Origin of the sequence: Trueperella sp. (assembly GCF_043424875.1) — a bacterium.
Classification (GTDB): domain Bacteria; phylum Actinomycetota; class Actinomycetes; order Actinomycetales; family Actinomycetaceae; genus Trueperella.
This window is the reverse complement of record NZ_JBHWPL010000085.1, coordinates 1-44,042: the sequence shown is the minus strand read 5'-3', so window position 1 is coordinate 44,042 and position 44,042 is coordinate 1. Positions and strand designations below refer to the sequence as shown.

At 63.7% G+C, this 44,042-nt stretch carries 38 protein-coding genes; 29 read left to right on the top strand and 9 right to left on the bottom strand.

Annotated features, from left to right (window positions below):
* Nucleotides 1-782: 782 nt before the first annotated feature.
* Nucleotides 783-1,685, bottom strand: coding sequence for a 2-hydroxyacid dehydrogenase (locus ACHFFR_RS07665; RefSeq protein ID WP_394263678.1), 903 nt, complete (start codon nucleotides 1,683-1,685; stop codon nucleotides 783-785).
* A gap of 127 nt (nucleotides 1,686-1,812) precedes the next feature.
* Here ACHFFR_RS07665 and ACHFFR_RS07660 point away from each other — a divergent pair, with 127 nt between their 5' ends.
* Complete coding sequence (locus ACHFFR_RS07660; RefSeq protein WP_394263677.1) at nucleotides 1,813-4,389, top strand: DNA translocase FtsK 4TM domain-containing protein; 2,577 nt, start codon at nucleotides 1,813-1,815, stop codon at nucleotides 4,387-4,389.
* 2 nt (nucleotides 4,390-4,391) lie between these two features.
* Here the strand turns inward: ACHFFR_RS07660 and ACHFFR_RS07655 are convergent, their stop codons facing one another.
* Nucleotides 4,392-5,678 (bottom strand): CapA family protein, encoded by a 1,287-nt coding sequence (locus tag ACHFFR_RS07655; RefSeq protein ID WP_394263676.1) that lies wholly within the window; start codon nucleotides 5,676-5,678, stop codon nucleotides 4,392-4,394.
* A gap of 51 nt (nucleotides 5,679-5,729) precedes the next feature.
* Between ACHFFR_RS07655 and pgsA the strand changes: the two genes are divergently transcribed.
* The 8 genes from pgsA (at nucleotide 5,730) to miaA (ending at nucleotide 12,075) form a co-directional block, all read left to right on the top strand.
* Nucleotides 5,730-6,347 (top strand): CDP-diacylglycerol--glycerol-3-phosphate 3-phosphatidyltransferase, encoded by a 618-nt coding sequence (gene pgsA, locus ACHFFR_RS07650; protein ID WP_394263675.1) that lies wholly within the window; start codon nucleotides 5,730-5,732, stop codon nucleotides 6,345-6,347.
* Nucleotides 6,340-6,831, top strand: coding sequence for a CinA family protein (locus ACHFFR_RS07645; protein ID WP_394263674.1), 492 nt, complete (start codon nucleotides 6,340-6,342; stop codon nucleotides 6,829-6,831). Before pgsA ends, ACHFFR_RS07645 begins: the two co-directional genes overlap by 8 nt.
* Nucleotides 6,832-6,936: 105 nt before the next feature.
* On the top strand, nucleotides 6,937-7,320 hold the full coding sequence (locus ACHFFR_RS07640; protein ID WP_394263673.1) for a helix-turn-helix domain-containing protein: 384 nt from the start codon (nucleotides 6,937-6,939) through the stop codon (nucleotides 7,318-7,320).
* A complete protein-coding gene (locus tag ACHFFR_RS07635; RefSeq protein ID WP_394263672.1) occupies nucleotides 7,317-7,550 on the top strand; it encodes a DUF3046 domain-containing protein in 234 nt (77 codons plus the stop codon). Before ACHFFR_RS07640 ends, ACHFFR_RS07635 begins: the two co-directional genes overlap by 4 nt.
* A gap of 322 nt (nucleotides 7,551-7,872) precedes the next feature.
* Nucleotides 7,873-8,925 carry a recombinase RecA gene (gene recA / locus ACHFFR_RS07630; RefSeq protein ID WP_394263671.1) on the top strand — a complete coding sequence of 351 codons (1,053 nt, stop codon included), beginning with the start codon at nucleotides 7,873-7,875 and terminating at the stop codon, nucleotides 8,923-8,925.
* Nucleotides 8,925-9,509, top strand: coding sequence for a regulatory protein RecX (locus ACHFFR_RS07625; RefSeq protein ID WP_394263670.1), 585 nt, complete (start codon nucleotides 8,925-8,927; stop codon nucleotides 9,507-9,509). The genes recA and ACHFFR_RS07625 overlap by 1 nt, the downstream gene beginning before the upstream one ends.
* Nucleotides 9,510-9,610: 101 nt before the next feature.
* Nucleotides 9,611-11,146: a tRNA (N6-isopentenyl adenosine(37)-C2)-methylthiotransferase MiaB gene (gene miaB / locus ACHFFR_RS07620; protein WP_394263669.1), complete on the top strand. Its 1,536-nt coding sequence runs from the start codon at nucleotides 9,611-9,613 to the stop codon at nucleotides 11,144-11,146.
* Complete coding sequence (miaA, locus tag ACHFFR_RS07615) at nucleotides 11,143-12,075, top strand: tRNA (adenosine(37)-N6)-dimethylallyltransferase MiaA (protein ID WP_394263668.1); 933 nt, start codon at nucleotides 11,143-11,145, stop codon at nucleotides 12,073-12,075. Before miaB ends, miaA begins: the two co-directional genes overlap by 4 nt.
* A gap of 24 nt (nucleotides 12,076-12,099) precedes the next feature.
* On the opposite strand, the gene ACHFFR_RS07610 is transcribed toward miaA, so the two are convergent.
* Complete coding sequence (locus ACHFFR_RS07610; protein WP_394263667.1) at nucleotides 12,100-12,711, bottom strand: class I SAM-dependent methyltransferase; 612 nt, start codon at nucleotides 12,709-12,711, stop codon at nucleotides 12,100-12,102.
* A 70-nt stretch (nucleotides 12,712-12,781) separates the two neighbouring features.
* Between ACHFFR_RS07610 and hflX the strand changes: the two genes are divergently transcribed.
* Both hflX and ACHFFR_RS07600 read left to right on the top strand, forming a co-directional pair.
* On the top strand, nucleotides 12,782-14,263 hold the full coding sequence (gene hflX, locus ACHFFR_RS07605; RefSeq protein WP_394263666.1) for a GTPase HflX: 1,482 nt from the start codon (nucleotides 12,782-12,784) through the stop codon (nucleotides 14,261-14,263).
* Nucleotides 14,256-16,202, top strand: a complete 1,947-nt coding sequence (locus tag ACHFFR_RS07600; RefSeq protein WP_394263665.1) for an ATP-dependent DNA helicase — start codon at nucleotides 14,256-14,258, stop codon at nucleotides 16,200-16,202. Before hflX ends, ACHFFR_RS07600 begins: the two co-directional genes overlap by 8 nt.
* A 24-nt stretch (nucleotides 16,203-16,226) precedes the next feature.
* Here ACHFFR_RS07600 and lexA read toward each other — a convergent pair whose 3' ends face one another.
* Nucleotides 16,227-16,949, bottom strand: a complete 723-nt coding sequence (gene lexA / locus ACHFFR_RS07595) for a transcriptional repressor LexA (protein ID WP_394263664.1) — start codon at nucleotides 16,947-16,949, stop codon at nucleotides 16,227-16,229.
* Between the two features lie 186 nt (nucleotides 16,950-17,135).
* On the opposite strand from lexA, the gene ACHFFR_RS07590 reads away from it, so the two are divergent.
* Complete coding sequence (locus ACHFFR_RS07590; protein WP_394263663.1) at nucleotides 17,136-17,702, top strand: LysM peptidoglycan-binding domain-containing protein; 567 nt, start codon at nucleotides 17,136-17,138, stop codon at nucleotides 17,700-17,702.
* Nucleotides 17,703-17,768: 66 nt separating this feature from the next.
* Nucleotides 17,769-18,239: a transcriptional regulator NrdR gene (gene nrdR / locus ACHFFR_RS07585; protein ID WP_394263662.1), complete on the top strand. Its 471-nt coding sequence runs from the start codon at nucleotides 17,769-17,771 to the stop codon at nucleotides 18,237-18,239.
* A gap of 125 nt (nucleotides 18,240-18,364) precedes the next feature.
* Here the strand turns inward: nrdR and ACHFFR_RS07580 are convergent, their stop codons facing one another.
* The 3 genes from ACHFFR_RS07580 to ACHFFR_RS07570 all read right to left on the bottom strand — a co-directional run bounded on the left by ACHFFR_RS07580 (nucleotide 18,365) and on the right by ACHFFR_RS07570 (nucleotide 23,794).
* Nucleotides 18,365-20,260 carry an AMP-binding protein gene (locus ACHFFR_RS07580; protein WP_394263661.1) on the bottom strand — a complete coding sequence of 632 codons (1,896 nt, stop codon included), beginning with the start codon at nucleotides 20,258-20,260 and terminating at the stop codon, nucleotides 18,365-18,367.
* A gap of 83 nt (nucleotides 20,261-20,343) precedes the next feature.
* Nucleotides 20,344-21,549 carry a phosphoglycerate dehydrogenase gene (serA, locus tag ACHFFR_RS07575; RefSeq protein ID WP_394263660.1) on the bottom strand — a complete coding sequence of 402 codons (1,206 nt, stop codon included), beginning with the start codon at nucleotides 21,547-21,549 and terminating at the stop codon, nucleotides 20,344-20,346.
* Between the two features lie 13 nt (nucleotides 21,550-21,562).
* Nucleotides 21,563-23,794: a HelD family protein gene (locus tag ACHFFR_RS07570; RefSeq protein ID WP_394263659.1), complete on the bottom strand. Its 2,232-nt coding sequence runs from the start codon at nucleotides 23,792-23,794 to the stop codon at nucleotides 21,563-21,565.
* A gap of 163 nt (nucleotides 23,795-23,957) precedes the next feature.
* On the opposite strand from ACHFFR_RS07570, the gene ACHFFR_RS07565 reads away from it, so the two are divergent.
* Entirely contained in the window at nucleotides 23,958-25,025 is a 1,068-nt protein-coding gene (locus ACHFFR_RS07565) for a PAC2 family protein (protein ID WP_394263658.1), read from the top strand.
* 14 nt (nucleotides 25,026-25,039) lie between these two features.
* The gene (locus tag ACHFFR_RS07560) at nucleotides 25,040-26,530 is read left to right on the top strand and encodes an MFS transporter (RefSeq protein ID WP_394263657.1); all 1,491 of its coding nucleotides are present in this window, start codon (nucleotides 25,040-25,042) and stop codon (nucleotides 26,528-26,530) included.
* Here the strand turns inward: ACHFFR_RS07560 and ACHFFR_RS07555 are convergent, their stop codons facing one another.
* Nucleotides 26,531-27,370: a spermidine synthase gene (locus ACHFFR_RS07555; RefSeq protein ID WP_394263656.1), complete on the bottom strand. Its 840-nt coding sequence runs from the start codon at nucleotides 27,368-27,370 to the stop codon at nucleotides 26,531-26,533.
* A gap of 180 nt (nucleotides 27,371-27,550) precedes the next feature.
* On the opposite strand from ACHFFR_RS07555, the gene dinB reads away from it, so the two are divergent.
* On the top strand, nucleotides 27,551-28,786 hold the full coding sequence (gene dinB, locus ACHFFR_RS07550; RefSeq protein WP_394263655.1) for a DNA polymerase IV: 1,236 nt from the start codon (nucleotides 27,551-27,553) through the stop codon (nucleotides 28,784-28,786).
* Nucleotides 28,787-28,873: 87 nt separating this feature from the next.
* Entirely contained in the window at nucleotides 28,874-29,248 is a 375-nt protein-coding gene (locus tag ACHFFR_RS07545) for a DUF3040 domain-containing protein (RefSeq protein WP_394263654.1), read from the top strand.
* Here ACHFFR_RS07545 and ACHFFR_RS07540 read toward each other — a convergent pair.
* The gene (locus ACHFFR_RS07540) at nucleotides 29,245-30,099 is read right to left on the bottom strand and encodes a hypothetical protein (RefSeq protein WP_394263653.1); all 855 of its coding nucleotides are present in this window, start codon (nucleotides 30,097-30,099) and stop codon (nucleotides 29,245-29,247) included. The genes ACHFFR_RS07545 and ACHFFR_RS07540 overlap by 4 nt on opposite strands.
* A gap of 406 nt (nucleotides 30,100-30,505) precedes the next feature.
* Here ACHFFR_RS07540 and mraZ point away from each other — a divergent pair, with 406 nt between their 5' ends.
* From mraZ to ACHFFR_RS07480, 12 genes are all read left to right on the top strand, one after another.
* Nucleotides 30,506-30,937 carry a division/cell wall cluster transcriptional repressor MraZ gene (mraZ, locus tag ACHFFR_RS07535; protein WP_394263652.1) on the top strand — a complete coding sequence of 144 codons (432 nt, stop codon included), beginning with the start codon at nucleotides 30,506-30,508 and terminating at the stop codon, nucleotides 30,935-30,937.
* Nucleotides 30,938-31,038: 101 nt separating this feature from the next.
* Nucleotides 31,039-32,043 (top strand): 16S rRNA (cytosine(1402)-N(4))-methyltransferase RsmH, encoded by a 1,005-nt coding sequence (rsmH, locus tag ACHFFR_RS07530; protein ID WP_394263651.1) that lies wholly within the window; start codon nucleotides 31,039-31,041, stop codon nucleotides 32,041-32,043.
* Entirely contained in the window at nucleotides 32,040-32,432 is a 393-nt protein-coding gene (locus ACHFFR_RS07525; protein WP_394263650.1) for a hypothetical protein, read from the top strand. The genes rsmH and ACHFFR_RS07525 overlap by 4 nt, the downstream gene beginning before the upstream one ends.
* Before the next feature lie 11 nt (nucleotides 32,433-32,443).
* Entirely contained in the window at nucleotides 32,444-34,342 is a 1,899-nt protein-coding gene (locus ACHFFR_RS07520) for a peptidoglycan D,D-transpeptidase FtsI family protein (protein ID WP_394263649.1), read from the top strand.
* A complete protein-coding gene (locus tag ACHFFR_RS07515; protein WP_394263648.1) occupies nucleotides 34,332-35,822 on the top strand; it encodes a UDP-N-acetylmuramoyl-L-alanyl-D-glutamate--2,6-diaminopimelate ligase in 1,491 nt (496 codons plus the stop codon). Before ACHFFR_RS07520 ends, ACHFFR_RS07515 begins: the two co-directional genes overlap by 11 nt.
* Complete coding sequence (gene murF / locus ACHFFR_RS07510) at nucleotides 35,819-37,210, top strand: UDP-N-acetylmuramoyl-tripeptide--D-alanyl-D-alanine ligase (protein WP_394263647.1); 1,392 nt, start codon at nucleotides 35,819-35,821, stop codon at nucleotides 37,208-37,210. Before ACHFFR_RS07515 ends, murF begins: the two co-directional genes overlap by 4 nt.
* Nucleotides 37,211-38,296, top strand: a complete 1,086-nt coding sequence (gene mraY / locus ACHFFR_RS07505) for a phospho-N-acetylmuramoyl-pentapeptide-transferase (protein WP_394263646.1) — start codon at nucleotides 37,211-37,213, stop codon at nucleotides 38,294-38,296.
* Nucleotides 38,278-39,762, top strand: a complete 1,485-nt coding sequence (gene murD, locus ACHFFR_RS07500) for a UDP-N-acetylmuramoyl-L-alanine--D-glutamate ligase (RefSeq protein WP_394263645.1) — start codon at nucleotides 38,278-38,280, stop codon at nucleotides 39,760-39,762. Before mraY ends, murD begins: the two co-directional genes overlap by 19 nt.
* Entirely contained in the window at nucleotides 39,749-40,984 is a 1,236-nt protein-coding gene (locus ACHFFR_RS07495) for an FtsW/RodA/SpoVE family cell cycle protein (RefSeq protein ID WP_394263644.1), read from the top strand. Before murD ends, ACHFFR_RS07495 begins: the two co-directional genes overlap by 14 nt.
* Nucleotides 40,984-42,096: an undecaprenyldiphospho-muramoylpentapeptide beta-N-acetylglucosaminyltransferase gene (gene murG / locus ACHFFR_RS07490; protein WP_394263643.1), complete on the top strand. Its 1,113-nt coding sequence runs from the start codon at nucleotides 40,984-40,986 to the stop codon at nucleotides 42,094-42,096. The genes ACHFFR_RS07495 and murG overlap by 1 nt, the downstream gene beginning before the upstream one ends.
* Complete coding sequence (gene murC, locus ACHFFR_RS07485) at nucleotides 42,093-43,424, top strand: UDP-N-acetylmuramate--L-alanine ligase (RefSeq protein WP_394263642.1); 1,332 nt, start codon at nucleotides 42,093-42,095, stop codon at nucleotides 43,422-43,424. The genes murG and murC overlap by 4 nt, the downstream gene beginning before the upstream one ends.
* A gap of 98 nt (nucleotides 43,425-43,522) precedes the next feature.
* The coding region (locus ACHFFR_RS07480) for a hypothetical protein (RefSeq protein ID WP_394263641.1) at nucleotides 43,523-44,042 on the top strand (520 nt) is incomplete at its 3' end.

The window sequence follows — 44,042 nt, the reverse complement described above, 5'->3', positions numbered from 1 at the left end:
TGCTAGCGGGCGTTAGGGATTGGTCCGTGGTTGCCAGGCGGCGTACTGTTCGGGTTGATTTCCGCCAGACGAGGTACGACGCCGGGCCCTCGGGTTTCCTAGGCGACGGACGGCGTACTGTTCGGGTTGCTTTTCGCTAGGCGGAGCACCAATCGGAGGAGGGCGTACCTTTCGAGGGGGCTGCGAACCCGTTTGGTGCGCCGCGTAGCTCGCGCTGACCCGTTTGGTACGCCGCCTAGCTCGCGCTGACCCGTTTGGTACGCCGCGTAGCTTGCGCTGACCCGTTTGGTGCGCCGCCTAGTGCGTGGCTCCTGTGTTGCGGGCTTTGGCGGGGTCGATCGTCGTCGTTATTTGCTGGGCGGCGTACCTTTCGGGTTGCCTAGCTGCTAGCGGGCGTTAGGGATTGGTCCGTGGTTGCCAGGCGGCGTACTGTTCGGGTTGATTTCCGCCAGACGAGGTACGACGCCGGGCCCTCGGGTTTCCTAGGCGACGGACGGCGTACTATTCGGGTTGCTTTTCGCTAGGCGGAGCACCAATCGGAGGAGGGCGTACCTTTCGAGGTGGCTGCGAACCCGTTTGGTACGCCGCATAGCTCGCGCTGACCCGTTTGGTGCGCCGCGTAGCTTGCGCTGACCCGTTTGGTACGCCGCCTAGGCATCGGAGGCCTAGGTGCGGCCGGCTTCAGGTAGCCAACGAGGCCAGGATGCCGGATGCAGACGAGGCCGAGCCACCGCGAGCTCGCGCCGGGCCGGCGGGTGCGAGCGGGGGCGGCGGTTCGCCGGCTAGTTGACGATGTTCTCCGGATCGCGCTCTTCTGACAGCGCGTCGATCTGGCGGTGGATGAGCGCGCGCAGGCGCGGCCACAGCGCGTCCGAGTAGCCGCCCATGTGGGCGCTGAACAGGACGTTTGGATGCGAGTACAGCGGGTGGCCCTCGGGTAGCGGTTCAGGGTCGACGACGTCGAGCGCCACTTTCAGCCGGTCCGCATGCTTGACGAGCGCGTCGGTATCCGCCACGGTACCGCGGGCCATGTTGACGATGAGCGAGCCGTCCTTCATGAGGGAGAGGAACTCGTCGTCGACCATGCCATTCGTCGTCTCGTTGCCGGGAATAATCAGAATAACGACGTCCATCTCGGGCAGCAGGCCCTTGACTTCGTCCGTGCCATAGATGGTGCCCTGCTCGTCCTCGCGGTGCGTGGAGGCGACGCGGTACAGCTCAACCTCGAAGGGGAGCAGGCGCTGCGCAATCGCCTTTCCGATGCCGCCGTATCCGATGAGGAGGACCTTCTTGTCCGCGAGGCCGGGCGCGGTGAACGTGTCCCACACGCCCTCATCCTGCGAGCGGACGATCCGCTGCATGCCACGCAACTGCGCAAGAATGAGTGCGAGGGTCAGCTCGGAGGTCGACGTCTCGTGCACGGTCGCCGCGTTGGCAAGCGCCTTGTCGCCGATGTGCGGCATGACGTGCTCGTAGCCAATCGACGATGCCTGAACGAGGCGGGTCTCCACCGAGTTGAGATTGGACAGGTCCGGCTTGTCACTAATCAGTGGCAGGAGGACGAGGTCGATGGATTCCTGCGGAGCGGGGGAGTTGAGATCCCATTCGACGACGGCGACATCGCCGTCATACGCTTCAACCGCGGCTTTGAACAGGTCATTTGGAACACTTACGGAAATTGTCATGCACTCAGTCTAGTGGATTATCTCCCATGTTGACAGGTCACAATTTTCCCAGCCCGGCGCGTTGGTTCGCACCCGTTTGCGTGCGGGCACTAGGCTGAAATTGGATTTTGCCCACGGAAGAGGAGACATGGCTCGTAGCAAGAAAGCAACGAAACCACAGACCCCGCGCCAAGAATCGAAGCGTGGCCAGAGCGAGGCACCCCGATCACACGAGGGCCTCGCGTTCATCATGGTTGCGCTCGCGATCGTCGTCGCACTGCGCGAGTGGTTCGGGCTCTCTGGTCTCCTGGGCGATGCCATCCACCACGCCACCGCCGGCCCCGTCGGCGCGCTGTCAGTCTTCGTGCCACTCATGTTCGTGGGCGTGGCAATCAAACTGTTCCGCCAGTCCATTGGCTCGACCAATCAGCGCTTCGTCATCGGGCTCGCCCTCCTGACTGTCGCCATCACGGGCATCCTCCACATTGCACTGGGGCAACCGAGCCCCACCACGTCCTTTGCGGCGGTTGAAGACGCGGGCGGTATTCTCGGATGGCTCTCCGGCGGCGGGCTGACCGCGCTCGTGTCCGAGTGGGGAGCCGTTCCGCTCCTGATTCTGCTCGGCATCTATGCCATGCTCTTCTCCACCGATACGTCGGTGCGCGACATCATCGACTGGTTCAAGAAACGCCGCGAGCTCCGCGCCGAGCGCCTCGAAGCTGAGCGGGCCGAGATCGCGGCCACCGAGGTGATGGACGAACCCGCGAAGCCCGCCCGTCAATCGCGCGTGCGCCGAGGAAAGCCCGACGACGCGACCCAGGCCCTGCCCGCCGCAGACAACACCGCAGGAAATCCGGACGCCCAAGCCACAGACGCCCAGAGTCCAGCCGCAGCCAAGGCCGCCAAGGCCGCGAAGGCCAAGGCGGAGTCCGAGGCGAGGAAGACTCCCAAGCCCGAACCGCTCCCGCCGCGCGTGGAACAGCTCGAGCTGTCGTCAAACATCACCTACACGCTCCCGCCGAGTGACCTCCTCGAGGAGGGCACGCCGGCCGTCGAGCACTCGGAGGCGAACGAACACGTCGTCGACGTCCTGAACAAGGTCTTCCGGGACTTCGGCGTTGAGGCCGAGGTCGTGGGCTTTACCCGCGGCCCCACGGTCACCCAGTACGAGGTTGAGCTCGGCCAGGGCGTCAAGGTCGATCGCGTTAGCTCGCTTGAAAAGAACATCGCCTATGCCGTGGCGACGGCGGACGTGCGCATCCTTTCGCCCATCCCTGGCAAGTCCGCGATCGGCATCGAGATCCCGAATACGGATCGCGAAACGGTCATGGTGGGCGACGTTTTGCGCTCGCCCGTGGCCCGCAAGCAGACGCACCCGCTCGTCGTCGCCGTTGGAAAATCGGTGGCTGGAAAGCACGTCGTGGCGAACCTTGCGAAGATGCCGCACATGCTCGTCGCGGGTGCCACCGGCTCCGGTAAGTCTTCGTTTATCAACTCGATGCTGACGTCGATTCTCATGCGCGCCACACCCGAAGAGGTGCGGATGGTTCTTGTGGACCCCAAGCGCGTGGAGCTCACGATCTACGCGGGCATCCCGCACCTAGTCACGCCGATTATCACCGATCCGCGCAAGGCCGCCGAGGCGCTGGACTGGGTGGTGCGCGAGATGGACCAGCGCTACGCGGACTTCGCGAACTACGGATACAAACAGATCGACGATTTCAACGACGCGATCCGCTCCGGCAAGCTCACCACCCCGGCCGGCTCCGAACGCACGCTGCAGCCCTACCCGTACCTGCTCGTTGTCGTCGACGAGTTGGCGGACCTCATGATGGTCGCGCCGAAGGACGTCGAAGCGTCGATTCAGCGCATCACCCAACTTGCGCGCGCGGCTGGCATCCACCTTGTGCTTGCCACGCAGCGCCCGTCCGTGGACGTGGTGACCGGCCTGATCAAGTCGAACATTCCCTCGCGCCTAGCATTCATGACCTCGTCAAACCAGGATTCGCGAGTCATCCTCGATAACGTCGGCGCGGAGAAGCTCATCGGCATGGGCGACGCGCTGTTCCACCCAATGGGGGCGGCCAATCCGGTCCGCGTGCAGGGCGCGTGGGTGACCGAGCACGAGATCGCGCAGATCGTCGCGCACGTCAAAGAACAGATGCAGCCCGTCTACCGCGACGACGTCATCCCGAAGGCCGAGAAGAAGGTTATCGACGACGACATCGGCGACGATCTCGAAACCCTCCTGCAGGCCGCCGAGCTCGTTGTCACAACCCAGTTCGGCTCCACATCGATGCTCCAGCGCAAGCTACGCATCGGCTTCGCCAAGGCCGGCCGAATGATGGATCTGCTCGAATCCCGCGAAATCGTTGGCCCGTCCGAGGGGTCGAAGGCGCGCGACGTGCTCGTCACGCCCGAACAGCTCGACGACGTCGTGGCATACATCAAGGGCGAGACCGATACGCTGCATGCCAGTTCCGACGACGATCCCTACGACGCCGACTTCGGCGACGTCGATATAGCGCGCGCCCCCGACGGCGAGTCGCGGCCCTATGCCCACTCCGAGGCGGGCGCGGGGGTGGACGTCGACGAGGATGACCTCGACGAGCGCACGGCGGTGCTGTCCACGGATCGCTACGCCGAGGATCCGCTCGATTACGACGAGGGCGACTACGAATCCGACGACGACGAGGACGCCTGGCAGCTCACCGGCCGCGACTAGCGCTACTCGCGGGTGATCGTGAGTGTTGCCCCCGTGTCCTCGGGCGCCTCGGTGCGTTCCTCACCGGAGCCCGACATGACGGGATACGTCGCATCGGCGCGGGAGTTGATGTCGTACTGACTGAGCGCCAGGCCCTCCGGATAGTCGCCGTTCATGAGCGGGGTTAGGAGGCGCAGGCGCTCGCCCGCGGCGCGATCTTGGGTGACGACGGTGAAGTCAAAGTCGGTGATAGACGCGTCGTTTTCGCCGCGAACCTCGATCGTGGCGGTGGTGATCAGGCCCGTCGTCACGCGCGGGCCGTGATTTTGAACGGTCTGGCCAGAAATCTGGTTGCCCATCGAGTAGACCACCCACATCCCCTCGCCGTTCGGACCACCCGGAATGAGGTCGAGCGGCTGGGGGACGTGCGAATGATTGCCGAACACGAGGTCCACCTCGCCAGACTCCGCGAGCTGTTGAGCGATGTCGATCTGCTCGGGGATCGGGTCGTTGACGTATTCGGTTCCCCAGTGCATAGAGACGACGACGATATCGGCGCCGCGCTTGCGAGCCTTCTTCGCGTCGTCGATGATGGTGTCGACCGGTTGGCCGAGGTCTCCCACGACGTTCCACGAATAGGGGTGGTCGGCGGGGATGGGGATGCCGTTTGTGAGGGTCGTGGCGGAAATGTGCGCGATCGAGACGCTCTGTTCCTCGCCCTCAATGTTGTAGAACTGGATCTCGTCGGCTTCGCCCTCGGTGCGGGCCGAGCCGGCCCAGCCCAGCCCCGCATCAGTGAGTGCCTGGATGGTCGTGTCCACGCCACCGAATCCGCGATCCATCGTGTGGTTGGTTGCCACCGCGCAGCCGTCGTAGCCGATGTCAGCCAGCGATTGCGCCAGATCCCACGGCGCGCCGAAGTTCGGGTAGTTCGAGGGCATCTGATCGTGACCAACGATCGGGACCTCGAGTGCGCAAATCGCCACGTCGGCGTCGTCGATAAATGGCTGGATGCCCTCGTAAAGCGGCAGGTAGTCGTACGTCTCGCCCTGGATGCGGGCCGATTCGTTGACCGACAGGTGGAGCAGGATATCGCCGCCGGACATCACGGTGAAGTACTCGGGATCCGCGGGTTCAGGCGTTGGCTCTTCGGTTGGTTCGGCGCTCGCGCTGGCGGACTCGGACGGGTCTGCGGACTCGGTGGTCGCCTGGTCGGGTGTCGGGGACGTGTCGCCGGCGCCCGTTGAGTCGGAGCAGCCGGCCAGAACGAGGAGCGCTGCCGCTGCGGTGGTGAGTACCCGAATCTTCATTGGTGCCTCCAGCGTGGATCGGATTTTCGCATCTTCAACTAGAGTAGAACAGTGGAAGAAAAATCTCAGGTACCTGTTGTCAATATCGCCAATGCGCTAACGGTGTTGCGACTCCTGCTCGTTCCGGTCTTCATCTGGCTGTTGCTGGATCCGACGGTGGAGCGGCGCTGGCTGGCGGGGATCGTGTTCGCCATTGCGGCGATGACCGATCAGCTCGATGGCCATCTCGCACGTAGCCGCGGGCTCATCACCGACTTTGGCAAGCTTGCAGATTCGATTGCCGACAAGGCCCTTATTCTGTCCGCGATGATCATGGCCTCGATCAACGGCTGGCTGTGGTGGTGGGTCACGATTATCTTCATCGTCCGCGAGCTCGGTATCACGATCATGCGCATGGTCGTGGTGAAGAAGAAGGTCATGGCCGCCGGGCGTGGTGGCAAGATCAAGATGACCGCGCAAGTCTTCGGCGTTGGCGGCCTGGTTATTCCGTGGCACGCATTCCTCCCGGACGCCCTAGCCACCGGCATCGTGTGGTTCTTCTACGCACTCATCGCCATTGCGCTGTTCTTCGCGCTGACCTCCGCGTGGGAGTACATCCGCGAGGCGCGATCCCTTGACGACGAGCCATCCGCTGAAGACGGGCCGTCTGTGGGAGACGACCGTGCCTGACGACGTCGCATACGCCCGCAAACTTGTTGATGATTTCACCCGGGACGGCCGCACCATTGCCGTCGCCGAATCGCTGACCGGCGGCCTGCTCGCGTCGACGATCGTGTCTGCGCCGGGCGCGTCGGCGTGTTTGCGCGGGGCAGTGGTTGCCTACGCGACGGACACGAAGGCCTCGATCCTTGGCGTTTCCCAGGGCCAGCTGGACGCGACGGGACCCGTGGACGTGGAGGTCGCGAAGCAGATGGCGAGTGGCGTCGCGGAGCTTTTTAATGCAGATATTGGAATATCGACGACGGGCGTGGCGGGTCCCGAACCCGTGGACGGACACGAGGCCGGCACGGTTTTCATGGGGATGCACGTTTTAGGCACGACGACGGGCGCCCTGTTCCACTTTGATGGGGACCGTGAGACGGTGCGGCAGAAGGCCGTTCTCGAAGCATTACGCTGGGTAAGTGAAAGTTTGACGAATCACGGACAACTCTGAGAGCTCTTACAGGAAACGTTCAGATTCGTGTGGGAATATTTAGCTTAAAGCAGGAGTTAGCACTAATAGCGAATTCCGCTACGAATGAAGAAGAGAGATTAAAGCATGACAATGATGAATGAATCCCATGTTCGCACCGAGCCGGTACTTTTCCGACGCGAACTTGGTGATGTCCTGCGTGACTACCGTCAGCGTCAGGGTCGCACCCTGCGTGAGGTCTCTTCAGACGCCCGCGTCTCCCTTGGTTACCTGTCCGAGGTCGAGCGCGGTCAGAAAGAAGCTTCCTCCGAGCTGCTTCACTCCATCTGCCAAGCACTGAACGTGCCGATGAGCCACGTCCTTCGCGTCGTCGCTGATCGCATTGATCTGGCAGAGGGTCGTACGCCCCCGATGATCCGCAAGGCACAGGCTGCACGCGCTGCGGGCATACGTATCCCGGACACCGCTGAGGCACTGCTGAACGGTGAGCTGTCCTCGACTGGAGTATGAGGCACACGGAATTCTGGGACGTCGTTGATCGAGCATTCCCCGGAGGTCACGGGCGCGCACTCGCGCACGATCTCGTGATTCCCGAGCTCGGATCGCGAACCGCCGAAGAAGCACTTGAGGCTCACGTTGAACCGCAGAAGGTGTGGCACGCATTGCGACTAGCAATGGATCTGCCAGAGTCATACGAGTTCCTTCACCGGAAGAACCCGAAACGTAACTCGAACAATTAAAACTGAGCACTGGGGGCGAACCTGATGGTTCGCCCCCAGTGCTATGCGCTCCAGGTCTATGTGCCCAGTGTTATGTGTCCAGTGCTATGCGTCCCGTGCTATGTGATGAGGGACACGCGCGCGTGTACCCGATGTTCGAACGTCTGTTCGGCTAAGGTTGTCCACAGCAACAGTTTTCGCGAAGGCTCTCCACACTTGGAGGGTGCGGAAATTTATATGTCGGAGGTCGGGCATATTGTTGTTCGTGAGCCGTTCGGAGAGGACGGTCTCCGTGAAAAGGACCTGTTCTATCCGCCGGCAAGACAGCCACGAAAGGAAACATATGTCGAAGAAGCAGACAGCCGAGCGCGAAAAGGCGCTCGAGACAGCACTGAGCCAGATCGACCGCCAGTTCGGCAAGGGATCGGCTATGCGCCTGGGTGACGCCCCAGAACAGCGCGTTCAGGTTATTCCAACCGGATCCCTCGCACTTGATATTGCGCTCGGCATCGGTGGCCTTCCTCGTGGCCGAGTGGTCGAGGTCTACGGCCCGGAATCGTCGGGTAAGACCACCGTGGCACTCCACGCTGTTGCTAGCGCTCAGGCTCAGGGCGGCATCGCCGCCTTCGTTGACGCCGAGCATGCGCTCGATCCCGAATACGCGCGAAATCTGGGTGTCGACACGGATGCGCTCATCGTGTCCCAGCCAGATACGGGTGAGCAGGCCCTCGAGATTGCGGACATGCTGATCCGCTCGGGCGCACTCGACATCATCGTCATCGATTCGGTGGCCGCGCTCGTGCCGAAGGCGGAAATTGAAGGCGAGATGGGCGATTCGCACGTCGGCCTTCAGGCGCGCCTCATGTCGCAGGCCCTGCGAAAGCTCACCGGCGCACTCTCAGCCTCTGGCACCACCGCGATTTTCATTAACCAGCTGCGCGAGAAGATCGGCGTGTTCTACGGAAACCCCGAGACCACCACGGGTGGCCGCGCGCTCAAGTTCTACTCCTCGGTGCGCTTGGACGTGCGCCGTATTGAGACCTTGAAGGAAGGCGCCGTGCCGGTGGGTAACCGTACGCGCGTCAAGGTCGTCAAGAACAAGATGGCTCCGCCGTTCAAGCAGGCTGAGTTCGACATCCTCTATGGCCAGGGCATTTCGCGCGAGGGTGGCATTCTCGATATGGCCGTGGACGCGGGCGTGGTCCGCAAGTCCGGCTCCTGGTACACCTACGAGGGCGATCAGCTCGGCCAGGGCAAGGAGAAATCGCGCCAGTTCCTCAAGGACAACCCCGAGGTCACTGACGAGATCCAAACCAAGGTCATGAAGGCGCTCGGCATCGGCGAATTCGCTCATGCGGAGGAGGACGTTGAGGTCGAGGAGCCAGTCGAAGTTTAATGGTCGACTACGCCGAAGAGGCGGACTTCAGCAAGCGGCGTCGCAAGCGGCGATCTCCGGCGGAGATCGCCGCGCGCAAGAAGGAGCGTGCCGCAGCCAGGTCTGAGGATGAGTGGCGGGTATACGCCAAGGACCTGTGTTATCGCCAGTTAGGCATGATGGAGCGATCCACAGCTCAACTGCGCGAGGCGATGGAACGCAATCTCGTCCCGCCCGAGATTGCCGAGAATGTGCTCCAGGCGTTTATCGATGCAGATCTCGTCAACGACGCGCGCTTTGCCGCGATGTTTGTGCGCACGAGATTCACGGGTAAGACCACCTCGCGCCGAGCGCTGCGGATGGATCTGCAGCGCAAAGGCGTGAGCGGCCCGGAGGCGGACGAGGCGCTCGATCAGATCACGAGCGACGACGAGCTCGAGGCCGCCACCGACTTCGCGGTTCGCAAGGTGCGCTCGATGCGCGACGTCGAACCCGAGGTGAAGCGGCGCCGGCTCTACGGAGCGCTCGGTCGCCGCGGTTTTTCGCCCGGTCAGATCCGGCAAGCCATGGACACCGCGCTCAACGAGGCCGACCCCGACTACTAGGCCGTCATCGTCGTCGTGGAATCGCCCGTCGTTGTGGAATGCGGTCGATATCGCACGCGTGACGCGAGCCTTGCACGTGCGTACCTACTAGACTGTCCGAGATGACTGAGCCACAGACTTATGCAGTGCGCACCCTCGGGTGCCAGATGAATGTGCACGATTCCGAGCGCCTCGCTGGCCTGCTTGAAGCCGCCGGTTACGTTCACGTGTCCGAGGTTCCCGCAAAGGCTGCGCGGGCAACCGATGCGGGGGATGAGGGCGCGGACGTGATCGTCATTAACACCTGCTCGGTGCGCGAAAACGCCTCCAACAAGCTGTTCGGCAACCTCGGCCAGCTAGCGGCAGTTAAGCGCGAACGTCCGAACATGCAGATCGCCGTCGGTGGTTGCCTGGCTCAGCAACTGCGCGGTGGCATCGTCGAGAAGGCGCCGTGGGTCGACGTCGTTCTTGGCACGCATAACCTCGACGTCCTGCCCGTTCTCCTCGAGCGCGCTCGGCACAATAACGAAGCCGCCGTCGAGATCGAGGAATCGCTCAAAGTCTTTCCTTCCACGTTGCCAACGCGCCGCGAGTCGGCGTTCGCCGCGTGGGTCTCGATCTCAGTCGGCTGCAACAACACGTGCACGTTCTGCATCGTTCCGCACCTTCGTGGCAAGGAACGCGACCGGCGCCCCGGTGAGATCCTCGCGGAGATCGAAGCCGTCGTCGCCGAGGGAGCCATCGAGATCACGCTGCTTGGCCAGAACGTGAATTCCTACGGGGTGAGCTTCGTGGACCGCGGCGCGTTCGCCAAGCTTTTGCGCGCCGCCGGCCAGATCGACGGCCTCGAACGCATTCGGTTCACCTCGCCGCACCCGGCCTCCTTCACCGACGACGTCATCGACGCCATGGCCGAGACGCCCACCGTCATGCCATCGCTGCACATGCCCCTCCAGTCGGGATCCGATCGCATTCTTCGCGCCATGCGTCGCTCGTACCGCTCGGAGAAGTTCCTCGGGATCCTTGATCGCGTCCGCGCGCGGATTCCCAACGCGGCGATCACCACCGACATCATCGTGGGCTTCCCCGGGGAAACCGAGGAGGACTTCCAGCAGACGCTCGACGTCGTGGAAAAGTCACGCTTTACCTCCGCCTTTACGTTCATCTACTCGCCGCGGCCCGGTACGCCGGCGGCCGATATGGACGATCAGGTTCCTGGAGAGGTCGCCAAGGAGCGCCTCAACCGCCTCGTGGAACTCCAAAACCGCATCGGGCTCGAAGAGTCACAAAGACTTGAGGGCGAGCTCGTGGAAGTCCTCGTCTCGGACGGCGAGGGCCGCAAAGACGACGCCACGCACCGTATCACGGGGCGCGCTCAGGACAATCGCCTCGTCCACGTCGCGTTACCGGCAGACCTGCCCGAAGCCGACCATCCGCGGCCCGGCGACTGCGTGATCGCACGCGTCACCCATGCCGCGCCATTCCACCTACTGGCCGATTCTGCGCTGACCGGTGGCGAATTCTCCGTGCGCCGGACGCGCGCCGGAGACGCGTGGGAACGCGGCGAGCTTCGCAAGCAGGAACTCATCGATGAGGCGAATGACCAGGCGCCAGTGGCTCTGGGCGTGCCGACGATCCGGGTCGGCCGGCCACAGTGACCCCCATCGTCGCGATCGTTGGCCCGACGGCGTCGGGTAAGACCGCGCTGTCACTCGACGTCGCGCAACGGCTCGGGGGAGCCGAGCGGGTCGAAATCGTTTCCGCTGACGCCATGCAGCTCTACCGCGGGATGGATATCGGGACTGCGAAGCTCTCGCCCGACGAGCGCTTGGGAATCGTCCACCACCAAATCGACGTCCTTGACGTGACCGAACGCGCGTCGGTGGCCGCCTACCAGCGCGAGGCACGCGCCGACCTCGAGGGCGTCCGACGTCGTGCGAAGATTCCGATGGTCGTGGGCGGCTCCGGCCTCTACGTGTCCGGCCTCCTCGACGAATTGAATTTCCCCGGCACTGACCCCGAGATCCGAGCCGAGCTCGACACGATCTACACCGATTACGGGCTCGCCCCGCTCATCATCGAGCTCCGAGAGAAGGATCCCGTCTCGGCGCAGACTATCAACCTTGCCAACCCGCGCCGAGTAATCCGCGCGCTCGAAGTGGTTCGCCTGACCGGCGAGTCATACACCCCCGTCTTTCCGCGGCACACGAGCCATTACGATGGCATCCACATGTTTGCGCTCCGGCGGGACAAGGAGCTGCTCGACCAGGCGATTCTCGAGAGGGCTCGCGCCATGTTCGCAGACGGCCTCGTCGAGGAGACCCGGGCTCTCATCGACGTCGGGCTTCGCCACGGGGAAACCGCCCGCAAGGCAACCGGCTACGCCGAGGCGATCGCCGTCATCGATGGCCAGATGGACGTCGATAGCGCAATCGAATCGGTTGCTTTCGCAACGCGCCGCCTCGCGAAGAAACAGCGCACGTGGTTCCGCCGCGATCCGCGAATCCACTGGCTAGACGTCAGCGACGGCGATGAGATTCCGCAGCTCGCGGACCGCATCGCCGACATCGTCGCGGGCGCCAAATAGGCGCGGTGCACGCTGCGCGCCCGGTTAGTGCGCGCGCCGGACTTCGAGAACGCGGAATCCCTTTTGCGAGCCGAGTTTCGACGTCGGGAAGCCATGATCGGTCAGCCACCCGGCAAGGGAATCTGAGCCAAGATTGCGCTGGACCACGAGATAGGCGACGCCGGTCGGTGCCAGCCGTCCGAGCCACGTCGTCAACAGCTCATGCAAAGCCTGCTTGCCGATGCGGATCGGGGGATTGGACCACAGCAGATCGATGTCGGTGATAGCGGCGGCAGATTCCTCGGTGGCGTCGACGACGGTGACGTTCGCCAGCCCGGCAGTCGCGGCGTTCTCGGTGGTGAGAGCCAGTGTGCGCTCGTTGACATCCACGCCGGTCACGTGCGAATCGGGGTACTGGGATGCAAGCGCGAGCGTGAGAGGCCCCCAGCCACAGCCCAGATCCACGATCGTGGACCCGGGATCAAGCTCGGGAAGCGGCGCCTTGTGAAGGAGAACCGCCGTGCCCTTGTCGATGCCATGGGGAGAAAAAATACCGGAGGTGGTCTTCACGCGGTAGTCTTCCCCAAGGATGCTGACGTGAATCTCCCGGGGAGACTCCTTGGAGGCTGGCTGGCTAGAAAAGTAGTGGTCGCTCACGCCATTAGCGTACCGCGCAGTGGGGCGCGTTACCGATTTTTAGCGGCCACTCTGGGACAATAGAAGAAACATGAGGAGACAACCTATTAACGAGCCACAAGAATTCGAAGTTCACTCCCGCAAGGCAACGGCGCTGCAGGCAGATCCGGCGTACGACGGCCACTGGGCGGGAGATTCCCTCGAGCGCGAGGAGCGGTCATCGCTGCGGCGAGTTGCCGGGCTGTCGACCGAACGCTCTGACATCACCGAGGTTGAGTACCGCCAGCTGCGACTTGAGCGAGTCGTTCTTGCAGGTCTCGTGACCGACGGCGACATGCGCGCTGGCGAGGAATCGTTGCGTGAGCTTGCTGCGCTTGCCGAGACGGCGGGCTCGCAGGTGCTCGATGGAGTGCTCCAGCGCCGCCAAATCCCGGACCCGGCCACGTACCTTGGCTCGGGTAAGGCCTCCGAGCTCGCAGAGATCGTCGCCTCGACCGGCGCGGATACCGTGATCGTCGATTCCGAGCTCGCGCCCTCGCAGCGCCGCGCACTCGAGGACATCGTGGACGCAAAGGTCATTGACCGCACGGCGCTCATCTTGGACATCTTCGCCCAGCACGCGAAGTCCAAAGAGGGTAAGGCTCAGGTCGAACTCGCTCAGCTTGAATACCTCCTGCCGCGTCTGCGTGGCTGGGGTGAGTCGATGTCTCGTCAGGCCGGTGGCCGAGTGGCCGGCGGTGCGGGTATTGGTTCGCGTGGCCCTGGTGAAGCGAAGATCGAACTCGACCGCCGCCGCATTCGCCAGCGCATGTCGAGGCTGCGCCGGGACATCAAGGGCATGGAGAGCTCGCGTGACACGCGCCGGCACAACCGGCAGCGCCGGCAGGTGCCGAGCGTCGTCGTCGTCGGATATACGAACGCGGGAAAGTCATCGCTGATGAACGTGCTGACGGACGCCGGCGTGCTTGTGGAAAACGCGCTGTTTGCGACGCTTGACCCCACGGTTCGCCGCGCCGAGACCGACGACGGCCGCGAGTACACGCTCACCGACACGGTCGGATTCGTGCGCAATTTGCCCACGCAGCTCGTGGAAGCCTTCCGGTCCACGCTCGAGGAGGCTGGCGACGCCGACGTTCTGCTTCACGTCGTCGATGCTGCTCACGACGATCCGGTCGGCCAGATCAACGCTGTTCATGACGTGCTCGCCGGTGTCGAGGGCACGGAGAGTATTCCCGAGCTCATCGTCCTGTCGAAGGCCGACATTGCCGATCCCGTCACGGTGGCGACGCTGCGCAGCCAGTACCCGAACTCTGTGCTCGTCAGTGCCGTCTCGGGGGAGGGGATCGCCGAGCTGATGGAGCGCATCGAAGATCTTCTGCCTCGGCCCGCCGTCGAAATCGACCTCGTCATTCCCTACGAACGCGGCGACATCGTCAACCGCATCCACAACGAAGGCGAGATCCTCTCGCAGGACCACGAGGCCGAGGGCACGCGCCTGCATGCGCGGGTGACTCCGGAGATCGAGGGCGTTCTCGTGGAAGCTGGCATTTTGGAGGACACCCGCGGTGAGTGATCAGGAGCTCGACGCGCGCGAGGTCCTGACCAAGGTCGTCGACACCATCGGAGGAGCGCGCCGCGAGGGGCAAGAGCACATGGTCGACGCCGTCTACGAGGCGCTGACCGACGAGGGTCACCTCATGGTCGAGGCCGGGACGGGCACCGGAAAGTCATTCGGCTACCTCGTGCCGGTGATGGTGTGGGCGGCGCAATCCGATCAGCGGGCAACCATCTCCACCGCGACCTTGGCCCTGCAACGCCAGATCATGCAGCAGGACGCGCCCGCCGTGGCGCAGGCGATCAAGGACGTCTATGACGTGCACGTCGACGTCGCGCTCCTCAAAGGCTGGAGCAATTACGCGTGCCTGCGCAAGGTGGACGGCGGATACCCGGAAGAGGACGCGCTGCTCTCGCGGGCTGAAGGCGAAATGGGCGCCACGGCAACGGGTGAGGACGTCGTCCGCGCTCGCGAATGGGCCTTGAACTCCGACACCGGAGACCGCGACGATTTGGTTCCCGGCGTGTCAGACCGGGCGTGGCAACAGATTTCGATCCAAAAGCGCGAGTGCATCGGCGAATCGTGCCCGCTTCGCCACGAGTGCTTCCCCCTTCGGGCGCGGGCGAAGGCCGACGACGCCGATATCGTGGTCACGAACCACGCGCTGCTTGGCATTCAGGCGGCTGGCACGCCCGTGCTACCCGAGTCCCACGCCTACGTTGTCGACGAGGCGCACGATCTCGTGGACCGGGTGACGTCCCAGCTCACCCGCTCGATTGCGGGCTACGACTTACGCTCGCTGGCGCGGATGCTTCGCCAAGCCGGCCTCGACGACGAGGGGCTGCCCGATCTATCCGAGGACCTGTCCGACGCGCTGGGGGAGACCGGCGAGGGGCGCATCTTGGCGCTCAGCGATGGCCTCAACGACGTCGTCGCGCGTATCCTCGGCAAGATTCAAGCGGCGGGCGAGGCCGTTTCTTCCTTGTCTGGTGGCAACGAGGAACAGAACGCAACAAAGCAGGTGCTGCGGGTGCGGCTCATGGAGGTCGCGGCCCTGTGCACCGATCTCCTTGGCGACTCAATCCAGACCGGCACCCGCGTGGCCTGGACGAGCGAGTTCAATGATCACTTCACGCTGTATTTGGCGCCGCTCGACGTCTCCGCATCAATTGCCGACAATCTGTTTGAAAACACGCCAGTCGTGCTGACGTCGGCAACCCTCCAGGTGGGCGGAAGTTTCGATGCGGTGGCCAACCGCGTGGGTTTCACATATCCGAGTCAAGGGGAGTGGACGGGACTCGATGTGGGAACTCCGTTCGAGCCCGACAAGCAGGGAATCTTGTACGTTGCCCAGCATCTGAATCCGCCCGGGCGCGAGGGTTACGGGCAGGAGCACCTTTCCGAGATCGTCGATCTTATCCGTGCAAGCCACGGCGGCGCGCTGTGCTTGTTCACCTCGCGTCTTGGCGCCGAACGAGCTGCCGAGTACGTCCGCGACCAGCTCGATCTGGCGGTGTTCGTGCAAGGCGAGGATCAGATCCCGACCCTGCTCGAGAAGTTCGCGGAGGATCCCGCCGCGTCGCTGTTTGGAACGATCTCGCTCTGGCAGGGCGTGGACGTGCCGGGCGAGACGTGCCGGCTCGTCATCATCGACCGCATCCCCTTCCCGCGCCCGGATGACCCGCTGATCCAGGCTCGAAACGAGGCCGCCACGCGGGCCGGGAGGAATCCCTTCATGTCGGTCTCTGCCACGCAGGCAGCCCTGCTGCTCGCGCAGGGAGCGGGCAGGCTACTTCGCCGCACAACCGACCGCGGCGTGGTGGCCATCTTGGATTCGCGCCTTCAAACGAGGCGCTATGGCGGGTTCCTCATGGCATCGCTGCCGAAAATGTGGCCGACGACGGATCGCGATATCGTCCTGGGCGCGCTCGCGCGCCTGGCGCCAAAAAGCGAGTGAGCGTGCCGGCCGTTCCGGAGCGCGCTAGAGCGCTCGGAGGACGGTGACGACCTTGCCGAGAATCTCGGCCTCGTTGCCCGGAATCGGCGCGTAATTCGAGTTTCGGGGAAGGAGCCAGATGTGGCCGTCCTTCTTCTGGAAGGTCTTGACCGTGGCCTCCCCGTCAATCATCGCCGCAACAATCTCGCCATTTTCGGCAACCGGCTGGCGACGCACAACGACCCAATCGCCGTCGCAAATCGCGGCATCAATCATCGAATCGCCCGATACTTCGAGCATGAAGAGATCGCCCGTGCCGGTGAGCTGGCGGGGGAGCGGGAAGACGTCGTCAATAACCTGCTCGGCAAGAATCGGACCACCGGCGGCGATCCGGCCGACGGCGGGCACGTTGACGGGCGCGGTGACCTGAACCTCGATGTCCTGCGCGCGATAGGTTTCAGGCGCGGCGTTGCCCAGCGCTCGGATTGTCGACGACGACGGTATCTCACGCTGCGTTGGTTCGGCAGACACGCCGGCAATCTCGCGCCCGAGGTCGGTGACCTCGAGGGTGCGGGGGCGGCGCGGATCGCGCACGATGCACTCGGCAGCTTCAAGGAGATCGAGCTGGTACTTCACCGAGGAGGAGGACTTGAGCCCAACCTTCTCGCCAATCTCGCGGACTGTGGGCGGGTATCCGTTTGCGGAAATCTCAGAGCAAATGGCGCGCAGGATAGAGCGCTGGCGATCGGAAACGTTCACGTTGGCCATGGGTCCTCCTGACCGGCAAAGAAATTTGTCGGAGCCTCGCGTTTTACTTAGTGCAAGCCTATCGGGCATACCGCAGTTGTTCAAACATGTGTTCTAAAGCGTGTCGAACAAAGGTTCTGGACTTCGCGGATGTGTTCGGATAGTATTCAAACAGATGTTCGACGAACAATTGTTCGAGGAGGAATCATGACCGCACTTCGTATTGACGAACGCGACTCACGGGCCGTTGCCCGCCTACGCGCGGTGCCAAGCTCTGCCCCGCGACCCATGGGCCCGGCAGTGCGCCCTGATCGTCCTAGCTCTCGCAAGGCGGGGCTCTACGCTGTCCTGCCTCAGCCGTCTGTGGACGGCACGGCACTCGCCGTTCGCTGGTCGACCGCGCCGGTCGCACCTGCGCTGCGCAGCGAGCGAAAGCGCACGGTCGACACCCCGGCGCGTCGCGCGCACGAGCGTCAGGCACAGCGCCAGCTACAGCGCGGGTTCAGCCTCAATAACGCAGCGATGGTCATGTTGACGATCGCGGGTATGGTCATGGCTTTTGCCCTTGGTGTTCTCGTGTTCACCGCAATGGGCCTTGGCCTGCAGGCGGGGGATGCGATCACGGTCGTATCTGGCGACACACTGTGGTCGATCGCCGCGGCGATGGGAGTCGATGTTCCTACGGCCCAGGTGGTCCAGGATATTGCGGAGCTCAACGGGCTCTCGGGTTACTCAATCGTCGCAGGCACCGAACTGATCCTGCCCGCCTACTAAAGCCCGCGCCTCCCGCGCGGAGGTGGCGTTTGAATTATGACTATTCGGGGCTGTAGCTTAATGAACATGTTCTGCCCCTTTTGCCACCACGAGGATTCCCGAGTCGTCGACACCCGGACCAGCGACGACGGTCAGGTGATCCGCCGTCGCCGTGAATGTCCTTCCTGTGAGCGCCGATTTTCCACCCAAGAAACGGCCACGCTCATGGTGGTCAAACGATCGGGCACCACGGAACCCTTTTCGCGAGAAAAGATCATCTCCGGCGTTGGCCGCGCATGCCAGGGGCGCCCGGTCACTCACGACCAGCTCGCCGTGCTCGCCCAGAAGGTGGAAGAAACAATCCGCGCCTCGGGCACCGCGCAGATCGACTCCCAAGACGTCGGTTTGGCCATCCTCGATCCACTTCGCGAACTCGACACCGTCGCGTACCTACGATTCGCATCCGTGTACTCGAACTTCGAGACCCTCGATGACTTCGATCAGGCCATTGATGAGCTGAGATCCTCCCGCGCACAAGCCGCGGGTGAGGACGACTAACCATCCGCCATGACGGCGAAAGGCATGCTATAGAAAAGGAGCTCCGATTCCGGAGCTCCTTTTCTATAACCGCTTCTAGGGGTTCTTACCCGCTTCTCGCGCCGTTACCACGCGGAGCCGGGTGCTCATGCCTTGCCCCCGTCGGTCTGGGTGGTATCGGGATCCTCGGGACCGGCGGGAACATCCTCGTCGGCGATCGGAGCGGACTGTGCGCTCAGGCCGGACAGGCTCGACTTGGCGGTCGCAGCCCGTTCCTTCATGGCGTTGACGTAGCCGTCAAGGCGATCGGCCGTGCGATGCGAGGCGGCGCTTGCGCGCTCACGCCACTGGCCAGAGACGAGCTCGAAGTTCTCCAGGCGCTCCTTGACGTTGCGGCGCATGACCTTACCCAGCTGCGAGCGGGGAAGATCATCGAAAATGGCGATCGACTTCGGCATCGCGTAGTGCGAGAGCTTGTCTTCCGTCCACTTGCGCACGGCGTCGAGGTCCACGCTCGCACCCGGTTCGAGAACGAGGGCAGCCACCACGGCTTCGGAGAAGGAATCGGTGGGCATACCGACAACCGCGACGTCCACGACGCCCGGCATGTCACGCACGGCCGATTCCACCTCGGAGGGGTAGACGTTAAATCCGGAGTTGATGATCATTTCCTTGCGGCGGTCGGCCATGACGAGGAAGCCGTCATCCCACCGAGCAAGATCGCCCGTGTGGAGCCAGCCATCGCGCAGCGCGATCGCGGTTTCCTCCGGGTTCTTGTAGTAGCCGGAGAAGACCTGCGGGCCTCGAGCACACAGCTCGCCAACTTCGCCCTCGCCAAGCTCCTTCGTCGGATCGTCCTGATCCACAATCTTGACCTCGGTGGAGGGGAAGGGCACTCCCAAAGTGGACGGACGGCGTCGTTCGCTCGCGGGCGATCCGCCAATCACAGGCGAGGCCTCGGTCATGCCGTAGCCCTCGATGATCAGACCTGACTTTTCTTCCCAGCGGGCTGCGAGCGCGCTATCAAGAGGCATCGCGCCACACACCGAGTAGCGAATCGTCGACAGGTCGGCGCTCTTGCCCTCGTCCACGGCGTCGAGGATCTTCTTGAACATCGGAGGCACGCCACCGAAGAAGGTAATCGGGTGGCGATTGTGGCCAGCGAACAGGATGTCCACGTCGAACGTCGGGGTCATCACCTGCGTGGCCGCCATGTTGACGCTCACGAGCAGCGAGAGCTGCAGGCCGAAGGCGTGGAAGAACGGCAGCACGCCACCGACTGTCTCCTTGCCGCGCTCGTATCCATCGAGCCAGAGCTCGGTCTGCTTCGTGTTGGACAGCAGGTTGCGATGCGTCAGCTGGACGGCCTTCGGTGTGCCGGTGGTGCCACCCGTCATGAGGAGAACGGCCGGGCCGTCAGTCTCGGGGCTCTGCTCACGATCGAGGTCGAGCGGCGCGTTGTGCTTAACCTGGTTATCCCACGAGTGCACGCCGGCCGGGACCTTGCCGCGCAGCTTGTCGCGCTGCTGACGCGCGGCCTTCACCGGCAACTTCAACAGCAGCTGGGACTTGGTTGGAAGCGCCTTCGTCAGGTTGACGGCGAGGTAGGTACGGCCCTTGAAATCGCCGTCCACGATGAGCTTCTCGAGTGTCTGTTCCCAGCCGATGACGACCTTGGACTCGACGAGCTTGATCTGGTCGTCAATCTGCGACGGCGGGGCGAGCGGGTTGTGCTCAGCCACGGTGACGCCAAGCGACATGGCGGCGTAGAACGCCACGTAGTGCTGGGGACAGTTGGGCATGATCAGCGAAATAACATCGCCGCGGCGAACGCCGACCATCTTCAGGACCTGCGCAGCCCGGCGAACCTCGTCAAGAATTTCGGCGTAGCTGTATTCGCGCCCGAGAAAATCGACGGCGATCCTCTCCGGATGATCCTGTGCTGCCGAAAAGAGAAGGTGATCGATCGTCGTCGTGACTGGATCAATCTCCGTCGGAACTCCCTCGGAGTAGTGGGCGCGAGCTTGGTCCATATGGTTCATCAATGTCCCTTTCAACGATGTTTTTCTAATGTTACGTTACCGTAACTGATGCCGCTGGTGAAATGGAAAATTCGCTTTATCCGTTACTCGCGCGTGAGCAACCTCAGGCGGATGTGCGCCTCGGCATGTTCGAGCTGATCGAGAATCTCCTCGGGGATGCCGGTTGCGGTGTCCGTGACCATGTAGCCGTACTCGCCGCGGGTGGCGAGCGACTGGAACGTGACGTTGACGTGGCGTTCCGCGAACAGGTTGTTGACGTCGGCAAGAGCGCCCGGGGTATTCCAGTGGAACCACACGACGCGGTGGAGGGACTCGGCTGTCGGGGAGGTGGCGATGTTGGGGATGTTGACGGACATGTCCGTGGAGCCCTTGCGCCAGTAGTTCATCATCTTCATCGCAACAAACTGGCCGATCGATTCCTGCGCCTCGAGCGTGGAGCCGCCGATGTGGGGCGTGAGGATGACGTTGTCGAGGCCGATGAGCGTGGACGCGAACGGATCGCCGTTTGCCAGCGGCTCGGTGGGGAAGACGTCGACAGCCGCGCCGGCAACCTTGCCGGACGTGACCGCCTCGCGCAGCGCGTCGAGATCCATGACGTGCCCGCGCGCGAGATTGAGCACGATCACGCCGTCCTTGAGCTTGGCGAACTTCTCCGTGTCGAAGTACCCCGTGTTCTCGCCGCGCCCGTCAATGTGGAGGCTGACCACGTCGGCGGTGGTCAGGAGCTCGTCGAGGGTGACGGGCGTGGCGTTGCCGAGCGCGAGTCGCTCTGCGATGTCGTGGAAGATGACCTTCATACCGAGGGCTTCAGCGACGACGGACAGCTGGGATCCGATCGAGCCGTAGCCGATGATTCCGAGCGTCTTGCCGCGCACCTCGTGCGAGCCTGCGGAGGTCTTTTCCCAGATGCCCTTGTGAAGGGCCACGTTCTTGGCCGGGATCTGACGAACGAGCGAAATCAGCTCGCCGATCGCAAGCTCGACCACTGAGCGGGTGTTGGAATAGGGCGCGTTGAAAACGGCGATGCCGTGATCGGAGGCGGCCTCGAGATCGATCTGGTTGGTGCCGATGCAGTAGGCGCCGATGGCGGCCAGCTGCGGGCAGGCCTCGATGACCTCGCGGGTCACGTTGGTCTTCGACCTGATGCCCAGCATGTCGAATCCTTGGAGAGCCTCGATCAGCTCCTGCGTCCCGAGAGAGCCCGGAATGCGAACGACCTCAACGCCGTATCGCGCGAAAATCTCGTCTGCAACCTCGTGTGGATTTTCCAGGAGAAGGATTCGGGTCACGTCATCACTCTTTCTATAAACCCCGTGGTAGTTGGCTGCGATAGACGACGTCCAAGCGGCGGGTCGGCCGTGTCATGGCCACGTAAAGATCGCCAGGCCCGTCTGCCAGAATCTCGCCGGGTTCGACGAGCACGACGACGTCGTACTCCAAGCCCTTTGACATTCCCGCAGTCAACACATGTATTCTCGCCGAAATCTCAGATCCAGTGCGATCGAGCGTCCAGTCACTGAGATCGCCGGCCTCGGAAAGCGTCTGACCAACAGTTTCGTGGAGCGATTTAGGGGTGATGACGGCGATGGATCCGCGGCCATGGCCGAAGTCATCGTCGAGCTCTCGGGCGGCGGCGGTAACCAGCGAGATGAGCTCGTCGGTCCCTCCCTGAGTGACGGTATAGGAGTTCTCGAGGTCTCGCGCCGGGAGCGTGCGGCCAACGTCGTATCCGGCGGCCTCCATGACGTCGCGCGCACGCTCGAGCGCCGTGGCCGGGGTGCGGTAGGAGATCGTGAGTTCCTCGACGCGATGGAAGTCCGAGAGCGCACCGAGCGCCTCATCCCAGCCGCCATCTGGTGCCCCCGCCGGCCGCTGATCGAGGTCGCCCACAATCGTCATGGACTTTGCGGGGTTGCGTCTGGAAATCATCCGCCACTGCATGGGAGACAGTTCTTGAGCTTCGTCGACGACGACGTGCCCGTACGTCCACGAGCGATCGGCTGCGGCGCGCTCGGCGAGCGTATCCCCGGAATGGGACTGGGCGACCCGCTCGGTCATCATGTCGGTATTGACGATGCCGCCGCCCAGACCCATGGCGTCCATGGTCTGAGTGACGTACTCGGAGAGCTGACGCTCCTCGGATTCCTGCGCGGCGCGCTGATGGCGCTGCGCGTCGGAGGCGAACTCGCCGAGATACTCGGCCAGCTCGTCGACGATGGGGATGTCCGCGGCCGTCAGCCCCGAGCCGCGCTCGCGGCGAAGCAGTGCGCGCTCGTGTGCGGGCAACTCGGGCGCGATGAGCTCGAGCAGCTCAGGCCAGTGATAGATGCGCTCGAGAAGCGTACTGGCGGAAGTGGGCAACCAGTGCAGGTTGATCTCGCGGCGGGCATCGATCGATCCTGCGACATCCGAGATCAGCCAGTCGGAGTCCTCCACGCTTGTCTCGAAGGCCTGCGCGAGCTGTTCGGCCAGCGTCAGGACGAGGCGGCGTGCGTACACATCGCGCGCCTGGTTGTGGGGCTTACCCGAACGCCGCGCCCGGCGCTGAGCATCCTCAACCATCTCGGGAGTGAGCCGAACGGTCTTGCCGTTGATCTTGAATGAGACGGGCTGCTCGAGAGGCTTTTGAACGATCCGGCGCACGGCGCGCTTAGCGAACTCGGCCCAGATCTCGCGGCCCTTAATCGCCGCGACCTCGGGCGCTTCCGCCGCCGTCACGCTCACACCCGGCACCAGGTCCTCGATCGTCGTAGAGACGACGTCGGATTCGCCGAGCGAGGGCAGAACCTGGTCGATGTAGCGCAAGAAGACGGGGGAGGGGCCGATGATGAGCACGCCGGAGCGCGAGAGGCGCTCGCGGTGGGTGTATAGAAGATAGGCGGCCCGGTGGAGAGCCACGGCCGTCTTGCCGGTACCCGGCCCGCCCTGCACCACGAGAATTCCGCCCGCGTCTGCGCGGATAATGCGATCCTGTTCGGCCTGAATGGTGGCGACGATGTCGCCCATCTTGCCGTCGCGGGCCTCGCTCATCGCGGCCATCAACGCGCCCTCGCCCGTGAGGTTGAGGTCGGAGGAATCGACGGCTTGGGACAGGAGCTCGTCCTCGACCCCGGTGACGTCGCGGAATCGGGTCTGAATGTGGCGCCGGCGCACGATGTCGCCGGGCTGGGCCGCCGTCGCCTGATAGAACGGCTCCGACTGCGGCGCACGCCAATCCGTCAGCAAAATCGTCTGATCGTCGTCGCGAAGCGTCATACGCCCAATGTGCGTGATCTGCCCGCTCTCGTGGTCGATCCGGCCCATGACCAGGCGGTTTTCGACGTTGCGCAGGCGAATGAGGTTGTCTTCGTAGTGAGTGGCGAATGAATCGCGCTCCGAGACGGCGCCCGGTGTTCCAGCGCCGCCCTGTGCACGTACGCGCGCAAGTTGCTCGGTGTAGTAATCGCGTTGCCTATCGAGGGCTCGGTAGGCTACGTCGACGAAGGACTGCTCTTCGTCGATTGCCCGCTCGATCGCGGATCGGTTCTCGTGCACGCATGCTCCCAAGGGTTGAATATGGCATTCAATTATTCCCGATCGAGCGCCCAGATGCACACCTCGTGGCACGACACACGTTTTGCGGGTGAGCCGGTTAACGCGCGGAATAGTTAGCCAAGTTCGGGGCGTTGTGACAATGTAGGAAACGGAGGCAATTGTATTGACTGAGATTTTCACCCTTGATTCGGTTGCAAGCGGTTTGCGCGTGCGAACGCTTGTGATCAATCTCGTCGACCCGCTCATTGACGCAGGGGATACGGCGATGGCAATTAACGCCACCATCCAGACGCTCGACCACGAACTGATCGGCACCTTCGATTCGGACGCGATCTTTGATTACCGCGCCCAGCGCCCGATCGTGAGCTACGCAGATGGCCGCATCGTGGGTGTGACGATGCCGGAGGTGCGCCTCTCGCTCGTCACGGACGTCCAGGGTGAAAACTTCCTGTACCTGACCGGCCAAGAGCCCGATTTTCGCTGGAGCGAGATCGCCGACACGATCATTCACATCATCAACCGCTTCGAGGTTGAGCAGGTGTACTCCTTCGCAGCGATGCCAGCGCCCGTCCCGCACACCCGTCCCGTTGATATGCTCATCCGCTCCACGCTGACGGCCGACGAGCATCCCGTGGTCGAAGGCTTTGCCGAGCACCTGGCCGAACTGTCGGACGTGTTCGAGTACCGGGCAGCCGAGGAAGCGATCCCGGTGTTGAATATTCGCGTGCGCGTGCCGTTCTATCTGGTGCGCGGGGAGAGCCCGTTCTTCGCGGGTGCGCTCGCGGCTATCAAGATGCTCGCCGCTCGCGGCGGCCCGACCTTCCCGCTTGGCGACCTCGAACAGCTTGAGGACAACCAGCAAAAGGCGATCGCCGAACTGCGCGCCGACGGCTCGGACTTCCACTCCCTCGTCAAGAAACTCGAGCAGGACTACGACGAATCGGAGCTCGGCTTCGTCACGAACGAGGAAACGGTGCCGCGCATCCCGTCGTCGGACGAAATCGGCGACGCCGTGGAGCAATTCCTCGCCAGCCACGACTCCTCTCCGCTCGACCGGGTTCACAAGCACAAGCAGGATCCGCACTACTCGGACGATCTGAGACGCATAGGCCAAGACCTGCGCAACGGACGTAGGGTGATGCGTGAGGGCGATACTCCGCCCGCCGAACAACCACCCGAATCTGACTCTGACACCACAGAAGCAGAAACCACAGAAGAAACCGAGGAATAATGAGCCGCCACAAAGTGGCAGTTTTCGTTTGGCTGATGGCCGTCGCGGTGTATGCCGTGGCAGTCGCCGGGCGAACGTCCTTCGGCGTCGCCGGACTAACGGCTATTGATCACTTCGAGATCAATGCGACGACGCTATCCCTCTTTACCGTCGTGCAGGTCGGCGTGTATGCGGCCGCGCAAATCCCAGTCGGCCTGCTACTCGACAAGTACGGTCCGCGAATACTGCTGGGCAGCGGCGCGCTCGTCCTCGCCGTGGGCCAGATCGGCATGGCAATGTCCGACACCGTGGGCCTTGCCCTCGCCGCCAGATTCATGGTGGGGCTGGGCGACGCCACGGCGTTTACCTCTGTGATTCGCCTCGTGCCATCGTGGTTCTCGCCCCGGCGCGCACCGTTATTCACTCAGCTCACGGGCATCGTGGGCGGCATGGGTCAGTTCATTTCCTCCGTGCCGTTCGCATTCATGCTGGCGAACGTCGGGTGGGCTCCCGCTTTCGGTGGTTTGGCCATCATGGGCTTCGTGATCGCGGCGCTCGCGTTCGCGTTCATCCGCGATACTCCGCGGAAATGGACGATCACACACATCGAGGAAGACGATGAGGATTTGGCTCGCCAGTTGACCTCCACCGTCTCAGACGCGGACGACATGACGGTCGGTCAAACTCTTCGCGAGCCCGCATCGTGGCTCGGCTTTTGGACCCACTGGTTAGGAAACTTCCCGCAGACCGTCTTCCTCCTCCTGTGGGGCGTGCCCTTCCTCCAGATCCATCAGGGGATGGGGCAGGCGGCAGCGTCTGGCATCCTGCTCGTCGTGACGGGCGCGGGCATCGTGTTCGGCCCGATCGTCGGCGAACTGACGGCCCGGCATTCGATGCGGCGCATCTGGATCGTCAACGGAACGGCCATCACCCTTGCGCTCACGTGGGCGATCGTTCTCCTGCTCCCGGCGCCCTCGCCGCTGTGGCTGACCATCGTGCTCCTCGTGGTGCTCGCTGCATCCGGGCCGGCCTCCAGTATCGGTTTCGACTACGCGCGAACGTCGATCCCTGCGCGCCGGCTTGGCACCGCCAACGGGCTGGTCAACATGGGCGGATTCATCGCCGGACTCATCACGGCCTGGCTGATCGGCGTCGTCCTCGACTGGAGCTCGCAAGGCGCGCCGCTCGAGGCGGGCGACTTCAAACTGGCGATGAGCACCCAGCTATTCGCATGGACGCTGGGCATGATCATGCTCGAGGTGTTTCGAAGCAAGACGCGTAGGCGCGACGCCGAACGCGGGATTCACGTGCCGCCGCTGCGTGACGTGATTGCGCGATATCAGGCGAAATTCGAGACGCGTAAGGCGGAAGCGAAGGCCCTCAGGGCGGAAGCCAAAGCCCTGAAGACAGAGGCGAAAGAGCAAAAAGCTGCCCGCAAGCAGGCGGACCGCAAGCAGACGGAACGCAAACAGACCGAGGCGGACAGCCAGCGAGCCCAGTCCGACGAGCGAGATTCCCGCTCCTAGCTAGGCGGGCCGATCGCCGTCGTGCTCGGCGGGTGACCAGCCGATGTCGCGGTCGTAGATAAGTCGCGCGCCGATCGCGGCTTCTTCAAGTCGAGCCTGACCGACGACGATGGTCGGGAGCGGCAAGCGCCGAACGTGGCGCGAGATCTCCTCGAGCGGTAGGGGCCGATGAGCGGCCAGCAAAATAACGTTGCCGAATCGCCTGCCCTTGACGATGGCCGGATCGGAAATCGCCGCAATGTGCTCGAATGACTCCCCCAGAGCGCGCACCTCGCGATAGACGGGTGCCAAGCCCGCTTCGCCCGCGACGTTGAGGCAGTACAGCCCGTCGCTGGTCAGCAGGCTCGCCGCTTTGGCGTGAGCCTCAACCGTGGCGAGGTGATGGGGGATCCGGCCCGCCGCGAAGGCGTCACGCACGATGAGGTGCCATGAGCCCTTGTTGGTGTCGAGCGTGACGCGGGCGTCTTCAGCGCGGATGCGCAGGCGCGGGGCGGATGGCAGATCAATCCACTCGCGTACGAGGGCCGCCATTTCGGCGTCGATCTCAATGGCAAGCTGGCGCGAGTTCGGGCGGCTCGCCTCGAGGGTTCGCGCGAGGGCGCAGCCGGCGGCTCCCAGGTGTAGCGCGCGAAGTGGCTGCCCGGCTGGGAACATCGCGTTGGTTGCGATCTGGATGTGCTGCATGTACTCGAATTCGAGATACGACGGATCGGCGAGGTCTACGGCGGATGATTCGACGCCGTCAACATAGATCGTGAGAAGATCGCCGGTTCGGTCAAGATCGATCGAGGACATCGACGTTCGGACAGAAAGAGAAGCATCATTTTTCTGACGAGGCATGCGATCAGTCTATCCCGTGAACCTGCGTGGCCCGCTAATCCTGTTAGTACGGCAATCCTGCTAGCTCGGCACTCCAGCTCGTACGGCAATTCCGATAGCACGGCAATCTGTGCGACGCATGAGCTACGGGCGCCGATGTGTCGGAGGTAGCCAGTAAGCTGGTTGGTGAAGGGAGGAGCCATGTCGAGAGGCCCACGAAGCCAAGACGCGCGGAAGAATTGGGGAAGCGACGATTCGCAGACCAACATTTTGCACGTCGACATGGATGCTTTCTTCGTATCTGTCGAACTGCTCAAGCGCCCGGACCTGCGGGGCAAGCCCGTCGCCGTCGGGGGTCAAGAGCGGGGAGTGATTGCCGCGGCGTCGTACGAAGCACGCAGATATGGCGTGAATTCGGCGATGCCGGTCAATCAAGCCAAGCGCCTGTGTCCGCATCTGATTATTTTGCCCACGAGCCATGGCGTGTACGGGAAAGTCTCGAAGAGGATCATGACGATCCTCGAGGGCGTCACGCCGCTCGTCGAACCCATCTCGGTTGACGAGGCCTTCCTCGACGTGACCGGCGCCCGCAAAATCTTCGGCACCCCGGTGGAAATCGCGCGGCACATCCGCAAGGAGATCCGCGAGAAGGAGCACGTGCCAGCATCCATCGGCATCGCCTCCACCAAGCACGTCGCTAAAATCGCCTCCGCCCACGCCAAACCCGACGGGCTCCTCCTTATCCCGCACGATCAAACGCTGCCGTTCCTGCATTCGCTACCCGTCGGAGCGTTGTGGGGCGTTGGCCCGGTCTCGCGCGAGAAACTTGAGCGTAAGGGCATCCAAACGATCGGCGATCTCGCCGCGCTGGGGGAGCGTCACCTGCGCCGGATGCTCGGCGAGGCATCGGGTACGCAGTTGTACGCGCTCGCGATGGGCCACGATCCGCGCCGCGTCACCCCGCACACCGTGGAAAAGTCGATCAGCAGGGAGCAGACGTTCTTCGATCCCATTACCACGCGCGAGGAAGCGGAGCGCATGCTCCTTCACCTGTCCGACGACGTGGCGCGCAGGCTCCGGCGCCATTCCTTCGTCTCGTGGACGATCGGAATCAAGGTCCGCTCCTTCGCAAACTTCTCCACGATCTCACGCTCGGTCACCCTCGGCGGTCCCACCGACCTCGCCCACGACGTGTACGAGGCCGCGCGCAGGCTGCTCAGTGGCGTCGAGATTCCGCCCGGCGGGATTCGCCTCCTCGGGGTCAAGGCGGAGAACCTGGCACACCCCGACGACGGGATTCAGCTCTCGATCGACGACGACGGCCGGCGCGGCAAAGCGGAGGCCGCAATGGATTCCGTTCGCCAAAAATTCGGGGGAACGAGTCTCAAACCGGGATCGCTTATCGGCGGTTTCAACGATCCGCGCTCACTGCAATAGGTATTTCGTCAAAGGCGTGAACGCTGGCTTTAGACCGATTGAAACTTACTGTATCCTGATTAAACCGACCAACCCTGGGAGATAAACATGGCTCTTTCTGATTACGAGCGCAAGATGCTCGAGCAGCTTGAGGCGCAGCTTGCTGACGATGATCCGAAGCTGGCTGAGTCGCTCGCGTCAAAGGAGAATTCTGCCAAGCAGGCGGCCGTCTCCCCGAAGCACCTTGTTGTTGGCCTGATCGTGGCAGTCGTTGGACTGCTCATCGTCCTCGGTGCGGTTGCCATCGAGATCATTCCGCTGGGCGTTCTTGGATTCCTCGTTGTGTTCGGTGGCCTGTGGTACCTATCGGCAGGCATGACGCGGGTGGAGGCTCCCGCCGGAGCTGCTCGCCCGCAGCGCCAATCGCGCGCGTCGTTCATGGAACAGCAAATGGAAGAGTGGCGCAAGCGCCAGCAGGGCTAAACCCTCGGCGATTCGTTCGGCGTAGATGCATCTTCATCAATAGATGGAGATGCATTTTCTTGTGTGGTGCCATCCAGATGCAGGCGCTCGGCGCCCGCAGCCAAGTTCGCGCGCTCGACGTCGTCGCGGTATCCGGTGAAGACAAGCGAACGAGACCCGTTGCGACGGACCAGGCGGATCATGCCCGAGAGCGCGTAAATGGCGATGGCCACGCCCATGTATTCGAAGAATTCCTCAACGTGCATGATGGCGTGCAGCTGCCAAGACCTATCTCCGTAGACGTCCTCGAGATGGCCGCCCACAGTTTCGAGGCCGATGGCGCCCGCAAGGAACACCGCGCCGCCGGCGATGACGCCGATGGTGACGGGCCGGGGCAGTGAGAGCACGAAGGGCAACAGCGCGAGGGCGACGACGATCGCAATGATGACGCCGACGATCACCCACCTATATGAAAAGACATCAAAGGGAAGGTACTGCGCAATTGCGCTGCCGGCTGCGTAGAACTTCTCGTGGATGGTCGCCGTCTCGTCCATTGAGGCAAACGCGGCGATCGCGCCAAAGGCGTACCAATATCCGCGCTTCGAATGGGCGAGGACGCCCGCAGTGAACGCGAAGAATGCCAGAAGGAGCCAGAGCGCGGAGGCGAACCATGTGGCGACGCTGAGCTCGCGGCCGACGTGAACCAGTTGTTGAAACGTCCCGTGCCACCGATCAGTATCCCAATCGCGGTGCATAAGCAGCGCGGTGCTCATCGCAGACGCGAGAGTAAACGCCACCGCCACGCTCGTTAGCGTGATCAAGAGTGCTCGCGACCCCTTCGCGTCGCGAGCATGCGTGCGCACGTCAGCCACCTGTTCTCCTCACCGTGCTCCACATAGTGGGGCTCCACATCATGGGTTTGTCTAAGCCGCCAGACTAGAGCCGGCTCATGAGAGACACCCTAGTTAATAATGAGAGAAATCTTGGTGTCACACGTGAACAGTGCGTGAACTAACTCCACAACCCTCCACTTCCCGCCGCATCGCCGCGCCCGACTTCAGTGAGGACAGACGAACCGGCGTCACATCACAGGCACACCGCCGAATAGCGCCCATAAACCACGCACAGAGCGATCATCTGTGGCGCAATTATCGCAAAATCCCTCCACCGGATCTTTCCGCTTAATTGTGCGAAAAAGTTTTAATCAATTGCGTGTTCCCTCTTGCTTATGGAGTGAAGTGGAGTAAAGTGGAGCCAAATTGGGAAAGGGGGTGGCAGATGTTCCTCGGCACGTACGAACCACGACTCGATGACAAAGGGCGGTTGATCCTCCCCGCGAAGTATCGAGATCAGCTTCAGGGCGGTCTGGTGATGACGCGCGGTCAAGAGCACTGCCTCTACATCTTTCCCATGTCGGAGTTCGAGAACATGCTCGAGCGCCTCAACCAAGCGCCGATGACATCCAAGGAAGCCCGCACCTACAAGCGCGTGTTTCTCTCGGGTGCCAACGACCAGATCCCGGACAAGCAGGGGCGCATTACCATCCCGGCGGCCTTGCGCGAGTACGCGGATCTTGATCGCGAGGTTGCGGTCATTGGCTCGGGCGCGCACGTCGAGGTGTGGGATCTGGGCGAATGGAACTCGTTCCTGGGCGCGAACGAATCGGAGTTTGCGGATAGGGAAGACGAGCTCATCCCGGGCGTGTTTTAACCCCGAGATCGGTTGGCCTCCCACCGATGTCCTGAGGTAATTCCCCAACTTCAGGCCAACGGTGGTGGACCAATCGGTCTCATAGAAACGAAGGAGGATCGGTGCGCACCGCTCATAACAACGCATTGCACGTACCGGTCCTCACCCGTACCCTCATTGACCTTCTCGCGCCTGCCCTCGAGGGCGAGGCGCTGCTCATCGACTGCACGCTCGGCATGGGCGGCCACTCCGAAGCATTCCTCAGCGCATTCCCCGAGCTTCGCGTGGCGGGCATTGACCGCGATCCCGCCGCTATTCGCCTCGCCTCCGAGCGCCTTGAGCCGTACGGCGATCGCTTCGTCGCAGTTCACACCACGTACGACGACGTCGATCTCGTCGCCGCCGAGCACGGGCGCGATGGTAAGGCTGACGCCGTACTCATGGACCTCGGCGTCTCCTCACTGCAGCTGGATGAGGCCGATCGCGGCTTTTCCTACGCCACGGACGCGCCACTGGACATGCGGATGAATCCCGAGGCCGGCCAGAGCGCCGCGGACATCCTCGCCACGGCCAGCCACGCGGAGATCACCCGCATCCTGCGCGTGTACGGGGAAGAAAAGTTCGCCGCGCGCATCGCCGACGCGATCGTTCGTCGTCGTGAAACAACGCCGCTGACCCGCACGGGAGAGCTGGCTGACATCGTTCGCGAGTCGATCCCCGCCGCTGCCCGGCGAACGGGTGGCAATCCCGCCAAACGCACGTTCCAAGCGCTGCGCATCGCCGTCAATGAGGAGCTAGACGTCCTAGAAGTGGCCGTTCCGCGCGCAATCGAGGCGATTCGCGTGGGCGGGCGCCTCGCCGTGGAGTCTTACCAATCGTTGGAAGACCGCATCGTCAAAGACGCGATCGCCCACGGAACCACGTCGACGACGCCGGCGGGGCTGCCGGTCGAACTCGACACCCACAAGCCCTACCTTCGGGCGCTTCATCGCGGAGCGCTCAAGGCCGACGACGCCGAGATCGCGGCCAACCCACGCAGCGCGTCTGTTCGCCTGCGCGCGGTTGAACGCGTCGCACCCACTCCAGACCACCTGTTCAACCCCGAGCATGACCGAGGTAACCGATGAGCACAGCACTCAACACCCAGCGCGCGTTCTCCGCACCATCCTCACGCCCCGTTATCGAGATGCCGGGGCTCACGGTCGTGCCCACCCCTGCTCCCGCCCGCGGCTTCTACGGCACGGTCATTGTGTGCCTGGCAATCCTGGTCGGATCGTTAGGCGGAGCATTTCACCTCAACACGCTCATGATTCAGGGCGCTTATGACGTGAAAAACATTAGTGTGGAACTGAATGAAGTTGCCGCCCGCGAAGCAACCTTGGAAAAGGAAGTCATCGGGGTGTCGACTCCCAACGAATTGCGTGCTCGTGCTGACGCGCTCGGTCTTGTTCCGGCTGAAGGCGCTCTCCACGTTGATCTTGAAACTGGGGTGATCACCGCCCCGGCTGAGAAGTAGGGGACCGGTGTATGGCTAGGATGCGGGACCAACAGGTCGGAGCTGTCATGAAGGAGAGCTTCCGCCGCGGTCTTGGCTCCGGTAAAGGACCCGATCATCAGGCGAGCGCGCTGACGAGAAAGCGCCTCACGTCCATCACGGTGCTCGTTCTCGTTGCCGCGATCCTGCTGTCAGTTCGCCTGGTGTACCTGCAGGTTGTTCGGGCTGACACGCTGTCGGAGACGGCACGCGAGTTTCGCTCTCGCTCCTATCCGTTAGAGGCCAAGCGCGGCGACATTCTCGACGCGAATGGCGCGATTCTTGCCACCTCGCTCGAGCGGTACAACGTGCGCGTGGACCAGACGGAGATCGTCGATTACGTGAGCCGCGATGAGGACGGCAACATTGATGGCGCGGGCGCTGCGGCTGCGGCGCGCAAGCTTGCCCCTTACGTGAGCATGGATCAGGCCGAGCTCGGCGGCTTCCTCATGGGCGGGGAGAACAAGAGCCAATGGCAGCTGCTGATTTCCGACATCTCCCCAGAGGAGTGGCGAGAGATCAACAACCTCGGCATCCGAGGCGTCTATCCCGAGCGCTTCATGCAGCGCCAGTACCCGAACGCGAACACCGCCGGCACGGTTCTGGGCTATCTCGGCGAGACCGAGGAGTCAGCGACCCCCGAGGGGCGAGCTGGCATCGAGCAGAGCTACAACAACGTGCTCGCCGGTACTCCCGGCTCGGTGGAGTTCGAGGTCGGGCCAAGCGGAACGGTGTTCCCCAACTCCGATCGGCACGAGACCCCCGCAGTCGACGGCGGTAACGTCCACCTGACCATTGACCGCGATCTTCAGCGCGCCACGCAAGACGCGCTCGACGGCGTCGTTGCTAATAGCGGCGCCGAATGGGGGACGGCCATCGTCATCGAGGTTGGCAGCGGGCGTGTGCTCGCCCTCGCGGACTCGAATGCGCCAGATCCCACCAATCTCTCGGCAACCGATCCCAAGCACTGGAACTCGCGAGCCGTCTCCGCGGTTGTCGAGCCGGGATCGACGGGCAAGGTCATCACGTACTCGACGGCGCTGAACGAAGACGCCGTCGAACCCCTCGACCTCTTCCTCGTTTCCACGCCCATGGAGATGCCCAACGGCGAGGTCATCCGAGATAACGATCCGCATCCGGCCGAGATGATGACCGTGGCGGGCACGCTCGCGAAGTCCTACAACACCGGCCTCGTTCAGATCGGCGATCTCGTGCCGGACGAGACGCGCTACCAGTACCAGCTGGACTTCGGACTCGGGCAAAAGACGGGCATTGAGCTACCCGGCGAACAGGCCGGGCTGTTACATCCTGTCGAGACCTGGGGCCCGCGCGAGCGCTACACCAGCATGTTTGGCCAGTCCTGGAGCGCCACCACACTCCAGCTGGGGCAGATGATGTCCGTGGTCGCCAACGAGGGCGTGCTCATCCCGATTCATATCGTTGACGGCGTGGAGTCCCTCGACGGCGAGTACACGCCGACGACGGTCGGCGAGTCGCGTCAGGTGATCACCCCCGAGACGGCCGACGAGATGATCGCGATCATGCAGGCCGTGACCCAGCCGTATTCGACCGGCTGGCGCGCGCGAGTTGATGGCTACAACGTGGCCGGCAAGACCGGTACGGCGCAGGTGCCGGACGCGAGCGGCGCGCTGACGAAGCGTGCCGGAACGTTCGTCGGGACGATTCCCGCCGAAGATCCGCAGATCATTTTCGCCTCGGTCGTCTACAACGCGGCGGGCGCGGGATACGGCGGCGACACGGCCGCGGTTGTCTTCGCCGAAACCGCTGAATTCGCCATGCGCCAGCAGAAAATCCCGCCCTCGACCGAGGAGCTCGTGCGCCTGCCGTGGACCGAAACAGAACTGAACGAGGGAATTCCCGATGCGCCCTGAGACCACACCCGAGCTCACGCTCACCCAGATCGCGGACGAACTTGGAATCACGGCGGCATCGGACGTCGTGATCAGCGGCGTCAGCGCCGATAACCGGGCGATTCGCCCTGGAGATCTTTTCGTCGCCAGCCGCGGTCAGACCGTTCACGCGGCGCGGTTCGCGCCGTCGGCGATTGACGCGGGCGCCGCGGCCGTCCTAACCGACGCCGAGGGTACCCAGATGATCGGCGAGGTCCAGGTGCCCGTGCTCGTGGTTGACGATCCTGCCCGAAGCGCTGGCAAGGCCGCATCGATCGTGTACGGCAATCCGTCGGCGACCCTCACCACCTTCGGCATCACCGGCACGAACGGCAAGACATCCACCGCGTTCATGATTGATCACCTGCTACGCGAACTTGGCCGCGTGACCGGGCTGATCGGCACGGTGAGCGTCAAGATCGGGGGCGAGGTTGTTCCCGCCGCGCTGACCACGCCACAACCTGTCGACCTGCAGGCCATGCTCGCCACCCTCGTTGAGCGCGGCGGCACCGACCTCGTCATGGAGGTCTCCTCGCACGCGCTCGAGCAGAAGCGGACGGATCCCGTGCGCTTCGACGTTGTCGGATTCACGAACCTGACCCAGGATCATCTGGACTACCACGGCACCCTCGAGGAGTACTTCGCGATCAAGGCGACGCTGTTCGACACGGAGCATTCAGTGCGTGGCGTGGTGATCGTCGACGACGACGCCGGGCGCCAGCTTTATGAGCAGGCCACGGCGGAGCGGCCCGGAGCGGTGGTCTCGCTCTCGCTGACCGGGAACGAGGCCGATTGGTCGGTGGCGAGCGAGGGGCAACAGTTCACGCTCGAGGGTCCGCGCGGAACGCTAACCACCCACACGGACCTGCCCGGCAAGTTCAATGTGGCAAACGCGGCGCTCGCGATCGCCATGGTCATCGAGTCCGGGGTGGATGCGCAGGCGGTGGCCACCGCGCTTACGCCCGGCGGGATGTCTCCGGTCATTCCGGGACGCATGGAAGTTGTGGGGGACCGGCCCTACACCGTGGTCGACTTCGCACACAATACCGACGCGCTCGACAAGGCGATGAGCGCGCTGGCGGGCATACGACCGGGCAAACTCATCGTGATCACCGGCTCGGCGGGCGATCGTGACCGCGGAAAGCGGCCGATGATGGCCCGCGTCGTCGCCGAGCACGCAGACCACCTCATCGTCACCGACGACGACCCGCACACCGAAGATCCCGCGCAGATCCGCCGCGAGGTCATTGCCGGAATCCCCGAGGGCTTTTCGTGGGAGGAGATCGGGGATCGCGAGGAGGCGATCCGCTCGGCAATCCGTGACGCACATGACGATGACGTGGTGCTCATCGCGGGCCGTGGCCATGAGACAATTCAGGACGTTGCCGGGCACGCTATCGAGATCGATGACCGTGAGATAGCGCGCGACGCTCTAGCCCATCGAATGGCGGAAAAACCATGATTCCCATAACCCTTGCTCAGGCTGCCCGCGACGCCGGCAGCGAGGCTGGCGCTGACGTGATGGTCACCGGCGTCGTCTCCGATACCCGCCAGATCACCGGCGGCGAGCTGTTCGTTGCCATCGCGGGTGAACGCGTGGATGGATCGACGCTGGCTGGCGCCGCGATCGAGGCCGGGGCCTCGGGCGTGCTCACGGCCGATCCGCAGCTCGCAGCTGACTCGGGCGCGCCCGCCGACCGCATTATCGCCGTCGAGGATCCGCTCATCGCACTGGGCGCGCTCGCGGGCGAATCCCTGCGCCGCGCACGAGAGGCCAACCCGTCCCTCAAGGTCGTTGCCGTGACCGGTTCGGTTGGAAAGACGACGACGAAGGACCTGCTCGCCTCGCTCCTGGCCATCCGCGGGCCAATCATCGCCCCTCCGGGATCGTTCAACAACGAGCTCGGCCTGCCACTCACGGTGCTGCGCGCTGGCGAGGACACCGCGACCCTGGTCCTGGAAATGGGAGCCGACCACATCGGCAACATCGACTACCTCACCTCGATTGCGCCCCCGGACGTGTCCGTGGTGCTCGCCGTGGCGCGCGCCCACCTGGGTGAGTTCGGCGGCATCGAGAACGTTGCCAAAGCGAAATCGGAGCTGGTCACGGGGACGAAGCCGGACGGCGTCGTCATCTTGAACGCACACGACGATCGCGTCCGCGCGATGGCTAACCTCGCAACGGCAGAGGTGCATTACTTTGGCATGCAAGGGCTACCCGGCCCGCACGCGGAAGACGTGCGCCTCGATGCGCTCGGCCATCCGCAGTTCACGCTGGTCACATCCCGCGGCCGGGCGGAGGTGACATTGGGGCTCGTCGGAGCGCACCACGTGTCTAACGCGCTCGCGGCAGCGGCCGTGGCGGACGCCTTCGGGATCGGACCCGAGGAGATCGCCGCGACCTTGGCCCAGACCGGGCCAGCGAGCCCCCACCGCATGGCCGTCACCGAGCGAGATGGCATCCTCATCATCGACGATTCCTACAACGCGAACCCCGATTCGATGCGCGCAGGGCTCGACGCTCTCGAAACCCTAGGCAAGGGTCGGCGCAAGATCGCCGTCCTGGGCGCCATGCTCGAGCTCGGCGAGGCGTCGGATGCCGAACACGCCGCGATCGGGGAGTATGCGTGCAAGTCGGGCGTCGACGTCGTCGTGGCTGTTGGACAGGAGATGGACGCGCTCGTGGCTGGCGCGAAGGCGGGCGGAATCGAGGTCGTTGAGACCGGCGCGGACACTGCTATCGACGCGCTTTCCCCGATAATGGCGGACGGTGACGTAATCTTGTTCAAAGGTTCGAATGGTTCTGGTGTGTGGCGCGTTGCGGATGCGCTCGTGGGGAAGGAGAGCTAAATGCTCGCGATTCTCATTGCGCTTGCCACGTCGCTGACAATCGCATTGTTTGGAACCCCGCTGTTCGTGCGCTTCTTGAAGAGCCGTTCCTACGGGCAGTACATCCGCGAGGATGGCCCGACCACGCATCTAGTCAAGCGCGGTACGCCCACGATGGGCGGCATCGTCATTATCGGCGCCACGGTCATCGGCTATACGCTTGCCAACATCCTCACTCAGCGCGGGCCCAACGCCTCCGGTATCCTCCTGCTCGGGCTTATGGTTGGCCTCGGACTGATCGGATTCCTCGACGACTTCGCGAAAATCCGCAACGAGCGCTCGCTCGGCCTGACCCCGATGGCCAAGATCATCGGTCAGGGCGTCGTGGGTATCGCGTTCGCCGTGGCCGCGCTTCAGTTCAAGAACGAGCTCAACCGCACGCCCGGATCGATGCGCATTTCTATCGTGCGCGATACGGAGATCAACCTCGCCTTCGCGGGCGTTGCCATCGGAGTCATCCTCTTCGTCATCTGGGCAAACTTCCTCATCACCGCCTGGTCCAACGCCGTCAACCTCACCGACGGCCTCGATGGTCTAGCGGCCGGCGCCGCCTCCATCGCCTTTGCCGCCTACACGATCTTGACCATTTGGCAGTCCTACCAGTCGTGCCTGTCCGTGGTGAATCCCGCGGCCGGCTGTTACGACGTGCGCGATCCGCGCGACCTTGCGATCATCTGCGCCGCCATCGTGGGCGCGTGCCTCGGCTTCCTGTGGCACAACACCTCGCCGGCGGCGATCTTCATGGGGGATACGGGCTCCCTCGCACTCGGCGGCGCGTTCGCGGGCGTCTCGATCCTGACCCAGACCCAGTTCCTCGCCGTGCTCATCGGCGGCCTGTTCGTCATCATCGTCATGTCGAACGTCATTCAGGTGGGATCGTTCAAAACCACCGGTAAACGGGTGTTTAAGATGGCGCCGCTTCACCATCACTTCGAGCTCAAGGGCTGGAAGGAAGTCACGATCGTCGTCCGTTTCTGGCTGATTCAAGCCCTTCTCGCGGCCGGAGGTATGGGACTGTTCTACGCCGAATGGCTGGCTCAACAATGACGCGGACCATTCCAGGCGCCGGCGCACTCGACGATCTGCGGATCGCTGTTCTGGGGCTGGGCATATCCGGGCGCGCGGCTCTCGATGCGTTGGCGTCGACGACGTCGGCCGAGCTTTCTGCGTGGGACGCAAAGAGCGAGGCGCGTGCGGACTACGAGTACCTCGACGGCGGCGCCGACGCCGACGCCTCGGCCCTCATGGATGCGCTCATCGCGTGGAATCCGGACGCCGTCGTGATCGCACCCGCCTTCCCGATGGTGGGACTCGAGTGGACGAGGCTACGCGAAGCCGGCGTGCCCGTGTGGTCTGAGATTGAGCTGGCATGGCGGCTGCGGGCAGCGCGCGAGGACGGCGAGTTCGCGCCGTGGCTGGCGATCACCGGCACCAACGGTAAGACCACGACAGTCTCGATGCTCGAATCAATCCTCCAAGCGGCGGGCCTGCGCGGGCGCGCTGTCGGAAACGTGGGCACCCCCGCCGTCGCCGCTGTCTCGTCGACTGCCGATGACGCGCCGGATGCCTTCGCCTTTGAGCTTTCCTCATTCCAGCTCGCCGCCACGGACTCGATGGAGCCCGCGGGCGCGATTTGCCTCAACTTCGCCGACGACCACCTCGAATGGCACGGAACTCGCGAGCACTACCGCGATTCGAAGGCCAGAATCTACGAGAACGTGCGCGGCGCCCGCATCTTTCCCGCGGGGGACCGCGCTGTGGAGTCGATGGTGCTGGATACTCCGAACGGCGGCGGCGCCACGAACGTGGCGATCGTCCTGGACGTGCCGGCGCCCGGCCAGATCGGCCTCGTCGAAAACCTCATTGTGGACCGCGCGTTCGTCGACGACCACGCGCAGGCAGCCCAGCTCTTCGAGCTGACGGACATCGGGCATCTTGCCACCGACGACGGGGTGCTCCCGCTACACATTCTCAAGGACGCCCTAGCTGCCGCGGCACTCGCGCGCTCGATTGACATCGCGCCCGAGCACGTCGCCCGTGGCCTTCGAAGCTTTTCGGGCGGGCACCACCGGATCGAAACCGTCGAGACGATCGCAGGCGTGCGCTACGTCGATGACTCCAAGGCGACGAACGCTCACGCGGCCGAAGCCTCGGTGCGCGCGCTCAGCTCGGCCGTGTGGATCGTCGGCGGGCAGGCCAAGGGGGCGCGCTTTACCGAGCTCGTCGCCAAGGTCGAGCCTCATCTGCGAGCTGTGATCGTGATCGGCGTCGACCAATCGCCCTGGCGCGAGGCCCTCGAAGGCGTTACCGTACCCGTTCACTACGTGGCTCCCGACGCGGCTGATCCGATGAGTGAAGCCGTACACGTGGCGAGCGAGCACGCACAGGAGGGCGATACTGTCATCCTCGCCCCGGCAAGCGCCTCGATGGATCAGTTCACCTCTTACTCCGATCGCGGGGAGCAGTTTGCCGCCGCGGTCCGCGCACTCGGAGGTGAACATGCCAGTTCTTGAATCCTCGGCCCTGACTGATAAGGGGGAGTCTCAGCGCGACGCCGTCCAACTCGGACTTCTCGTCGTCCTCATCACCACGGCGGCGCTCATCCTGATCGGCCTGATCATGGTGTTTTCGGCAACCGCGCCCTCCTCGATCCGGTCGGTGGATGCGAATCCGGATCAGCGGCTGTTCTCGGTGGCCATGCGTCAGGTGGTCTCAACCTTTGCCGGCCTTGTGTTTGGCGGTGTGCTCGCCATGCTCCCGCCCAAGCTGTTCAACTCGAAACTTGCGCACGCGGCACTCGGCCTCGGCGTCGTCCTCCAGCTTGCCGTGCTCGTTCAAGGCGGCGAGGGCGTGGGCGGCAATAACAACTGGCTCGACATCGGACCCCTCGCGATCCAGCCCTCTGAGTTCCTCAAGCTCGCGATGATCGTGTGGCTGGCGTTCATGCTGGGTAGGCTCTCGCTCAAAGAAATCCAGACGCCACAAACACTTGGGCTTCCCATGGTGGGCTTCGCCCTCGCAATCGGCGTGGTCTCATTGGGCGGCGATATGGGCACCGCGCTCATCTTCGCCCTGATTGCACTCGGAATGTTCTGGCTCGCGGGCATGCGAGCAAAACACCTCATCATCCCCATGATTATCGGCGCGTTCCTCGCAGGCCTGTTCGTGGTGGCCCGCCCCTCCCGACTTCGCCGAGTGGGAGACTTCTTCGGCGATCTCGTCAATCTCCCCGATATCTACTCGCCCACGCAGATCGAGTTCGCACAGTTCGCGTTCGGCTCGGGTGGCATCACCGGCGTCGGCATCGGCGCGGGCAAGGAGAAGTGGTGGGATCTCAAGGAAGCCCACACTGATTTTATCTTTGCCGTGATCGGTGAGGAGATCGGGCTCTTCGGAGTCCTGACCGTCATCGGTCTATTCCTCGCGCTCGGCTGGGGCCTGAAAGAAATCGCGTTCAATCACCCGGAGCGCTACGGCCAACTCCTCGCCGGCGGCGCTGCCATGTGGCTATGCGGTCAGGCGTTCGCCAATATGCTCGTGGTCGCCGGGCTACTTCCCGTGTTCGGCGTGCCGCTCCCATTCATCTCCTACGGCGGCAGTTCGATGATCGCCACGCTGGGAATGGTCGGCATGATCGCCGGATGCGCTCTGAGCGTACCTGGAGTCAAGGAAGCCTGGAGCGTTCGCGGTAGGCTAGCGCAAGGAGTCAGAACACTCGTGAGGAGAAACGGATAATGGCGAACATCGTACTCGCTGGTGGAGGCACTGCCGGTCACGTCAATCCTCTGCTGGCAACCGCGAACGCCATCCGCGAGGAGAGCCCACAAAGTCACGTCGTGGCCATCGGTACCGACGCCGGCCTGGAAACGACACTCGTGCCCGAGGCCGACATCGCGCTCGAGACCATTGAGCGCGTACCTCTTCCCCGATCTGTCTCGCTCGATATTGTGCGCCTACCGATGAAGATGCGCTCGGCGATTTCGGCAGCGGGATCCATTCTCGATCGCCACAAGGCGGACGTCGTGATTGGTTTTGGCGGATACGTCTCGACGCCGGTCTACCTCGCTGCGAGAAAGCGCAAGATTCCCGTGGTGGTTCACGAAGGCAACGCGCGTCCCGGCGTCGCAAATAAGGTTGGTGCTCGGTTTGCCGCCACGGTCGCGCTGACGTTCCCGTCCACGCCGCTTCGCGCGGCGAAGGGGATCACGGTGAGCGTGGGCTTGCCGCTCAAGCGCGAGATTGAACAGCTCGCGGCACGGCCCGGTGGCCGCAGGGCCGCTCGGCGCGAGTGCGCCGCCCGGTTTGGGCTCAACCCTGACGAGCCGATCATGCTCATCACCGGTGGCTCGTCGGGCGCCCAGCACCTGAACGACGTGTTCTCTGAGGCTGCCGCGGATATCCGCGCGGCCGGCATCCAGGTTATTCACGTGACGGGACGAGACAAGGACGCGCCGGTACGCGAGGCGGCGCCCGACGCCGGATACGTCGTGCTCGACTACCTTGACGACATGGAAAGCGCCTACGCCGCTGCGGACCTCGCGGTCTCGCGCGCTGGCGCAGGTATGGTCGCCGAGCTGTCGGCTCTGGGTCTTCCCGCCGTGTTCGTGCCGCTGCCGATCGGAAACGGTGAGCAGGCGCTGAATGCGAAAGACGTGGTCAACGCCGGCGGCGCGATCATGATCGACAATAAGAAACTTGACGCGGATGTCGTGCGCGAGCGCATCATCCCGCTCTTCGAGGGCACCACGCTCGAGAAAATGTCCGAGCGATCCACGGGAGTCTCGCCTCTCAATGCCGCGAGCCGCCTTGCCGGAATCGCCCTGCACCTGACCGAGGTCGTGCGATGAAGTACCACCTCATCGGCGCTGGCGGCGCCGGAATGTCCGTCGTCGGCCAGCTCCTTGTGGAGGGCGGCCACGAGGTAAGCGGATCTGATCGCAGCGATTCGCCGAACTTGGCGCGCTTGGCTGCGGCCGGCGGACGCGTGTTCGTTGGCCACGACGCCGTGAACGTTCCCGAGGACGCCGTCGTCGTTGTTTCTACAGCCATCAAGGCGGATAACCCGGAGCTTGCCATCGCCAACTCGCGCGGCCAGCAAGTCATTCACCGCTCGCAGGCGCTCGCGATCGCGGCCGAGTCCAAGGATTTTATTGCGGTTGCCGGAGCACACGGAAAAACGACGACGTCGGGCATGCTCGCCGTGGCATTCGAGCACCTTGGTCTCGATCCCTCGCGGGCCATCGGCTCGAGCCTGGCCGGCGGAGCCTCCGGCGGGCATCTGGGGAGCGGATCGATGTTCATTGCGGAAGCCGATGAATCCGACGGCTCGTTCCTCAACTACGCGCCCCGCGTGGCGCTCGTGACTAACATCGAGCCCGACCACCTTGACCACTATGGCTCGGAAGCCGCCTTCCACGAGGCGTTTGACGAGTTCGCTCGCCGGATCGAATTCGGCGGCCTGCTCATTTGCTGCGCTGACAGCCCGGGCGCGCTCAGCCTCGCGAAGAGATCGCGCGACGCCGGAATTCGCACGTGGACGTACGGGCGCGGCGAGGGCCTCGAGCATCACGCGGCGATCACCGATGTTGACGGCGGCGCGGACCTTCAATTCCGCGGCAAACCCATCGAACTTCGCCTTGGCGTTCCCGGCGCGCACAACGTACTCAACGCGGTCGGCGCTCTGCTGGTCGGAATCGAGCTGGGGCAGGACCCGCAGGAGATGGCCGATGCTCTTTCGCACTTCCACGGCACGGGCAGGCGCTTTGAGCTGCGCGGTCAGAAGGCGGGCAGGCGCGTTGTTGATGACTACGCCCATCATCCGACGGAGGTGCGCGCGACGCTTCAGACTGCGCGCGCCGTGACTGAGGCAGGGGTGCGGGTCGTCTTCCAGCCGCACCTGTATTCGCGAACAGAGATCTTTGCCCAGGAATTCGCGGACGCGCTCGCACTCGCCGATTCCGTCGTGGTCACCAGCGTCTACGCGGCGCGCGAGGTACCCGAGGACGGGCGCGACGCCGATGCGATCACCGAGCTTTTGCCGGGCGCCGAGCTCGTGCCCGATCGCCACGACGCCGCGCGTCGTATCGCCGAGCTGTCGAACCCCGGCGATATCATCCTCACCATGGGCGCGGGTGATATTACGGAGATGGCCGACGTCGTTCTGGGAGCCCTATGAGGGCCCCGCGTCAGCCTCGTCAGCCGCGTCGCCTGACGCCACAGTCGAATCAGCACCGTGAGGGCGGGGGAGAACTTCCTGCCAAAAAGCGCCCCACGATGGAGGACCATGTTCCGACCGCGCCGGCGCCGCCACCGACCGAGTGGGATGCGGACTGGGACGACGGCGAGGGCGTGGTCTATGCCGACTCACCCGATAGCGCCGAGGAAGCCGAGTGGAGCGACGTCGACGATGGCGCAGGGTTTGAAAAGGGCGCAGTGCGCGACGACCCAGAGCCTGACGACGCGACAGAATCGGACGGCGCCGAGCCTGACCGAAACGAATCTGATGGCGAATCATCCGGCCACGCGGCGCGCGGTGGAGGGCTAGCCCGGCTCAAAGACGCCGGCGCGGGCGCCCGTGAGCGTGCAGTCCAAATGTGGTCAAGCACTGCTGAGCGAGTCCGGGAACGTAACGCCGGAGGCGAGGAACCGATCATCATCGGCGAGTCGGTGAGCTTGGACGCTCGCCGAAGTGAACGGCGTCGTGAAATGCGAAAGATCCGCCTCAAGCGGGTGGGCATCGGCGCGGGAATTATCGCGGTCGTGTTGCTCATCAGCTGGGTGCTGTTCGGCTCGC

Bases quoted from the DNA above. Each gene is read 5' to 3' on its own strand.
- ACHFFR_RS07640 (WP_394263673.1), top strand. From the start codon at position 6,937: ATGACAATGATGAATGAATCCCATGTTCGCACCGAGCCGGTACTTTTC.
- hflX (WP_394263666.1), top strand. From the start codon at position 12,782: ATGAGGAGACAACCTATTAACGAGCCACAAGAATTCGAAGTTCACTCC.
- ACHFFR_RS07555 (WP_394263656.1), bottom strand. From the start codon at position 27,370: ATGCCTCGTCAGAAAAATGATGCTTCTCTTTCTGTCCGAACGTCGATG.
- ACHFFR_RS07625 (WP_394263670.1), top strand. From the start codon at position 8,925: ATGGTCGACTACGCCGAAGAGGCGGACTTCAGCAAGCGGCGTCGCAAG.
- ACHFFR_RS07520 (WP_394263649.1), top strand. From the start codon at position 32,444: ATGGCTAGGATGCGGGACCAACAGGTCGGAGCTGTCATGAAGGAGAGC.
- recA (WP_394263671.1), top strand. From the start codon at position 7,873: ATGTCGAAGAAGCAGACAGCCGAGCGCGAAAAGGCGCTCGAGACAGCA.
- ACHFFR_RS07590 (WP_394263663.1), top strand. From the start codon at position 17,136: ATGACCGCACTTCGTATTGACGAACGCGACTCACGGGCCGTTGCCCGC.
- ACHFFR_RS07515 (WP_394263648.1), top strand. From the start codon at position 34,332: ATGCGCCCTGAGACCACACCCGAGCTCACGCTCACCCAGATCGCGGAC.
- miaB (WP_394263669.1), top strand. From the start codon at position 9,611: ATGACTGAGCCACAGACTTATGCAGTGCGCACCCTCGGGTGCCAGATG.
- murG (WP_394263643.1), top strand. From the start codon at position 40,984: ATGGCGAACATCGTACTCGCTGGTGGAGGCACTGCCGGTCACGTCAAT.
- murF (WP_394263647.1), top strand. From the start codon at position 35,819: ATGATTCCCATAACCCTTGCTCAGGCTGCCCGCGACGCCGGCAGCGAG.
- ACHFFR_RS07495 (WP_394263644.1), top strand. From the start codon at position 39,749: ATGCCAGTTCTTGAATCCTCGGCCCTGACTGATAAGGGGGAGTCTCAG.
- nrdR (WP_394263662.1), top strand. From the start codon at position 17,769: ATGTTCTGCCCCTTTTGCCACCACGAGGATTCCCGAGTCGTCGACACC.
- ACHFFR_RS07655 (WP_394263676.1), bottom strand. From the start codon at position 5,678: ATGAAGATTCGGGTACTCACCACCGCAGCGGCAGCGCTCCTCGTTCTG.
- dinB (WP_394263655.1), top strand. From the start codon at position 27,551: ATGTCGAGAGGCCCACGAAGCCAAGACGCGCGGAAGAATTGGGGAAGC.
- murD (WP_394263645.1), top strand. From the start codon at position 38,278: ATGGCTGGCTCAACAATGACGCGGACCATTCCAGGCGCCGGCGCACTC.
- ACHFFR_RS07660 (WP_394263677.1), top strand. From the start codon at position 1,813: ATGGCTCGTAGCAAGAAAGCAACGAAACCACAGACCCCGCGCCAAGAA.
- ACHFFR_RS07580 (WP_394263661.1), bottom strand. From the start codon at position 20,260: ATGAACCATATGGACCAAGCTCGCGCCCACTACTCCGAGGGAGTTCCG.
- lexA (WP_394263664.1), bottom strand. From the start codon at position 16,949: ATGGCCAACGTGAACGTTTCCGATCGCCAGCGCTCTATCCTGCGCGCC.
- ACHFFR_RS07525 (WP_394263650.1), top strand. From the start codon at position 32,040: ATGAGCACAGCACTCAACACCCAGCGCGCGTTCTCCGCACCATCCTCA.
- mraY (WP_394263646.1), top strand. From the start codon at position 37,211: ATGCTCGCGATTCTCATTGCGCTTGCCACGTCGCTGACAATCGCATTG.
- ACHFFR_RS07545 (WP_394263654.1), top strand. From the start codon at position 28,874: ATGGCTCTTTCTGATTACGAGCGCAAGATGCTCGAGCAGCTTGAGGCG.
- mraZ (WP_394263652.1), top strand. From the start codon at position 30,506: ATGTTCCTCGGCACGTACGAACCACGACTCGATGACAAAGGGCGGTTG.
- murC (WP_394263642.1), top strand. From the start codon at position 42,093: ATGAAGTACCACCTCATCGGCGCTGGCGGCGCCGGAATGTCCGTCGTC.
- ACHFFR_RS07665 (WP_394263678.1), bottom strand. From the start codon at position 1,685: ATGACAATTTCCGTAAGTGTTCCAAATGACCTGTTCAAAGCCGCGGTT.
- ACHFFR_RS07635 (WP_394263672.1), top strand. From the start codon at position 7,317: ATGAGGCACACGGAATTCTGGGACGTCGTTGATCGAGCATTCCCCGGA.